Below are 57,671 nucleotides of genomic sequence, written 5' to 3' on the forward strand. Positions count from 1 at the left end.
CGCCTCGATCTCCGCCTGTTGCCGATCGCTCATCGATTCAGTGTACGACCGTGCACTGAACGCCGCGCAACCTCTGGGACGAATCTCCCGGCGGCCGGTGCGATTCGACGATGACGACCGGGCCGGTGCGGCCACCCTGCTCGTCGGCCTACACCTCGATCTGCGAGCCCATGATGATGGTGCGATCGCGGGGGAGGCCGAAGTAGTCGGCGGCGTCGGCGGTGATGTAGGAGGTGGCGATGAACAGGCGTTTGCGCCATGCGGCCATGGTGGGGGCGGTGCCGCGCCGGAGTTCGATGGTCGACAGGAAATAGGAGGCGCGGTCCAGGTCGAGCGGGCCTTCGGTGTCTCGGTCGTCGACGAGGGTGAGTGCCCGGGGTACGTCGGGGGTTTCCATGTAGCCGTAGCGGGCGGTGACGTGGGTGATGCCGTCGTCGGGTGGACCCAGCGGGTCGGTGGCGATGCGTTCGTTGTCGGGGATGCGGGGGACGGGTTCGGTATGGATGGACAGGATCACGATGTGGTGGTGGCGCACGTGGTTGTGTTCGACGTTGGCGCGCAAGGCCAATGGTGCCGTTTCCTTGCCGCGGTTGAGGAAGATGGCGGTGCCGGGAACGTGCGTCGTGGGGGGTGTGCCTTCGGCGAGTTCGTCGACGAATGTCCGCAGCGATCCTTCCCGCCGGATCCGTTCGGCGGTCACGATCCGGCGGCCGCGCTGCCAGGTTGTCATGACCGTGAATGCGGTAAGGCCGATCAGCAGCGGCAGCCATGCGCCGTGCGCGAACTTGGTGAGATTGGCCGCGACGAACAGCAGATCGACGGTCAGCAGTGGCAATGCGCCTGCGGCGAGTATCCAGCGTGGAATGTGCCAGCGGCTTCGAGCGACGTAGAAGAACAGCAGGGTGGTGATGGTGATGGTTCCGGTCACGGCCATGCCGAAGGCGAACGCCAGCGCCGTCGAGCTGCGGAACGCGAAGACGAGGGTGAGCACCGAGACCATCAGCAACCAGTTGATCCACGGGACGTAGATCTGGCCGATCGTGGATTCGGAGGTGTGGGCGATGCGCAGCCGCGGCAGGTACCCCAGTTGCGCGGCCTGGGAGGCGACGGAATACGCGCCGGTGATCACCGCTTGTGAGGCGATGACCGTGGCGGCGGTGGCAAGCAGCACCAGCGGCAGTCGTGCCCAGCCCGGCGCCAGGAGAAAGAAGGGGCTGCTGATATTCCGGGCGTCGTCGAGGATGAGCGCGCCCTGCCCGAGGTAGCTGAGTGTGCAGGCGGGAAACACGAGGATCAGCCACGCGCGGGTGATGGAGCGGCGGCCGAAATGTCCCATGTCGGCGTAGAGCGCCTCGGCGCCGGTCACCGCGAGCACGATCGCGGCGAGGGCGAAGAACGCGATACCGAAGTGCCCGATCAGAAAACCCAGCGCATAGGTGGGCGAGAGTGCTTGCAGGATGCGGGGATTGTGCACGATGCCGCTGATTCCGCAGATACCGATCGTCAGGAACCAGGCGATCATGATCGGGCCGAACATCCGTCCGACCGTGGCGGTGCCGCGACGTTGCACCACGAACAGCGCCACGATGATCACGACCGTCACCGGGATGACCAGATCCTTCAACGCCGGCTCGACCACCTTGATGCCCTCGACCGAGGACAGCACCGAGATCGCCGGGGTGATCATGCTGTCACCGAAAAACAAAGAGGCGCCGAAGATTCCGAGCGCGGCCAAGCCGATGGCCGTTTTCCGTCCGCGTGGTGAACTCCACCGGCGAAGCAGCGTGATCAATGCCATGATGCCGCCCTCGCCGTCGTTGTCGGCACGCATCGCGAGCAGGACGTAGGTGACGGTGACGATGATCATCACCGACCAGAACACCAATGACACCAGGCCGAAAACGTTGTCGGTGTTCACCGGAACGGGATGAGGGTCGCCCGGATCGAACACGGTTTGCAGGGTGTAGATCGGGCTCGTGCCGATATCGCCGAACACCACTCCCAGCGCGCCGACCACCACGCCCCAGCGCACCGAATCGCGCTGGTGCGGCGGCTGACCCGGCTCCACCTCGAACGCGGGACCGCCTCCGATGGTGCCCTTCGCCCTTGCCATGCTGCTCCTCCACGTCGTGGGTGCCACGCCCGTCGGACGATACAGCGCACCGCGGAGCCTATGCGGGGCGAGTATGTGGCAGCGGTATCGCTGCGCAGGGAATCCGGCGCGCTGGATCGACACGCCGAGCGGCAGCCCGCGGCCGTGAGGCCGGATTCGACGATGCGCGAGGGCAATCCGACGCTGCAGCAGAGACCGGAACGGACGAACCCCTGCGCGGACTAGCGTCGAGATGAGAGGTCGACGACGACTTTGCCGTGGACGTGCCGGGCGGCCTGGCGTTCGACGGCCGCGCGGATGTCTTCGAGGGGGTAGGTCGCCGCGATGGGTACCCGCAGACGACCGGCCGCGGCGAGGCGCGCGATGGTGTCGAGAGCATCGGGCGCGGCATTCGCGCCGTTGGCGGCCGGCACCCCCTCGACCACCGCCGCGATGGTGCAGATACGACCGTCCGGAACGCCCAGCTCGCGGGCGACGTGCACGGTGTCCGTCCCGTGCAGGTCCAGTGCTGCGGTGACCGGGCCCGCATCGAGGGCGCGGACCCGGCCGATGAGGCCGTCGCCGTAGGCGACGGGTTCGACGCCGAGGCTTCGCAGATACTCCGCCGACGACGGCGAGCCGGTGCCGATCACGCGCGCGCCCGCGATTCGCGCCAGCTGGACTGCGAACACGCCGACCCCACCGCCCGCGCCGCCGACCAGCACCGTGTCGTCCGGGCCCAGGCCGAGGACGTCGAGAGCGGCGGCCGCGGTGCTGCCCGCGATCGACAGCGTGGCGGCGGTGCGATCATCGACGCCCTCCGGGGTGTGATGAGCGACGCCGCTGACGATGTCGCCGTTCGCGTCGACCACGACGAAGTCGGCGACAGCCCGGGACAAGGCCGCCCCGAACACCCGGTCGCCGACCGCGTAGCCGTGCGCGCCGGCGTCGGCATCGCGACGCTCTATCGTCACTTCCCGACCCGCGAGTCCCTGGTGGAGGCGGTCTACCGTGACCAAGTCGACCGCCTCACCACCGGCGCCCGGGAATTGCTCGCCGAGAAGCCCCCGGCCGTTGCGATGCGGCAGTGGATGGACCTGTTCGGCGACTGGATCGCGACGAAGAACGGCATGCTCGACACGCTGCTGGCGATGATCGAGGCCGGTGCCGTCGGCCACGCGCAAACGCGGGGCGAGATCGTGAACGCGATCTCGGCAATGCTCGATGCCGGTCGTGCGGCAGGAGACCTCCGGCCCGATGTCACCGCCGAGGAGGTCGCGGCGAGCCTGATCGGGATCTTCACCGTCGCACACCAACCCGGCCACGCGGTCACCGCCGATCGGCTTCTCGACATCCTCCTCGACGGCCTTCGCCCTCGAGCGACAGTCGCGTGCCGTGCCGACGCCGACTCCGATGCCGACATGAGCGCGGCGCCGGGGGTCCGGGTCGGCGCTAGGCGACGAGGTCGGGGTGGCGGGCCGGGCGCATGACGTCGTCCCACCAGGTCTGTAGGGGACTGGGGTCTGGCCATTGCACCACTGTGGTGTCGGGATCAGGAGTTGTGTGCGACCGGGCCGACGGTTCGGCGAATTCGGCTCGTTCGCGTAGGTCGGGTGCGCTGGGGACGGTCATCTGGATGCTTCTTCCTTCTCGCGCGTGGGCCGGCCCGGTCGAGGGCACGGCCCGTGCGCAGGTGGTTATGCGGCCGCGGGATGCCGGCGCGCCGGAGCCTCGAGGCGGCGGGCGCGGGTGGGGAGGTGGACCGTGCCGTGGGTGCCGCCGTGTGCGGGTGGGATGGGTACGGGGTAGGCGATGACCTGCGTGGCTTCGGGTCCCCGCGGGGCGTGGGTAGCGGTGAAGATCACGTGTTGGCCCGCGGTGAGGGTTTTGTAACCGGGAGTGGCGATAGCGCTGTATTCGACGAACACCGGTTGACCGTCGTCGGGGGTGATGAAGCCGAAACCCTTCTCCGCGTTGAACCATTCGACGCGGCCGTGGTGCCAACGGGGCAGTTCGGTGTCGGGGTGGCGGTGGGCGTCGCCGCGGTGGCCGATGTCAGTAGGCGAGGCAGTAGTAGTCGTCATCGTCGTAGGGGGTGATCCAGTTCTGGTCGATGCGGTCGGTGATAGCCGCCGAGTCGAAGGCGGCGCGGATGCGTTCGGCAAGCGGATGCAGTGTCCTGGTATCCAGGCCGGTGTCGAGGTCCTGGTCGCCGACCGGGATGCTCTGGTCGGCGCGGTCGAGGTCGCTGCCCGATTGCATGGCTGTCATGGCGATCTCCTTTCCTCGAACGAGAAGAGCTACAAGGGTTTTCGGCGCACAACGACGCTGCCGGACTGCGCCGGCAGCGGAGGAAGGGGTGAGTGGACCCGCCGGCGCCGATCGCCACCGGGTCCACCCTTCGACGGAAAGAACGTGTGAACTACTGACACTGCCCCCAGGTTCGCGAGCGGGTCGGTGGTTCCGGTGTGCCACGACAGTGGCGATGCACTCGACTCGATCGACTCCGTCGATGCGGGGCCGATCGGCGGCGGTGCCTCATGCCGGCTCGCCGAACTCCATTTCCGGTCGCCCGGGGCGGGCCACGCTCGGTGGCCGCCCACGGTGAGGGCCGCCATCCCTCCGGGTGCCGGCGCAGGCGCCGGTGCCCTGGGCTCGCCCGTGTCCGACGGACGCGCCGCCGTGCACTGCCGGGCCGAATGCCGGTGGTACGCAGGATCCGATCGATATCGGCGAAGAGCTCCTCGATGTCGGGGTCGAGGGCCGGCAGCCGCTCGTCCAGCCATGACAGCTCCGTATCGACCGGATCGTCGGCCCACGCACTCGCACGCGGCCCGGGGTAGGTCAGGACGTCGTGAGAGCCTTGGCCTCCCGCTCGGGGCGTTCGATCTCGATCTTGCGGGGCTTGGCCTTCTCCGCGACAGGGATTCGCAGTCGCAGGACTCCGTCGCGGTAGTCGGCGTGGATCCGGTCGGTATCGAGGTTCTCGCCCAGGAACAGTTGCCGGCTGAACACCCCGCGAGGGCGTTCGGCCGCCACCATGGAACGGTCCGAATCCAAGTCCGGCCTCGACGCTCGCACGGTCAGCACATTGCGTTCGACATCGAGATCCAGCGCCTGCGGATCGATTCCGGGCAGATCGAACTCGACCAGGAACTCCTCGCCTTCGCGCCAGGCGTCCATCGGCATCGCCGCCGGGCGCGCCGCGGTCCCGAACACCTGCTGGGTCAAACGGTCCAGATCACGGAAAGGATCAGTGCGCATCAGCATGGCCATCACCTCCAGCTACTTCGTCCTTCTCAAAGCAACTCAGGAAACCTGTGTCATCTGACGGAGATAATATTTAGCACTCCGGCAAGGAGAGTGCAAGCGGTTGGATGAAGATTTCTCCGTTCTCGGGCGGCGGCGACGGGCGGGCTCCGTGGCGGGGCTGCGGGGTGGGAGCGTCCATGCCGTGGCGGTCGGACACAACGGGCCTGTCATGGACAGGTAACCTCTTACGTCTGAGAGAGATTTATTCGATGCACTTCTGAGAACATCATGGGGAGAGGCGAGAGATATTCTGATGTCGGCAGAAAGGAGTGAGATGGAGCCGGACCCTTCGTCGCAGGGGCACCTGCCCGATGCGCAGCAGGCGGTCTACACCATCTCCGTCGCTGCCGAACTCGCCGGTATCGGTGTTCAGACGCTGCGACTGTATGAGCAGCACGGATTGATCAGTCCTGCCCGTAGCGCCGGCGGGACGCGCCGCTACAGCGGCGCGGATCTGGCCCGACTGGGTCGTATCACCCGGTTGGCCGGCCAAGGCATCCATCTGTCGGCGATCGCGCGCATCCTCGATCTCGAGGACGACAACACCGCTCTACGCGAGCGCAACACGCTACTGCAGCAACGCAATACCGTGCTCAGAGCCGAACGCGACAGGCTGCGTGAAGAGCCCGACCACGTGTGAGCTCACACCCACTGCGGTTCGCCGGCCGTGCGGTGCGAAGACGCCCTACGCGGGATTCGTTGCGCTTTCGCGCGGCGGTGAGGTGCCACTGCCGCTCGCGGGTATAGTCGAGTTCGACCATTCGAATTCGACCATGGGGAATGCGTGCCACCCAAGCCACTGTTCAGTCCGGCAGCCCTGGCCGTGCTGGGGATGCTCGCGGAGAATCCTCGACATCCGTACGAGATCCGAACCCTGCTGCGCGAGCGCGGGCTCGACAAAACTCTCAAACTCAAGCACGCCACGCTCTATGACCTGCTGCCCCGGCTGACGGCGGCTGGACTGGTCGTGCAGGACGACCCGGCGCGCGCCGGAAACCGGCCCGAGCGCACCGTCTACCGCATCACCCCGGCCGGGATCACCACGGTGAAGTCCTGGCTGCGAGACCTGCTCAGCGATCCCGCGCACGACACGGCGGCGTTCGCCGCGGCGCTGGCGTTCATGTTCGCGCTACCCGGAAACGAAGTGGCGGAACTGGTCTCGCGTCGCGCCGAGCGCATCGACGCAACCATCGAAGAGGTCGAGGCCGGGCTTGCCGCAGCGTCGGGCGTCGAGCCGATCTTCCTCGCCGATCACACCTACGCCCAAGCGCTACGCCGCGCCGAGCGCGATTGGCTGCTCGCCTTCGCAGCCGACCTCCGCCGGGGCACCTTGTCCTGGCCTCTCGCCGACCAGGAGTATTCCGATGACGATTCATGACATCAACCGGCTGCTGGCCCGCACGATCACCGTGTGCCCGGACCTCGGGTCGGAATTGGAGTCCGGCTACACCGTCGAGCTGACCGCACACGAATTCGACCTCTTCGAGCAGGCCGGGTTTTCCGCGGTGCGGTTGGGCGTGTACTGGGCGGCGCACTGCGGCGAGGCACCCGATTTCCGCATCGCACCGGAGACGGTCGATCGCGTCCACACCTACCTGGACCTGGCGGCCGAACGCGGCCTGGCCGTGGTGGTCACCAATTTCCTCGACCCGGACCTCATCGCCGACCCGCCTCGGCATCTGCCGCGTCTGCTGTCGATCACCGACCAGGTCGCGACCGCATTCGCCGACCGCCCGTCCTCTGTCGTGCTGGAGCCGTTCACCGAACCGCGTGGTGCCCTGGACCCGCTGTGGAACGACATCCTGCGTGAGCTACTGACCGTCATCCGCAAGACCGACGCCGAGCGCGCCGTCGTCTTCGGCCCGTGCGCCTACAACAACATTCGCATGCTGGCGCAGCTGTCGCTGCCCGACGACGCCAACCTGATCGTCACCGTCCACCAGTACTGGCCGATCACCTTCACGATGCAGGGCGAACAATGGCTGGGCACCGACACCCCGTTCGGTGACCCCCGCTCGTGGCTGGGTACCACCTGGGCCGGAACCGATCGGGAGCGGGGCGAATTGGCCGCGGGCTACGCGGATCTGGCCACCTGGGCCCGAGCCGGCAACCGTCCCGTCTTCGTCGGCGAGTTCGGCACCACCACCAACGCCGACCCGGCCAGCCGCGCCCGCTGGACCGAGTTCAACAGGCGTCAGGCCGAGGAACACGGATTCTCCTGGGGTTGTTGGTCTTTCGCGCCCACCTTCGCCCTCTACGACCTCGAATCCCGCAGCTGGAATCAGCCACTGTTGCGCGCACTGATGAACTGACACAGCCGCGCGGCACAGGACCTGCTGCACGAGGTGTATCAGCGAGAACCACGCACCGAGTTGTAGGCGCATGCCGCGCCCGGCCGGTCGGCGATTCCGGATCGTCCCCGCCGGTGAGTCGAAGGTGCCGAGAAAACCCACCCAGTTGGATTGGGGGAGCGTCGATTTCGGCCGTGTCGACGCGACCGTGGTCTCTCCTCGAGCGGTAGCCGTGTCCGCTCGGCGAGACACCGCAGCAAGATCGGCAACCGGCCGGAGCCTCTCCGGCCACGCCGCTGACGTCAGTCCTGGCCGGTCGTGGGGTCCTCGCCCATGGCGGCCGGGTTGTAGGCGAGCAGCTCCCAGCTGTGGCCGTCCGGGTCGTCGATCGCCCGGTTGTACAGCCAGCCCATGTCCTGGGCCTCCCGCGGTTCGGTGGCCCCTGCGGCCAGCGCCGCGTCGACCAGGCGGTCCACCTCTTCGCGCGACTCGGCGGCGAGCGCGTTGATCACCTCGATCGGACCGTCCGCGGTGTCTCGCTTGGTGAAGGTCGCGAAGGTCTCGCGCGTCATGAGCTGCACCACGATCGCGTCGGCGAGAACCACCTGGGCGGAGGTGTCCCCGGTGAAGTCGGGGTTGATCGTTCCCCCCATCGCCGTGTACACCTTCGTGCTCGCCTCCAGGTCGGTGACCGGCAGGTTGACGTAGATCTGCGTGAATGCCATGACGTGCCTCCTGTATTCGGTGTGCCGGGCGCTCCCGGCGACACCACAAAATCTAGGGGCGCACCTCGACCTCGGTCTTGTACAGGAGCGACAGCATCTCCTCGCCGTCGGCGCGGCGCAGCTGGGATGCCGTGCGGCCTGTGAACCGGGTCAGCGAACGCGCCAGGTGCGGCTGGTCGTGATACCCCGTTCGCTGCGCGACCTCGACCGCCGGAATCCCCTGTCGCAGCAGCAGAACCGCCTGCCTGGCTCGTTCGATCTGCCGGATCGCGCCCTGCGTGAGACCGGTCGCCGCCGCCACCCGCCGCTGCACCGATCGCGGAGTGACCAACGTGGTGGCATCACCGCGGAGCACATCGGTGACCAGCGGATCGCGCACCAGCAGTCCGGCGCGGACCAGGCGGTCGACGAAAACGTCGGCGTTGTCGTAGGCCGGGATTTCCCACTCCTGGCCCTGCAGCACGAACGAGCGGGCCGTGCTGTGCGGGCTCGACACCGCGGTGTCGACCAGTTCCGGCACCGGCATGGGTGCCAGGAACGCGCCATGCCGGAAGATGATCCCGACCGTTTCGCCCGTCCCCGGGCCCAGCTCCAGCACCGTGGGAACGGTCTCGGGGCCGCGGACCGAAACATGCGTCTGCCCCCGGTCACGCCACACGACGAACTCCCAATTCGAATTCGCCACGGACCGCATCCGCGCCGGTAGCGCCCCAGCGGCCGGCCCAGCCCGATAGATCCGCTCCACATAGGGGGAATCGGACAGGCGCTGCTCGACGCCATCGGCCGGTTCGAGGCTCACGGCCAAGAAACTAACACGGGGCCAGGGAGTGTTTCGCCGTGGTGAGGGTGCGCTGGACGACCGCCTCCACTCGTATTCGAGCCATCGCTTGTTCGCGGCGGTCCCGGTTCAGGTGGCCGGCTGGTTGGGTATGCGGATCGGCAGTGTGCGAGGGCCGCGCATCGAGATCGATTCCCGGTACGGGGGAGCGTCGTCGAGCAGCTGGAAATCGGGAATGCGGCGCATGAGCTGGGTGAACAGCACCTCGCCCTGGAGTCTGGCCAGAGGTGCGCCGACGCAGAAGTGCGGTCCGTGGCTGAAGGCGAGATGGCGCGGTGTCGCGCCGGTGGCCGCGAATCGCAGCACATCCAGCGTGTCGGGGTCGGTGAATGCTGCGGGGTCCCGGTTCGCCGAACCGACGAGCAGGATCAAGCCCGTGCCGCGCGGCAGTGTCTTCCCGGCGAACTCGACGTCGCGCAGGGCGACGCGGGTCGGGAACGGCACCGGGGTGTCGAAGCGAAGGAACTCTTCTACCGCCGGCCGGCTCGATTCCGGGTCGGCGCGGAGGACATCGCGCTGGCCGGGGTTGCGCGCGAGGGCGAGCACGCCGGTCGCGATGAGGTTCATCGTGGTTTCGTGACCCGCGATGAGCAGCAGCACCGCCATGTCGACGAGGTCTGCGAGCCGTAGGGGTGTCTCGGTCGCGAGTTTCGTGAGCAGGTCGGTGCCGGGCTCGGTGCGGCGGCGCGCGATGAGGTCGGCGAAGTACTCGCCGAATGCCCGCACGGCATCGGCGCGGGCTCGCTTGTCGTCGTCGGAGAGCAGCGCGTCGGGGTCCAGGCCGCGGCTTATCGCGGATGTCCACACGCCGAACCGAGCGTGGTCGGCCGGGGGAATGCCGAGCATGGTGCAGATCGTGGACAGGGGGAGCGGGTAGGCGACGTCGGTGACGAAGTCGACTTCTCCGGCCGCCGCAGCGCGATCGAGCAGGGTGATCGCCGTTCGGGTGATGTGCTCGCGCAGCCGGGCAATCGCGCGGGGAGTGAACGACGGCGCCACCATCGCGCGCAGTCGCGTGTGTTCCGGTGGGTCCATCAACAGGAACGAACCGGGAAGCGTCTCCGGGTCGACGCCGGGCCGGAAGGGGTTGATCCCGGAGAAGTAGCCGTGCCCGAATGCGGGGTCGCCGAAGATCGCGTCGCAGTCGGCGTAGTGCGGCACGAGATAGATGCCGGGCCGGAATTCGTGCAGTCTGCCCGCCGCCCGCAACGCCCGGTAGGCCGGGGCCGGGTCGGCACGAAGTTCGGGGGAGAACGGGTCGAGTGTGGCGGTCATCGTGTAGCCCCGTCAGTGGGCCGGAAGCGGGTCGGCAGCGCCGAGAGGCCGCGGACCACGAGATTCGGCTTGTACGGCGGTGTGTCGGTCAGTGGCTCGAGGACGGCGACCCGCCGTATCAAGGCTTCGAGCAGGATCCGCATCTCCAGCAGCGCCAGTGGCGCGCCGAGGCAGTAGTGGATGCCGAGGCTGAACGCCAAGTGACGAGGCGGCGGCGCCGACCGATCGTGATAGCGAGTGACGTCGAGCCGGTCGGGGTCGTCGAAGACCGACTCGTCGCGGTTGCCCGAGTTGATCAGCACGACCACTCCGTCACCGGGCTGGAAATCCGCGCCCGCGACGGTCATCGGTCGTGTCGCGGACCTCGTCGTCAATTGCACCGGTGGCTCGTAGCGCAGCAATTCCTCGACCGCACTGGGGATGAGGTCCGGATCGTCGCGCAGCAGTGCGAGCTGGCCGGGGTTGCGCATGAGCGCGAGCAGTCCGCTGCCGATCAGGTTGACCGTTGTCTCGTGGCCGGCGACCACCGTGGTGACGCAGGTGCTGAGCAACTCCGTCTCGGTCAGCACGTCACCGCGGTCTTCGACAGCGCCGAGTGCGCTGAGCAGGTCGTCGCGCGGATCCGCGCGCCTCCGGTCGATCAATTCACGGAAGAAGGCCATGAACTCGCGGGAGGCAGTGCTGCGGGCCTCGTGCGCTTCGGGCGTCATCAGCGGGTCGGGGTCGAAGCCGCGGGCCAAGTCCTGCGACCAGCGCAGCACGTCGGAATGTGCCGGTGCGGGAACGCCCACGAGTTCGCAGACGATCGACAAGGGCAGGGGATAGGCGATCTGCTCGATGAGGTCGAATTCGCCCATCCGCAGAGCGTTCGTCACCAGATCGTCGACGAGCTGTTCGATACGCGGGCGCAAGCCCGAAACCATGGTGGGTGTGAAGGCTTTCGAGACGAGAGTGCGCAGCCGCGTGTGGTCCGGCGGGTCCATCCAGAGGAACGAGGTCGGCATTTCTTCCGCGGCGCTGTCGGCGGGCACGCTGGGGTGCAGCTGTGCGGCTTCGTCCGCGTGGCTCCACGCGGTGTTCTGCAGCACTGCGGCGCAGTCGGTGTATCGCGTGAGCAGCCGTAGCCCGAGCGGCGTTTCGTGCACCGGACCCGCGGCGCGCAGTTCCCGCGTCGGGGTGTACGGATCGTGCCGTCCTTCGGGCAAGAAAAGTCTCGCCAACGGACTCGACGCGACCGCGGACCTTTCTGGAGAATTCACGCTGGGAGTGCAACAGCGTGTGATGGCGAAATTGTGAATTGAGGATGAATGGCACCCGATAATAGCTGTGTTCGATCGCGTGATAGCGCATCGCGGTGGGCGCGGTGTTATGGGTCGATAGAAGAATCCGATATCGGTGGAAATGCACGACTGTGCCGTCGACCATCCAGTAGGTGAATTCCGATTCGCCGCACGCCGTCGTTCTCGGCGCAGGCATCGCAGGTCTGCTCACCGCCATCGTGCTCGCCGAGCGTTTCCCCCGGGTCACCGTGCTGGAGCGCGACGTTCTCGTCGGCAGCGAGCCGCGCAGGGGAGTCCCGCAGGCCAGGCACCTGCACGGTTTGATGGAGGGCGGGCGCAGCATCATCGAAACGCTGTGCCCCGGGCTGACCGGCGAGATCGTGGCGGCCGGTGCTCCGACCACGGAGGTGCTGGCCGGTTCGCGCTGGTATCTGAGCGGCCTGCGTGCTGCGCCGACCGACACGGGCCTGGTGACCTTGCTCGCCAGCCGCCCCCTGCTCGAGTCCGGGTTGCGTCGGCGAGCGGCCGCACTGCCCGCTCTGACGGTGCGGCAGGGCATCGCCGCCACCGGGCTTGTCGCTGACGCGGGGCGGGTCACCGGAGTGCTGGCAAGTGAGTCCGGCGGCCCGGCACGGGCTTTGGCCGCCGACCTCGTGGTCGACTGCACCGGGCGGGCGACGCGCGCGCCCGAGTGGCTGCGGGCGATCGGAGCGCAAGCGCCCGAGCAGGACAGCGTGATCGTCGACCTCGGCTATTCGTCGCGTACCTACCGGCGTAAGCCCCATCATCTGGACGGTCAGCTCGGCGTGGTCGTCTCGACGATGCCGGGCCGGCGCGGCGGCGGCGCGATCGTCGTCGAGGGGGAGAAGTGGCATGTGACGTTGGGCGGGATGCTGGGAGATCACCCGCCCACCGATCACGAGGGTTTCACCGCGTTCGCCGCGACCCTGCCGGTTCCCGACATCCACCGCATCGTGACCGATGCCGAACCCCTGAGCGACCCGGTGCCGCACCGGTTCCGCGGTTCGGTCCGGAGGTACTTCGAGCGAATCGCGACACATCCCGACGGATTCCTCGCGCTCGGCGATTCGCTGTGCAGCTTCAACCCCCTCTACGCGCAGGGCATGACCGTCGCGGCGCAGCAAGCACTCGCGCTGCGCGCATGCTTGCGACAAGGCACCGCGGAATTGCCCGCACGGTTCTACGCCGATGCGGCGCGCCACGTCGGCCTGGCGTGGCGGATGTCGACCGGAGCCGACCTGAACCACCCCGGCGTAGCCGGGCAACGCACACCGCGAATCCGAATGCTGAACTCCTACCTGGCGCGAGCACACCGTGCCGCCCACCGAGATCCCGCTGTCGCCCGCACGTTCATGCGGGTCGCCAACCTGGTCGACCCTCCCGAAACATTGCTGAAGCCCGCGACGGTCGCAAGGATCCTGTGGCACGGTCGCGGCATCGCACCGCCCGTGCCCTCTCGCGGCCAGCCATCGACTCCATCGCAGAGTTCACAGACCGAGCGGTGAGCCTCTCCTGTCACCAGCGGGCTCGGCCGACTCCGCCGACGGCACGCCGTGCGGCAACACTTCGTTGCGTCGACCAGTACGTGGGACCGGGCTCGTGAGGCATCGTCAGGCCGTCGCCGGCGACGATCTCCAGTAGGGACTCGACCGAGGCGGCGTGACGCGGTGAGCGCGACCACGGCTCGCTCGGCGGTCTGTTCGACGACCGCTGATCGACGTGATTGGACGCTTGGTGGGAATGGGCTATCATTTCCGGAAGCGAGAAAATCCTGAGCTCTTCCCGCTTATAGCACTGTGTAATTGATCGCCGCGCGGACTATCTCCTGGTATTTACGGGAATGCAACCGAGGTGCCAGGCGTCGTGCCCCGGCGATTCATCGCCAGTTACTTCTCGGCGCTACCGTGACGAGTGCTCGGAAGGAGCAGCGTCATGGAGTTTCGACATTTAGTCTCATTCATCACGATCGCCGAAGAGCTACATTTCGGTCGCGCAGCGCAGCGCCTTCATCTCACCCAGCCGAGCTTGTCCGCCCAGCTGCAAAAGCTGGAGAGGTCCCTCGGGGTGCAACTGGTCGCCCGCAATTCCCACGAGGTGCAGCTGACGGCGGCTGGGCGTGAGTTCGAGCGGCAAGCCCGTCGGATCGTAGCTCAGATGGACCGCGCCGCCGAGGTAGCCAAGGCCACCGCCGCGGGACGAGCAGGTTCTGTCAGTGTGGGCTACAACCTGCCCGCCAGTCGCCATGTTCTGCCACGAACCTTGACCTTGATGACCGAGCGGCACCCGGATGTCGTGGTGTCGTTGTGGGAGAAGCGCACCGGGCCACAGCTTGCCGCGCTGTCGGACGGATCGTTGGATATCGCTCTCGTCTATGGCCATCCCAGTACGGTGGAGTTCCGCTACCGGCGGGTGCTGCACCGGGTGCCGCTGGTGGCGGTGGTCGGCCGGCGGCATCGCTGGGCCGATCGGCCGGGTGTGTCGTTCAACGAACTTCAGCACCAGGAGTGCGTGCTGTTCAGTCGCGAGCAGTGTCCGGCCATGTACGACACGATCTTCCACGCGGCGGCACAGTCGCAGATCTCACTGTCGGTATCCCATCGCGCAGATGATCCGGGCGCCACCGCGCACATGGTGTCGGTGCGGCCGCTGGTGGGTTTCGCGTCTCTGCCGCGGGCAATCTCCATGGGGATGGGTGAGCCCGGTAGCCCTTCGGTCGCTGTGAAATTGCTCGATCCGGTGCCAACCCTGGATTTGTATGTGGTGTGGCGGTCGGAAGAAACGAACCCTGCGGTGGCCGCCTTTCTCGATTGCCTGGAATCGCCGGAATCCGCACAGGTCGATGATGCCCGACCGGCGCCGGCTGGGGCGAGTCGATAGGTAATGGCTTTCGCGCGGTAGGAACGACGCGTGCGGTAGCGACGAGAAGCTTTGCGCTCGGCCAGAATTCCTGGTGTGAACAGTGCGTCTCCGACCGCCGAATCGCAAGCCCCCAATTGTCCGTCAGCCGAAGAAATCACCGCAGAATCCACGACTGCCGGCGGTGTGAATCCGACTTCCGGCACCAGCCTGTATTCCATCGTCGCCGATGCGGCCGTTCGCTTTCCGGGCCGGCCTACTCTGGCCGCGGGTGAAGATTTGCCCCTCACCTGCTCGGAATTGAACTCGCGAGTGCGGTCGGTGGCCGCGGCCCTGCTCGAAAACGGTGTCGCCGCCGGAGATCGGGTTGTGGTTCTCGGTCGTACCAGCCTGGAGTGGGCGCTGGTGGACTGCGCGGTGCTCGCCGTCGGGGCCGTGGTGGTGCCGGTCTATCCGACCTCCTCGGCCGCGCAGCTCGACCACATCGTGCGCGACAGCGGAAGTACGTATTTCGTCGCCGAGACCGCCTCGGATGCCGCTCGGCTCCAAGAAGCCGGCGCGGGCGTGGTGTGGTCGTTCGAGCAGATCGCGGAGTGGTCGCGGGCTACGCGATCGCCGGAAGGGCTCGATGATCGAATCGCCCGAGTGCGCGCCGACGACCTGGCCATGATCGTGTACACCAGCGGCACGACCGGCCTGTCGAAGGGCTGCATGATCACCCATCGCAATATGTATGTGTCCGCGGCCAATACGGTCGGCCGAACCGGTGAGCTCTTCGACGGCACCACTGTGCTGGCGCTGCCGCTGTCGCATGTCTTCGGTCAGACGATGCTGTTCGCCTGCCTGTTCGGCGGTGCCCGCACACATCTGTTGCCTGGTATCCCCGAGCTGATTCCGGCGTTGTCGCGGCTGCGGCCGACGTTCCTGGCGCTGATCCCGTATGCGCTGGAGAAGATTCGCAAGTACTGTCGCTCGCTGCTTACCGAGGAGGCGGAGCAGGAGGCCGTCGTTCACGGACTGATGGTGCTGTCGGGTGCGGAAGCTGCTGTGCCGGTGAATGATTCGGTAGGCGCAGCGCTCGGCGGCAGGCTGCGCTACGTCATCTGCGGCGGCGCCTCGCTCGACGATTCCACCGCCGGATTCTATGCGGGCTTCGGGACCGTCATCCTCAACTGTTACGGCTTGACCGAGGCGGCAACCGCGGTGACCGTCAGCGCGCCCGAGACCAATCGTCTCGGCACAGTCGGGAAACCGATCCCGGGAACCTCGGTGGCCATCGCCGGCGACGGCGAGGTACTTGTCCGCGGACCTCATGTGAGCCCGGGATATTGGGGCGCGGCCGGCGCCCAGCGGCCGGTGGACGCCGAGGGCTGGCTGCATACCGGGGACCTCGGTGACCTCGACGACGGCTACCTGCGTATCACGGGCCGCAAAAAAGAGATCGTGGTGACCTCGGGCGGCAAGAACGTCGCGCCCACACCGCTCGAGGATCGAGTGCGGTTGCATCCGCTGGTCAGCAATTGCATGGTCGTCGGCGAGGGCCGCCCGTTCGTCACCGCATTGGTGACCTTGGACGCCGAACGGATCGACAGCTGGCGAGACGAACACCCGGACGTGGATCCGGCGACGGCTGTGCAGGCGGCGGTCGACGACGCTAATTCACTGGTGTCGCGTGCGGAGTCCATTCGTAAATTCCGCATCGTGCCGGGAGATTTCACCATTGCCAACGGCTTGTTGACTTCGTCATTGAAACTTCGGCGTGCGTCCATTGCGGAAACGTATTCGGCAGATATCGATCAACTCTACCTCGACCACCGAAAGTGAACTGAACAATGTATGACGTTATTGTTGTCGGGACACGCGTCTCCGGTGCGCCGCTGGCCATGCTGCTGGCGCGTAAGGGGTACCGGGTACTCGGCGTGGATCGCGCTGTCTTTCCCAGCGATACACCTTCTACGCACTACATTCACCAGGCTGGTCTGAGCCTGCTGAAGACCTGGGGTTTGCTCGACCGGGTAATCGCCACCGGCTGCCCGCCGGTGAAGAACCTCAATTTCTCGTACACCGACATCCATATTCGTGGTATGGCCGATCCCTCGCCGGACGGTATCGACGCCGTCTACTGCCCGCGTCGTACGGTGCTGGACAAGATCCTCGTCGACGCGGCCGGCGACTCGGGCGCCGAACTGATCGAAGGCTTCACTGTGGCCGATCTGCTGTACGAAGGCGATCGGGTGGTCGGAATCCGCGGGCGCGCCGGAAGCGGGCCCGAGCGCGAGTTTCGAGCCCAGCTCGTAGTTGGCGCCGATGGTTCGAGTTCCACGGTCGCCAAGCAGGTGGGCGCCCACGTGTACGAGGGATCGCCCGCCGCGTGTTTCGTCTACTACTCCTATTACGACGGTGTGGACTGGGGCATGCAGCACCGCACCGGATTCGGCCAGCAGCAGTTCGCGTCCTGGCCGACCAATGACGGATTGGCGCTGGTAGCGGTGATGCGTAAGCGCGATCGTTTCCGCGAATTCCGCGCCGACCCGGATGCGGGTGTGCAGGAGATCGTGGAGCAGATCGATCCGGAACTCGGTGCGAAACTGCGCGACTCGGGTAAGCGGGTCGAGCCGTTCCGGCCCATGCTGTATCCGGACAACTACCGCCGCCAGTCGTTCGGCCCCGGCTGGGCACTGGTCGGCGACGCCGGTTACCACAAGGACCCGTTCACCGGCTGGGGCATCACCGATTCGTTCAAGTACTCCCAGCTCCTGGCCGATCTGGTGGACGAAAGCCTCGCCGGCGGAAGGCCTTTCGAACAGACGCTGCCCGAGTACCAGCGCGAGCGCGACGAGCAGAGTGCCAGCACCTACGAGCTGACTCTCAGTATCTCCGAGCTTTCACTGACCCCCTATTACGACTCGGTGTTTCGAGCCACCGGTATGAGCCCGGACTATTCGAAGAAGTTCTTCGGCCTGATCGCGGGTCTGTATCCGCCGGAGAAGTACTTCGGCGAAGCGGAATTGGCCGAACTCTACGAGCAGGTCGGATTCCCCGCCGAAGCCCGACATGTGAGCAAGTCCGGGGCAACGCTGTGAGCAGCGTCGGTCTGACCGCTCTCGGCGACAGCTTCGTGGAAGGTCGCGGAGATCCGGCGGCGCCGGGTGGTTACCGGGGCTGGGTGCCGCGCTTGGCAGCCCAGCTGGGCCTGCGCCCCACGGCGATTCGCAACCACGGCACACACGGCGCGACCACGAGCGAGGTGGTGGCGCAGCAATTGCCGAGGGTCGGGCGCACAGAGTTGTGCGGCGTGGTGGTCGGCGTGAACGACCTGGTCAGCTCCTTCGACGCACAGACCTTCGAGAACAACCTGAACGTCATCTTCGCCACGTTGTGCACACGCAGCGCCACGGTGTTCACGGCCGACTATCCGGACATTCCAGCGCGTTTGCCGGTCCCGCAAGGGTTTCGCGCGTTGCTGCGCGAGCGTTTCGCCTTCGCCAACTCGGTCATGGCGCGGGTGTGCGCCGAGCACGGCGTGCTACTGCTGGACCTTTCGGCTCGAGCCGACTGGGAACTGGCCGGGACCTGGACCGAGGACGGACTGCATCCCAGTCCGTCCGGTCATCGCCTGTTCGCCGTCGCCGCGGCGGAACTCATCGCGTCGACCACCGCTACCACCGTCGCCGCCTGAGCGGCACAACTCGCCCGAAGCAACGGCGCCATCGGGCACGTCACGCAGTGCAGCCGTCGAGACGGCTCGGTACAACACGGTTCGAGAGGAAGATTCGTGACGGACGACAGACGCCTGGCGCGCGACCCGATCGCCATTGTCGGGATGTCGGGACTGCTCCCCAAGGCACGCAACTATCGAGAGTACTGGCAGAACATCGTCGACGGCGTGGACTGCACCGAAGAGGTGCCGACCTCGCGCTGGAGCCTCGACGACTACTACGACGAGAACCCCGCGGCACCGGACAAGACCTATTCCCGCCGTGGGGCGTTCCTTCCGGACGTGGACTTCGATCCCCTCGAATTCGGATTGCCGCCCAATCAGCTCGAGGTGACCAGCACCATGCAGACGCTGAGCCTCGGGGTCGCTCGTGATCTGCTCCTGGATGCCGGTGCCACCGGGTCCGGTTGGTACGACCCGGCGCGCACCGGCGTGGTGTTGGGCACCACGGGACCGGTGCCGCTCATGCATCCGCTGGCGGCACGGCTGTCCACGCCGGAGTTGAAGAAGGCCGTGCGGTCGGTGGGGCTGTCCGCCGATGACGCCGACGCTGTCGCGAACCGCTTCGTGGCCGCTTTCGCGCCGTGGGAGGAGAATTCGTTTCCGGGCTTGCTGGCGAATGTGGTGGCAGGACGGGTCGCCAACAGGCTCGGCTTGGGCGGGATGAACTGCACCGTCGACGCCGCATGCGCCGCCTCGCTGGCGGCGATTCGCACGGCGATCGCCGAACTGCGTGACGGCCGGGCCGACATGATGATCACCGGCGGTGTGGACACCGAGAACACGATCTTCATCTACATGTGTTTCAGCAAAGTGGGGGCGCTGTCACACCGCGGGCGGATCAGTCCCTTCGGTGCCGATGCCGATGGGACGCTGCTGGGCGAGGGCATCTCGATGCTGGCCTTGCGCCGGCTCGAGGACGCTCGGCGCGACGGCAACCGGATCTACGCGGTAATCCGCGGGTTGGGCTCCTCCAGCGACGGCCGGTCCAAGAGCATCTACGCACCGGTGGCCGAGGGGCAGCGGGTCGCGCTGGACCGCGCCTACGCCGACGCGGACTGCTCGCCCGCCGACGTCGAGCTCATCGAAGCGCATGCGACCGGGACGGCAGTCGGTGACAAGACCGAGTTGACCGCCCTGAAAGGACTACTGGCCGAAGCGAGTTCGGAGAACCGCTTCGTGGCGCTGGGCAGCGTGAAGTCGCAGATCGGACACACCAAGGGGGCGGCGGGTACGGCCAGCGTGATGAAGCTGGCTCTCGCTCTGCACCAGAAGGTGCTTCCGGGCACGATCAATGTCGATGCTCCCAACGCGCAGATCACGTCCGAGGCAGCGCCGTTCTACGTCAATTCCAGGACCCGGCCTTGGATCTCGGACCCCAAGCGGCCGGTGCGTCGGGCGGCGGCCTCGGCAATGGGATTCGGTGGCACCAACTTCCACGTAGTGCTAGAGGAAGCCGATGGCGTTCGCCCGGACCTGCTGCACCGCACCCCGCGCGCGCACATCTGGCACGCGCCCGATGTGGCCGCGCTGGTGGATGCGGTCCGCGATACCGAGAGCGGTGACGGCGGCGATATCCCCGAAGACCACGCGCGCATAGGTTTCGTCTCTGTCGACGACGACACCGCCGCGGAACTTCGCGCCCTGGCCATCGAGGAACTGGAGCGCAATTCCGAAGCCGCCCAGTGGGATCGGCCGGAGGGCATCTACTATCGCGCCGCCGCACTGCCCGATCGCAAGGTGGGTGCCTTGTTCGCGGGGCAGGGCAGCCAGTACGTCGACATGGGAATCGAAGCGGCACTGAACAATCCGGCCGTCGGTGCGGCCTTCGATGCGGCGAACGCGGCCTTCGGCGACAGTGAGCGCCGGCTGGGTTCGGTGGTGTTCCCGCCCCCGGCCTTCGATGAGGACACACGCGCCGAACAGGAGAACACGCTGCGCCGCACCGAATTCGCGCAGCCCGGCATCGGCGCGTTGTCGGTAGGCCAGTATTCGGTGCTGCGCGAGTGCGGATTTCGGGCCGATGGATATCTGGGGCACAGCTTCGGTGAGCTCACCGCGCTGTGGGCGTCGGGTGCGGTGGCGACCGAACAGTTCTATGAGCTGGCGCGGGCGCGCGGTGCGGCGATGACCGTGCCCGACGGCGCCGACGCCGGCACCATGGTCGCGATCGGCGCGGGCCGCGAGGATGTGGAGACCGTCATCGCCGGGCTCGAAGACGTGTGGTTGTGCAACCACAACGCGCCCGACCAGGTCGTGATCGGGGGTGGCGCCGCAGGTGTCGCCGCCGCCGTCGAGCGGTGTGCCGAGCGCGGCTGGCCGACTCGCGAGTTGCCGGTGTCGGGCGCGTTCCACACCCCCTATGTCGGTCACGCGGTGGATGCGTTCGGCGCAGCGGTTGCGGCGGTGCCGATCGGCACACCGGACGCGACTGTGTACGCCAACACCCGTGGCGCCGCCTATGGCGACGATATCGAGGCGAACCGCGCGACTTTGGCCGCCCAACTGAGCAACCCGGTCGACTTCTTCGATGCGCTGTCCGCGATGCGGGCCGACGGCTGCTCGGTCTTCGTCGAGTTCGGCCCGAAACAGGTGCTCACCTCGTTGGTGCGCCGAGCCTTCGGCGACGAGGTCATCGCGATCGCCACGGACTCCGGACCGGTCGGCAACGGCGACCTGACGCTCAAACGGGCTGCGGTGCGGCTGGCCGTGCTCGGATTCGACCTGCGCGGCATCAACCGCCACGCCGTCCCCGACGCGGACCAGGCACAGCGCAAACCCGCTATGGCGGTGACTATTTCAGCTCCGGAGTACGTTCCCGAGAGCCGTCGCCAAGCCTACGCCGCTGCCCTGTCGGAGGATTACCAGCTCTCGGTCACGCCCCGCGAGACCGGTCTGCTCGCCCCGGCCACTGCGCCCGCACCGGACGCATCCGTGCTACCGGCACCGGTCGAGGGCAGCCACGACAGCAATGGAAACGGCAGCCGTCGCAGCACCGGTGACCTTGCCTCGATCACCCCATCCGGCCCGCCGAGCTCACCCAGCAACCTGGAGAACCACGTGTCCGCAGAACCGCAGTACCGCATCCCGACGCCGGGCGCACTCGACAGCGCCCTCGTGCAGCACCTGCACACCCACCGCCGATATCTGGACGGACAGTTGGAACTGGCTCGCGATCTGGCCGGCGCTCTGCGCCATAACCACGTCGACGAACTGCTGGTCCGTGCGATCGAGGCCGTGAAGGATCACGGCGTCGCGATCAGCGACAGCCATTCGCGCGCCGGCGAGGTAGTGGCGCAGCTGGCCGAGCTCGAGGGCGGGTCCTCGACAGAACGGCCGCGCCGGGTACCTGTCTACGTCGAGCCCACGTCCCCGGCTCCCGCACTCGACGCTGTCGCTGCTCCGGCGCTCGCAGCCCCTGCCGCCGCACCGACCTCGGACACGACGGGTGGGCTCACCGTATCGGTGGCCGAGCCCGCGGCGCGGACGGAAGCCGCGGCCCCCGCTGCGGCTACGACACCGACGGCCGCGACACCGACGGCCGGGGACGCGCACTCCTCGGAGGCCGTACGTCAGGTGTTGCGTGAGGTGGTCGCGGACAAGACCGGGTATCCGGTGGAGATGGTCGATCCCACGATGGATCTGGAGGCCGATCTCGGTGTGGATTCGATCAAGCGGGTGCAGGTGATCGGCGCTCTGCAGGAACGCTTTCCGGAACTTCCGGTTCTCGGCCCGGAACAACTCGGAACATTGCGCACCCTGGACCAGGTCGTGGACGCGCTGGTCGACGAGGACACGGACACGACTGCGCCCGAAGCGCGCCCGGAGCCGACATCGGTGCCGGCCGCCGCGGCGGAGACCTCGTCGCAGTCTGGATCCGCGGACGCGCTGCGTCAGGTATTGCGTGAGGTGGTCGCGGACAAGACCGGGTATCCGGTGGAGATGGTCGATCCCACGATGGATCTGGAGGCCGATCTCGGTGTGGATTCGATCAAGCGGGTGCAGGTGATCGGCGCTCTGCAGGAACGCTTTCCGGAACTTCCGGTACTGGGCCCGGAGCGCCTCGGTACGCTACGCACCCTGGATCAGATCGTGGGCGAGCTGGCCGGAGGTGATGTCCACCCAAAAGCTGAGGCCGCGGCCGAAACGCCGCGGCATGTAGTCCAACTCGTCGAACTTCCGGCGGTGGATCAGGTCATCGATCCCTACCACCCCGGCGGGCACGCGGTGTTGGTCGGCCTGGACGAGTCGGCCGAAAAGGACTGCGACGCAATCGAACAGTGCCTACTGACCCGCAACTGGACGGTGCACAGGGCCTCCGGTCCCGGCGATGTGACCGGTTCCGCGGCGGTCGACCTGTGTGTAGTCGTCGCAGGTTCGGCGACCGATTGGGCGCAGGCACAGGCTGTTCTCACCGATGCGATCCTCGTACCCGGACGAGTGCTTCGCCGGATGCGGACGTCGACGGCGCGGACCGGGTTCGCGACCGTTACCCGGCTCGACGGGCACTTGGGCTTCCGTGGAGCCGCAGACCCGGTAACCGCGCTGCTGGGAGGCCTCGGCGGTCTGGTGAAAACCCTGGCCGCCGAGCAACCGTCTCTGTTCTGCCGGGCGCTCGACATCGATCCGGAGGTGACACCCGAGCGGCTGGCAGAGCTGCTGTTCGACGAACTCTGCGATGCCGCCCGCGACACACCGGAAGTCGGAATCGACGCGACCGGCGCCCGCCGCACCCTGGTACCCGGTCACCACGCCGCAGCGGCGACCACCGAGATCATCCGGGCCGGTACAGATTTCGGGCCCGTGCTGCTGAGCGCGGCGGATACCCTGGTCGTGACCGGGGGTGCACGCGGTGTCACCGCGACATGCGTGCTCGAACTCGCCCGCACCAGCTCCTGCCGCTTCGTCCTGCTGGGCCGGACCGAGTTGTCCGAGGAGCCACAGTGGGCCGCGGGCGTGGCCGAGGCGGACCTGAAACCTGCCGCGGTGCGGGCGCTGGCCGGCGCCGGCGCGACTCCGCGCGAGATGGACCGAGCCTGCGGGCAGATCACGGCGGTACGCGAAATCCGGTCCACGCTCGCCGAACTCGGTGACCGGGCCGAGTACCTGACTGTGGACGTGACCGACAGTGAGGCATTGCGGGACGCGCTGGCCCCGTGGCGCGACGCGCACCCGGTGAGCCCCTCCGGCACGCCGCGCGGGCGCATCACCGGTGTTGTGCACGGCGCCGGGGTGCTCGCCGACTCGCTGATTCCCGCCAAGACATCGGAGTCGATCGCAAAGGTGCTCGGGCCGAAGCTCGCCGGGCTGGCGGCGACCCTCGCAGCGGCCGGAGATCCCCACCACCTGGTGTTGTTCACCTCGGTGGCCGGGCTGTTCGGCAATATCGGGCAGGCCGATTACGCCGTCGCCAACGAAGCGTTGAACCGGTTCGCGGTCAGCTGGGCGGCGCGGAATCCGGAACACCGCGTCACCGCCATGGCCTGGGGCGCATGGGACGGCGGGATGGTCACTCCCGAGCTGCGGCAACATTTCCGGTCGCGCGGAGTTCCCCTGCTGGCACCGACTGCCGGCGCGGCGGCCTTCACAGCCCAGTTCACCTCCGCTCGCCGGGACGAGCCCGTACTGCTGATCGGTGCGGCCACCGCGTTGAACACCGCCTCTTCGGCGCCGACCTCACTGCGGGCGCGGCGCGATATCACAGAGCTCGTCGACGAGCCGGTCATCGCGGCGCACCGGATAGGTGACCACGTCGTGCTTCCCGCCACCTTCGGGCTCGGCGCGCTGGTGAATCTGGCAGAGCGCGCTCAGCCGGGACTCTGCGTGGTGGGGGTGCGAGACTTCCACGTCCTCAAGGGGATGGTGTTCGATCATCCGATCGAGCGCATGGAACTGGAGCTGGAACCCGCTGAATCCATCGACAGCCGGATCACGTTGCGCGCCACCGCCTTTGCGGACGAGGTTGCTCGCTTCCAGGCGACTCTACTGCTCGCGGACGGGCCGGAGCCGCCGGTCCGGCAGTCGCTCCTCGTGGGCCCGGGCGCCGGCGCGGATCACATCTACCGCGACGGCGTTCAGTTCCACGCCCCGGCCTTGCAGGGGTTGCGCACTATCCGGTCGGAAAGCGACGAGGTCATCGTCATCGAGTGTGCCCTCCCTGCCGCTTCCGTGGCACGGGGTGGCTTCGCCGGACGTCTGCACGACCCGGTACAGGCCGACCTGGTGCTGCAGTGCCCTCCGGTGCTGGGGCACCGTCTGCTCGGCGCGGCATGCCTGCCGCTGGGCATCGGACGTGTTGATTACTACCGGCCGCTGCCGTCCGGCGAGCCCTTCCTTGTGGTCACCGACAACCCGCGCCCCAGCCGGATGGTGGCCCTGATCGACGCGACTGCACTAGCCCTCGACGGCACGGTGCTGCAGCGATTCTCGGATGTCACCGTGCTGACGACACCCGATCTCTCGGAAAAGTTTCGGATCTCGGTAAGGCGGTGGTCGGCATGACAGATCTCGAATTCGACGGCACGGCCTTCGATGCCGTGGGAGCCGGGCAAGGCACTGCCGCGGCGAACGAGCAACGCGCGGTGCGACAGCAGGCCGCGTGGCCGCACCACGAGCTGTCGGTGCCGGCACCGACAGCCGCGGCCCCCGAACAGGTACACCCGATCGCCGCGAGCGCCATCGCGCAGATCCGCGCCGGCGTGGTCGACGCTCACAGGTCCGCGATGGCCGCGCAGACGGCGCTACAGCGAGAGCTGTGGCGCCGGGCGAGAGCGACACCCGTCCCACAGCCGACGGAAAGCACGTCGTCCCAGACTCTCACCGCGCACGAGGGTGCATTCAAGCCACTGGCTCGCACCGCGAGGTCGCGGTTGGATCGGGCCGCGCTCGAACAGTTGGCGACACAAGAGATGGCCGAGGTGTTCGGCGTGGCATACCGCCGGTCCGGCGTCGAGGTGGCGGCCCGGCTCGCGGCCACCACACCTCTTGCGCTCACCGAGGTGGTATCGCTCGAGCTGTACGGCGGAGCGGGTGACGGCCGGGTCGTGACCCGCTTCGAAGGCGACCCGCGCGCTGCCACACTGCAGGCGGCGGAGCTGTTCGCCCTCTACACCGGGATGCCGCTGTGCCTGTCCGGGAGCACGCTGACGGGCGGAGTCGCCGAGAGTGCACTCGAGCCCCACAGCGGAACGATCGATCTGGTGGTCGACCGAATCGACCTGGTGCCGCGCCCGTTCCTGCAGGCGACGGCCACTGTCAACGGCGAGGCCCCGTCGCTCGGCGTCACGGTGATGGTCGCCGAGCCGCTGGGTGCCGACGTGGGCCCGGGCCGCGCGGCGCCGGGCGTTCTGCTCAACGAGTTCCACATGGCGCACCTGGCGCGGGGCGATCAGGCCATCGCCATGGGACCCGAGTTCGCGTCCTACACCGGTCGGCGCGCTACCCGGCTCCCGACCGGCGGGCTGTTGCTGGTCGACAGGGTGCTGCGGTTCGACGGTGCACGTGGAAACCTCGAATCCGCCTCGTACGACACCGAATACGATTCACCCGCCGATTCCTGGTACTACGGTGACACCGCCAACGACTCGATGCCGCACTTCGTGTACATGGAGACGTCGTTGCAGGCGGCGCTGCTCATGGGTTACTACGCCGGCCCCACCCTGACTCAGCCCGGGACCACGTTGAGCCTGCGCAACCTGGGTGGCACCGCCACGGTCCTGAGGCAGGTCGATCTGCGGGACAGCACGATTCAGCAGTCCTCGAGGCTACTGTCCACGACGATCCTGCCCGGTTCGTCGCTGCAGACCTTCGAATACACACTCAGCGTCGACGGTGAGCCGTTCTATCGCGGCGAGACCATGTTCGGTTACTTCAGCGACGAGGCTCTGGCCAACCAGACCGGCCTCGACGCGGGACGTTTCGTTCCCACCTGGCTGGCCGGGCACCCCGACGCCCGCCCCCGGGTTATCGACGTGGCCGCTCGCCGCAGCGATCCGGCCGCGCGTGGCTGTTCACGTCGCAAGCTGGCGTTGATCGACAGCGTCGACGTGGTGGATGAAGGCGGCAATTACCGTGCCGGCTACCTCCACTCCTTGCGCACGATAGATCCGGCGGACTGGTTCTTCAGCCGTCACTTCCATCTCGATCCCGTGATTCCGGGGTCGCTGGGTGTCGAATCGGTGATCCACGCCGTGCAGGAATGGATGCTCGACGCGGGATTCGCCGATGGCATGGCCGATCCGGTGTTCCGGATTCCACGCGATATCCCGTTCACCTGGCGCTACCGCGGTCAGTTCCTTCCCACCGACGGCAGTGTCGAACTCGAGGCACACATCAAATCGGTGCGACACGGGGCTCGAAGCACCACTGTCGTGGTGGACGGGTCGTTGTGGAAACCGGGACTGCGCATCTACGAGTTGATCGATCTCGCGATCGAACTCGCTGACCGAAAGGTGTTGTGATGACCACTGTCGGCGATCGGCGTGTGGCAGAGACGGCGGAAGATATCGCCGCCGTACTGCTCGAGCTGGAGCGACCCTGTTGGATCGTGCGCCTCGACGGACGCATCGGCGCGACCTCCGACGCGGAGTCGGCCGCGCGCGGGCAGATTCTGGCCGCTGTGGGCCCATTGCCGCCAGAAAGTTTGGGGGACAGCAGTTTTCGTGCGTACTACGGGGTGCGCGCGGCGTATGCGTCGGGTGCCATGGCTAACGGCATCGCTTCCCCCCAGCTGGTGATCGCGATGGCGGAGGCGGGCTATCTCGCCAGTTACGGTGCCGCCGGGGTGACGCCGACCGACGTGGACACCGCGTTGGCGCGGCTGAGCTCTCGTCTCGCAGGAAAGCCGTTCGCCTGCAACGTCATTCACAGCCCCGCCGAGCCCGCGCTGGAACGTGCCATCGTGGACGGATGCCTCCGCCATCGAGTCGGCTGCGTGGAGGCATCGGCGTTCATGGACCTCACACCGGAGATCGTGCGTTACCGGGCCGCCGGCCTGGCGGTGAACCGGCAGGGCGACATCGAACGCCGAAATCGGGTGATCGCCAAAGTCTCACGCGTCGAGGTCGCCGAACTGTTCCTCCGGCCGGCCCCTGAACGTCTTCTCCGTGACCTCGTCGACACCGGTCGCATCACCAGCGCTCAGGCCGAACTTGCCGCCCGGGTTCCGATGGCCGACGACATTACAGCAGAGGCGGATTCGGGAGGCCACACCGACCGCCGCCCGCTGATGGTGCTGTTACCGGAGCTTGTCGCCGCACGTAACCGCGTCGCACACACCGTGCCGGCGGCTGCCTCCGTACGCATCGGCGCCGCCGGCGGTATCGGCACACCCGATGCCGCAGCGGCCGCCTTCGCCATGGGCGCGGCCTACATCGTCACCGGCTCGATCAACCAGGCCACGCTGGAGGCGCGCCAGTGCGATGCCACCAAGAAACTGCTCGCCTCGGCACAGTTCGCGGACTGTGTGATGGCGCCGTCCTCGGACATGTTCGAACTCGGAGTGCAGGTACAGGTGCTGCGCCGCGGCACCATGTTCGCCACCCGCGCCCAGCGCCTCTATGACCTGTACCGCGCCTACGACGGCATCGATGATCTGCCGGCGGAAGTGCGAAAGGATCTGGAGACCCGCCTGTTCCGGCGCCCCCTTCGGACAGTATGGCAGGACTGCGTCGCCTTCTTCACCGAACGCGACCCAGCTCAACTCGACTCCGCCGAAAACGATCCGAAAGCGCGGATGGCGTTGATCTTTCGCTGGTATCTGGGTTTGTCGTCGGGCTGGAGCATACGGGGGGACGCCGAGCGGGTAGCCGATTACCAGATTTGGTGCGGTCCAGCCATGGGCGCGTTCAACACGTGGGCGGCCGGCAGCTATCTCGCCGAGCCGGGGAACCGATCCGTGGCCGATATCGCGGATCAAATGATGCTCGGTGCCGCCTACCTCACCCGCGTCGCGCAATTGCGTACCGCGGGGGTGCGGCTGCCCGCCGCGGTCTCGCGATTCGTGCCTCGTCCAGTACGGGAGCGGTGACCCAGCTCGACAATGTCCGGGCGGCCGACACATCACCGTGCGCGAGATCGCGCACGGTGACGGCAACCCGGACATCGGACTGCCCGCACAGGTAGGTCGCCGTACCGCGACACGGTCGACGACGTTGTCGACCTCATCGAATCGACCGGCAGCGGACAGTGGTTGCCGCCGACCACGGTCCTGCCCGCTTCACGACAAGCCGAATCCGGCGTCGCTTGCGGTGGCGTCATTTGAGCCCGGAGCGCACGAAGGCGTTGACTATCTGGCGCTGCAGAAGCAGATACAGCAGAAGTACCGGGAGGCAGGCCAGGCCCGCTACCGCCATCATCGGGCCCCATTGGTCGCCTTCGGTGCCCATGAACGAGCGCAGGCCGAGTTGCAGGACTCCGTTGGAGCGCCGCAAGACGACTGCCGGCCAGAAGTAGTCGTTCCAGGCGTTGATGAACAGCAGGATGCCGAGGGCGGCGAGGGCCGGGCGCAGATTGGGCACGACCACCGTCCACAGAATGGACCAGGAGTTTCGGCCGTCGATGCGGGCAGCGGCTACCAGTTCCTTGGGGAAAGCCGACATGTGCTGGCGCAGCAAAAGGATCGCCAATGCCGAGCACAGCGTGGGCACGACTACCCCGATGAGACTGTCCAACAGACCGAGGCGGGTAAGCAAGATGTAGTTGGGGAGCATGGTGACCTGGAACGGGACCAGCCAGGTGCCGACGAAGGCCAGATACAACAGACGCTGCAGCGGGAAGACGTACATCGCGAAGGCATAGGCGGCGAGTAGAGCGACCAGCAGTTGGCCGACCGCTGAAAGTGCAGCCACCACGAAGGTATTCGCGATGAGCCCGGCGACGTCGACCTCGCGGGCGGCGTTGCCGAAATTGGCCACCGACAGCGGCCACGGGACGGGAGACAGCGATGTGACGTCCTCCGGTCGGCGCAGGGCTGTGGCGAAGAGCCAGTAGATGGGGAAGACACAGATCAGCGCGGTGACCGCCAGCATCAGGTGGCTGCCGGCGGTCCGCAGGCGGTCGGCGACAGTGGTCTCAGTCATCGTGAAAGGCAACCTTCTCCGAAATCCAGACGAGGACGGCGGCCACAGCGCCGAACCCTACGAACAGAAGCACACCGGCCGCGGCGCTCAGGCCCGCGTCGAAGCTGTGGAAGGCGTAGTCCCACAGGAGGTAGTAGATGTTCGTCGTGGCGCCGGCCGGACCACCCTGGGTCATGGTGTCGATCAGGGGGAATGTCAATGTGGGACTGAGTAATACGGTGGTGAGTGTCAGAAAGAGCAGTGTGGGTGAGAGCAGCGGGAGGGTGATCCAGCGGCGGATCTGGCCCGAGCTCGCGCCGTCGACCCGGGCTGCCTCGTCGTAGTCGCCGCTGATGTTGGCCAAACCCGACCACACCACCAGCACGGCGAAGCCGAGTAGCTGCCAGCCGGTGATGCCGATGATCACCCAGTGCGCGGTCTGCGCGTCGTACACCCAGTTGCGCTGTGACCCGAGCATCGAATCCACGAAGCCGGTGCGCGGATGCAGCAGCCAGCGCCATACCGCTGCGGCTGCCACCGGTGCGACCAGGAAAGGCGCGAATATCGTTGCGTGATACAGCGTCCGGGCCCGGCGCCCCACCTGTCGGCTGGCCAGCGCGATGAGCACCGGCAGTGCGACGGTGAAGGGCAGCATTCCCGCGATGAGCACTCCGGTCCGGCCGAGTGAGGTCCAGAACGCCGGAAGATCCAGTAGCCGCCGGTAATTCGCGCCGCCCACCGACTGCATCGGTGAGCTCGGCAGCAGATTCCACGAGAGAGTGGACAGCTGCACGGCCTGCGCCAGCGGCTGATACGTCCAGACGACCAGCAGCAGGAGCGCGGGTGACAGGTACAGGTACGGTGCGGCGAGCCGGGCGATCCGGCGCGCTGATATGCGACGCGGACGCGCCGGCGGTGTCGAAGGTGTCACCGCCGGCGCGTCCTGTCGGGCATCCGTGACGAACACGGGTTACCGGGCTTCGGTCGCGACGGCCGAAAGGCGATCTCGCACTTCGGTATCCGACTTGTCGTAAATGCGTGCCGAGGGAGTGGTCTCGACGGCGGTCGCCACGACCGTCTCGTCGAGCACATCCAGGCGGGTGAACCCGGACCCGACCATCCCGCGCTGATGCCCGACCGGTGCCATGGCGTCGATGCGATAGGCCAGTGCCGGGCCGACCCACACCGGGATGCCCGCCAGCGCCGCCGCCGCCGTCATATGGTTGTGCCCGCTCAGGATCATCCGCACATCGCTACCCTCGACGACCGCGGCCAACTCCTCGGCGTTCTGCAGTTTCAGGAACTCCGCGACGGGGATCGCGGACGGCAGTGGTGGATGGTGCAAGACGAGCAACGTGCCCCGGTCGGCGGGGCGGCGCAGGTGGTCGCTCAGCCAGGCCAGCTGTTCGGGCTCCAGCCTGCCGTCGTGCCGAGATGGCGTGGTGGTGTCCATGCCGATGATGCGCAATCCGCTCACCTGCATGACGCGGTCGTGCGGTGTGTCGACATCCACTGTGCCGGCGGTCCGGCCGAGCAACACTTCGCCGAAAGCCGCGCGCTCGTCGTGGTTTCCCATGACGTACAGCACCTGTGCGCCGAGTTCGGCAGCCACGGGTTCGACGGCGTCGCGAAGCCGCAGATACGCTTCACGAGAACCGTTGTCGGTGAGGTCCCCGGACAGGATCAGTGCGTCGAGGTGTCGTCCGCCGGTTCGGAGCTTGTCCAGTGCGTCGATCAGTGCCTGGTGGGTGTCCACGACGTCGGAGAGCTTTTCGCCGGCTGCGCGGATGTGAGTGTCGGTGAGTTGCACCAAGGTCAGTTCGTTCATGATGCCGGTACCAGTCGGGCGCCGGCATCCTGGGCGGCGCGCAGGGTGGATTGGGCGTCTTTGCCGCCGAACACGACCGATTCGACCGCGTCCATCATGCCGTCGCGGATTTGCAGATAGTTGTTGCCCGGCATGGAGACCCAGGGCTCCATATCGGCGAGTTGCGCGATATTCGGTTGGAGCAATGGGTTCTGGGCGGCCCAGGCACCCAACAGCGTGGGGTCGGTCGTCATGCCCGAGCGCAGCGGCAGATAGCCGATGTTCTCGGCGATTTTGACGTAGGACTCCTCACTGGTGAGGAATTTGATCAGTTCCCACCCCGCGCGTTGTTTCACCGGATCGTGGGACAGGATGTGCAGCCCCGCACCGGAGTTGGTGGGAACCGCGGGCTTGTCACCGAATCGCGGCAGGGGTGCCGAACGAAGGTCCCATTTGTTGCGGGCTCCGGCCACGAAGTTGCCTTGGATAGCGCTCGTCTCGAGGATCATCCCGATCTCGCCGCGTGCGAACGCCTCGTAGCCCTGCTTCTGGTCGAGCTTCGGCATACTGCCGGTGTTGACCAGGTTCTGGGCCATTGTGGTGGCCTCGACCGCCGGTGCGTCGGCGTAGGTCAACGCGTGGCGGTCCTGGGAGATGACCCGGCCTCCGTTGGAGCGCACCATCGACTGGAAACACCAGTCCTTGGCGGTCTTGGTGAGGCAGTCCACATAGACACCGCCCTGGCCGGTCTTGGTGGTGATGGCCTTGGCATAGTCGGAAACCTGTTGCCAGGTGGTCGGCGGCTCGGCGGGATCGAGGCCCGCCCGGCTGAACAACGAGGCGTTGTAATACAGGACCGGGGTGGAGAATACGAACGGCACACCGTAGGTGTGGCCGTCCCAGTCGTCGAGGGTGCGGGCCTTCGGTGCGAACGGGTACCGGGCACCGTCGAAGTTCTTCTGTACGTCGGCCTTGCCGAAGAGGGTGTCGAGCGGCTCGGCTTGCAGCTGATGGATAGTGAAATCCAGATCACTGAACCCGAGCTGGGCGACATCGGGGGGAGTGCCCGCGACCATCTGGTTCTGGATGCTGGAGATCGTGTCGCTGGCCGGGTTCGGGCTGTTGCCCTGAGGCTTTTGTGCCGTGACCTTGATGTTGGGGAACTTCTTGCCGAATTCGGCGATCAACGCGTTGAACGTATCGGTCCACGGGCCCGCGAGCCCGTAATTGTAGGACTCGAAAACGATCGAGACCTTCTGATCCGGCGACAGTGGTGGAACCTGTTCTGTGGTGGTGTCTTTCGGGGCGGTGTCGCCGACTCCGCAACTGGTCAGGGCCAGGACGGCGGCGAACACCATGCCCAGAAAGGGCGCGGTGCGTTTCACGAGCTTTCTCCTCATCGGTATTCGGTAGGAAAGTGTCAGGCGAGGGTCGAAGCCACCGCTGTGTCGCGGGCACCGGAACTCTCCGGTTGCTTCCACGTCATACGTCGGCCGGTGTCCGGATCGAACAAGTGGATATCGGATGCGTCGACGCTCAGCCCGATCTCGGTGCCCACGGTGACCCCGGCGGGGCGGGCGGCGCGCACGCACAATTCCACGGTCTCGGCGCGGACATGCACGAGTTCCTCGCTGCCGAGGTTCTCGATCATGGTCACGCGTCCGCGCACCATGGTGGACGTCGCGTCGATACGCAGGCGTTCGGGGCGAATTCCGGCGAGAACCGCTGTGGTGTAACCGGATTCGGCGGAGATGGCGAGGGGGGCCTCGACAGCGCCTGCCTCGAGCTGAAGGGTTCCTTCGCGCGCGACCACCTGTGCTGGGAAGAGGTTCATCGGCGGTGCGCCGAGGAACCCGGCGACGAACGCGGTCCGCGGGCGATCGTAGAGCTCCTCCGGTGTGCCTACCTGCTCGATGCGGCCGGCGTTGAGCAACGCGATGCGGGTGGCCATGGTCATGGCCTCCACCTGGTCGTGGGTCACATACAGGAATGTCGCCCCGAGGCGTCGGTGCAGGGCGATGAGCTCGGTGCGCGTGGCGCTGCGTAGCTTGGCGTCCAGGTTGGACAGTGGTTCGTCCATCAGGAAGGCGCCGGGATCTCGAACCATGGCGCGTGCCAACGCCACTCGTTGCCGCTGTCCGCCCGAGAGTGCGGCCGGGCGGCGCTCGAGCAGGGTGGACAGTTCCAGCGTGGCCGCGACCTCGCCCACGCGCCGGCGGATCTGGGCGCGCGAGCGACGCCGCGCCCGCAGCGGAAAGCCGATATTTTTCGCAACCGTCAGATGCGGATACAGCGCATAGCTTTGGAAGACCATCGCGAGATCTCGCCTCTGCGGCGTGGTGTCGGTGATGTCTTTGCCGTCCAACAGGATTCGCCCCGCGGACGGTTCCTCCAGCCCGGCGATCATGCGCAGCAGCGTGGATTTGCCACAGCCGCTGGGACCGAGAAGCACCAGGAACTCACCGTCGGCGATGTCGAGGCTGACCTCTCGCACCGCGTAATCGGCTCCGAATCTCTTGGACACCGTGTCGATGTGCAGCCGGGCCACGTCACTCCTTCACGCCGGCTGTGTGCCGGTGACGATCCATTCGGCTACGCCCGCCGCGACGGCGGGGGCGTCCTTGATCCACAGGAAGTGGTCCCGGTGCGTGATGGACGAATGGTCATCGATATGCCAGCGAGTCACGTGCGCCGACCGCATGCGCGACGCCAGAAAGTCCACATTGGATTTGGGACCCAGCACATCCTCGGACAGCGAGATGACCAGCACGGGCAATGTCATCTGCGCCAGCAGAGTGTTGTATTTGCGGGTGCTACCGCGGGGGCGGTAGTAGCTGGTGAGCGAGTGCACCGACCAGTCGATCATCACGCCGCCGGGCATCGGCGCCGGTATCAGTACGCCCCCGGGCCAATGTCCTTTTACTCGTGAGACCAGACCGATCCACTGGATCCGGCTCAGCGCCTCCCACCATCGGCGGGGGCCGAAAGCCCACCAGAACACCGTGCCGGTGCCGATGATGGTGACACTGGCGACCCGGTCGGGTTCGGCCGCGGCGAACAGCACCGCGAGTTGTCCACCGAGGCTGTGGCCGAACAGATGCACCGGTGCGCCCGGGAACCGCCGCTCGACTGCGCCGACCACGGCGGGCAGATCGGTTTCGATCATCTCCCGGTAGCCGAAATCCTTGTGCTCGCCCAATTTCGGAAGCGCCTCACCGTGCGCGCGCAGATCCACCGTCGCCGCGGAAACGCCCTGCGCGCGAAGCGCTTCGGCCAATGCAATGTAGTGCTTGGCCTTCATGCCCATGGCGGGCAGGATCAGCATCACGGGCGCGGTCGCGGTGTCGGCGGGCAGAAAGCGGACGGTGAACCTGACACCGTCGGTAGTGTCGACCAGCGCGGAATCGGAAGCCGAGGTGGTCACTGCGCCGCCGTTCCGGTGGTCGTGACGTCGACCACGTAGTCGAAGGTGAACTTGGCGACCGTCACGTCGCGATCGTCGAGCAGTGTGGCCTTGCCCGACAGCTCGAAGCGTCCCGCGGACGTGGTGGCCAGCAGTGGGGCAAGTTCTTGCGCGTCGACGGTGGCGACCGCGCGGATGCGACCTTGTGCCGGTTTGCGGTAGGAGGCCCAGGCGCCACGCAGCACCAAACGGTCGACGGCGTGCAGGCGGTGCGCGGCGGCACCGACGAAGGCGGCAGCACCGGCGATGTCGGCGGCGGTGAACAGCGCTCCCGCGTGGACGGTGCCCATCTGGTTGGTCACCGTGTCCGAAGCCGGGATCTCCACGACCGAGCGGTCGGCGCTGATCTCGCTGATCAGTGTGCCGACGTGCTGTCCGAACGGCACGAGCTGCTGCGATACCTTGCGCAGATATTCGTAGTCGACGGCGTCGGGATCCAATGTCGGATAGGAGGCGGCGAATCCCGCGAGTTCTCTGATGGTCATCGGCTGTGGTCCTTTCGAGTAGATCGGCGGCGAATCGGTCAGCGTGGTCCGCGCAGCACGCGCCGGGCGATCGACCAGCGCAGTACCTCCGACGGTCCTTCGTAGATGCGAAATGCCCGAGCCTCCACGAGGAATCGGGCCACCAGATGGTCCTCGCAGACGCCGAGCCCACCGTGTAGTTGCACGGCGCGGTCCAGTACCCGCCACACCGTTTCCGATACGAAGGTCTTGGCGATCGATGTCTCGTGGCGCGCCTGCGGGGACGCCGGTCCATAGATGTCTACGGTGGCGGCCACGCTGCGTACCAGGCTGCGGGCGGCGGCGATCTCGATCTCGTTGTCGGCGACCAGTCCCTGCGCCAGCCCGTGGTCGGCCACCGGAACGCCGAAGGCGGAACGGCCGACGATGTGGTCGACGGTCAGCTGCTGGGCACGCACCGCCAGTCCGAGCCAGTTCATGCAGAACACCAGCCGCGACGGGGCAAGCCGTACTTGGGCCAGCTCGAGCGCACGCCCGACCTCGCCGAGCACCGCGGAATCGGGGACCTCGCAGTCGGTGAAGGTGACTTCACAGTGTCCGCCGGGAGCGCTGGTGTGGTCCAACGTCGGCATGCGACGGCCTACCAGAATGCCCGGGTTGTCTTGATCGACGAGGAACATGGTCGGTCCGTCGGACGTCTTCGCCACGCAGATGGTGAACGCCGCGCCGTTTGCTCCGGTCGTGAAGTGCTTGGCGCCGTTGATGACCCAGCCCGTATGCGTCTTCTGCGCGGTGGTTTGCAGCATGCGCGGGTCCGATCCCGCGCCCGGGGCGGGTTCTGTCAAGGCGATAGCCGACCGGACCTCGCCCGAGGACAACGGCGACAGGTACCGTTCGCGCTGCTCGGCATTCGCGACGTGCGTCAGCAGGTGGATATTTCCGTCGTCGGGTGCCCAGGCGTTGACGGCGAGTGGGCCCAGCAAGCTCGCGCCGGCGGCCTCGAGCACCTGCGCCTGATCGCGAGTGTCCAGCCCGAGACCGCCGTAGCGAGGATCGGACAGCGGCCCGAACACGCCCGCCTCTTTGGCCTTTTTCTGCAGTTCGGTGCGGAGCGCGTCGTCGGTGACTCGACCGCCGACGACCACCTCGCGTTCCACCGGTATCACATGCTCGACGACGAACTGCCTGGTCTGTTCGACCAGTCCCGCTACAGCGCTCATGACGTCAGTCTCGGTTCGGCAGTGGCACATCCGGCGGGGCGATAGCCAATAACGATCGGCCGAATCGACTCCCGAAACGACTGCGCGGTCGGCGCCGCGCCTCGGCCAGGGTGGTGGCGAACGGCATCGGGCACCGATGTCGCCACCATCGGAGGGGTGCGATGACAGGGTTGACGGTCCGTGTGGTCGACCGACGGGACGTGGCCGAGGGCGTCTTCGCTTTGAAGCTCGCGGCCCTCGATGATTCGGCGCTGCCACGCTGGTCGCCGGGAGCGCATATCGACGTGGCAGCCGGGGCCGCCGGAGTGCGCCAGTATTCGCTCTGCGGTGATCCCGCCGACGAATACCACTGGCGGATAGCGATTTTGCACGAGGCAGCCGGCCGCGGCGGCTCGGATCATCTGCATCGAACCGCGCTTCCGAACACCGAGCTGCGGGTTTCGCTGCCACGCAACAACTTCGAATTGTCCGCGGCCGAGAAATACCTGTTCATCGCCGGTGGGATCGGCATCACCGCGATTTTGCCCATGGTGGCCGCTGCCGAGCGGGCTGGTGCGTCGTGGAGGTTGTACTACGGCGCCAGGACCCGCGCCCATCTGTCGTTCACCGACGAGTTGGCGCGCTATCCGCAGGTGGATATGGTCGCCCAGGACGAATCGGGACTGTTGCCCGTCGCGGACCTCCTCGCCGGCACCACCGCTCCCGTGTATTGCTGCGGCCCCGAACCGCTGCTGCTGGCCGTCGAAACCGAGGCCGCACGCCGAGGACTTGTCGTACGCACGGAACGTTTCGTACCGCGCAGCGTCGACACCGGCGAAGACCGCCCCTTCGAGCTCCGCCTTCCCCGCAGCGGCCGCACGCTGCACGTTCCGGCCGATCGATCGATCGTCGATGTCCTCGAAAGTGCGGGTGTCGCGATCATGACGTCCTGCCGGGAGGGAACCTGTGGCAGCTGCGAGACCGGCGTCCTGAAAGGCGAAGTGGAACACCGCGATTCGGTGCTCACCGCCGAGGAACGTCGCCGCGGCACCACCTTCATGCCCTGCGTTTCGCGGGCGATATCGAACGTCCTCGTGCTCGATCTGTGACACGGGACAGGTCCGCGCCGAGGCGCGGGCGGAACGGACAGTACCCAACGCAAGGAATCCAGAGGAATACAGGATGAGGAATATCGCTGCGGCCGCCGTGCTCGCCGCTACGCTCTGCGTCAACGTCGCCGCCGTCGCCGGTCCGGCGCAGGCGGACGAGCCCGGCGTAGTGAACTACAAGGCAACTACCACCGAGAAGTCCACGATCATCTCCACCGACGCCGGATCACTGGATGTCGAGAACGGCATCTTCAAGATCAAGGCCGTCAACGGAACCACCCTGGCCGGCACGGAACTGAATTTCCGGGTCGACGACTTCGTCTTCCCGATCGCCGCCGACATCGCCGGCCACACCGCGACGCTGACCCCGGAGTTCGACCTCGCGCACGCGGTCTACAAGCCGGTGGACCTGCCGTTCCAGGACCAGGCGCCGTGGAAGACGCCGTACGACCGTGAACAGGCGGCATGGTCTCGCCTGACCACCACGATTACCGCGGGCGCCACCATCGGCACGCTGGTCGGCGGTCTCACCGGTGGAGCGGTGGGATGTCTGCTCGGCGGCATCGCGGGGGCGACTGTGGCGTCGGCGGCGATCGTCGGGCTGTTCGGTGCCTTCATTCCCGCTGCGGCGATCGGTTGCGTGGGTGGCATCATCGCAGTCGGCGCACTCGGGACTCTGGCCGGCCAGTTGCTGGTGACCGCGCCCGTCGCGATTCTCGCCGCAGTGCAGTACTTCACCACCATCAACGCGCCGTTCAACGCGCCCAAATAGCGTTTCGACGCGGCGATATCGCGCAGATCCTTCGGCAGTGTCGCCCGAAGATGCGGAGGCTCCGCCCGGAATGGGCGGGGCCTCCCTCGGATCGTAGCCCGGAAAGGAAGAACCGATGACCACTACCGACACCCCGCTCACTGGAACCACCGCAACGCGCGTGAGCGAATTGACCGCGGTATTCGAACGAGGGTTGCAGGAAAAGCTCGGCGTGGGAGCGTCGCTGGGCATCCGGCTGGAGGAGGCGGGCGAAGGCTACACCCGATACTATCTCGACCCGAATCCCGCAACGATAAACGCGATGTTCACTGTGCACGGTGGAGTGCTCGCGACCCTGATGGATACCGCGATGGGCAGCGCCGTTTTCACCAAGCTCGGTGACGGCACGGCGTACACCACATTGGAACTGAAGGTGAACTTCATCCGGGCGGTGGCGATGGACGGCAGCCGGCTCACCTGCGAGGCCACCGCGGTACACGTCGGCCGGCGAACCGCTACGGCGGAGGGGCGGATCACCGATACGGCCGGCAAGCTCATCGCCCATGGCTCCACCACGATTCTGGTGCTGGGGGAGTAGCGCACGAAAACTGGTTCGGTACTCGTGTGATTCGAGCGGGTACCGAACCAGTTCTCGGCTCCGGAAGAGTCCGGGGCTATTTCAGCACGCGGCACTGCGCGATGAATGTCATCAGTTCGTCGACGCGATCGCTACGGGCATCCACAGCCCGGTCGATCACTTTGATCAGATGGTCGTAGGCATCCGTGTGGTCGTAGCCGGCCACATCGGCGATCTGTAGCGCCCACCGCCAATAGCCGCGCAATGTGTCGGCCAGCGGCATGCGAAATCCGGTGATGACGTCGCGGATCGGATCCACGATCAGGTCGCCCTGGGTGCGCAGGTACCGGCTCACCACATCGGCCATGAAGCTGAAATGGCGTGCCTCGTCGCGGGAGAGGCGAGTGAGCAGGGCGCCGAGGACGGGATCGTCCACCACATCCCGCAACTGGTGGTAGTACATCTGGGTCGCCTTTTCCTGTACCAGGGCGTAGGCGAAAAACTGCACGGGGTGTTCGTACGGAAGATCGAACGGTTTCCGGCCTTCTATCGCCAATTCCCCACGCAGCGTGTGTGTTTCGGACATTCCGGATTCCACCTGGTACCGGGTCAGCGCTCGCGCGTGGGTGTCCTCCTCTGCCGCCCAGCGGACTGTGAAGTGGTACAGCTCGCGATTGTGGATGAAGGCCGGAATGTCCACGCTGTCGTCGACCGGGAAGAACCGGTGGTAGACATCGAAGTATCCGGGGAGGTGGTCTTCGATGAAGGTGACGAACTGCACCGCCGAACGTTGTCCGTCGGTGAGACGCCCGGCGTCGGCGCGCGGCCAGTCGAACGATGTCTCGACGTCCCATCCACGGGAGGCGGGGGAGGCGGCGAGGAACCCGTCGACGGCCGCAGCCAGCTCGCTCGCCGGGAGCAGGGCCGATTCGATGCTCATCCGGTCTCCTACCGGGCCTTGCGACAGGTGAGGGCGTAGTGCTTTGTGGTGTAGCCCCATCCGGCGTTCGCCACTTCGAGATATCGTCGCAACGTGTCCGACAGTCCTGGTTGATGGGCGTCGATGGCGTCGGACGCCGCATCCACGTTGGTGATCCAGTCCTCGATCGTGCGCCGGTAATGCTCGGTGAGGTCATCCACGGCGATGATGGAGAACCCGGCGTCCTCGGCGGCGGTCACCAGGTCCGACAGCGGGCGCAGATCGCCCCACCCGAAGATGTCCGATCGCACGAACTCGGTTCCGGCCCGTTTGTCGAATGCCCGGCGCGCGCCGGCGTTGCGGAAGCAACTCTCCGACACATACAGACTGCCGCCGCGGCGCAGCACCGCGCGGGCGCGGTGAAAGACCGCGTCCAGATCCGGCATGTGCACGATCGACCCGAGCATGGTGACCGCGTCGTGGCGGCCGGCGGGCAAGCGCATACGCTCGAAATGCCCGATCTGCGTGCGAACCCGATCACCGACGCCGCGTTCGGCCGCGAGTTCGGCGATGTATCGGTGCTGGCGCGGCGCCGGACTGATGCCGAGTGTCTCGCAGCCGTACTCCTCGGCCATGAAAATGATGAGCGAACCCCAGCCGCATCCCACATCGAGCAAGCGTTCACCGCCGTCGATCCCCAACCGGCCCGCGACGAAGCGAAGCTTGTTGCGCTGTGCGAGCTCCAACGTATCGGTGTCGGATCGATAGAGCGCGGAACTGTACTTGCGCAACGGGTCCAGGAACTGGCCGAAGATGTCGGGGTCCTGGTCGTAGTGCTGATTCGTATCTGCGGTGACGGCATCGCCTGTGTGCCCGGTGATGGTGCCGGCGGCCGTCGCGGTGACGGTATCGCGTGACATCAGACGGCCTCTCGCAGCGCCTTGTCGACCACATCCGCCAGCTCGGCCAGGGTGGAGACGGCGAAGACGTCCTCGTCCTCGAGTTCGATGTCGTAGGTGCGCTCGATCCGGGCGATGATGCGCAACACTCGCACCGAATCGACCCCGGCGGTGCCGCGCAAATCGGCGTCGGGAGCCAGTGCCGAGATGGGCAGGCCGGTTTCGGCGGCGGCGATTTCGGTGACGGCGTGCAGGATGTCGATCGTGTTCATGGCGGTCATGTGTGAACTCCGTTATGGGGCAGGGGATTTGCCGTGGTGATGGCATTCGACAGCAACGCGACCTCGTCGTCGCCGAGTCTGAGGTGATGGCGCACATCATCGAGCGCGAAGGGACGGTATGACGCCGACGAGGAGGCGCAGACGGTGCCGTCGTCGTCCAGGATCTCCGCTCCGGCGTGAATCAGATCGCCGCCGGTTCCACCGGATACCGTTGCCACACAGCGGTATTTGCGGTCGATCAGCAGCGGGGTGAAGAACCTGGTGCGCTGCGAAACGGTGAAGGACGGAACGTGCCGCGTCAGCACGATGAGGTTTCCCATCACCTCGTCGCAGATCACACCGATGAGCCCGCCGTGCACGATGCCCGGATAGGACTCGAAGGAGCGGCTCAGCCGGAACGCGGCCCGGAGCGCGTCATCGTGCAGAGTGAAGGCCAGGTTCAGTCCCGACCGATTGTGGGGAGAGCATCCGAAGCAGTGGTAGTCGGGGAGGACCGACCAGGGGACACGGACCTGGCCGGTAGCGGTGTCCATCGCGGCCTACGCGATAGCCTCGGCCAGCGCGCGCCGGACCTTGGCATTGGTGGACAAGTCGAGACCGGTCATGCCGGCGAAGGTGCGGCGCACTTTCTCGTGCAGTAGATCCAGCTCGCCGTCGGCCGCGACCTGCTCGAGAAACAGATCGAAACCGGTATCGATCGTCTCATGGTCGCCGAGTTCGGCGATGCCGGACTTGAATGTGCTGACCGGATGTTTGATCTTGGCTTCGGAGCTGTAGACGTACAAGGTCTCGAGCACCGACGGCAGTTCCTCGGGGTGTTTGCGCAGCCGTTCGGTGGTGTAGTGGATGAATTCGCGGGCATGTCCTGCCTCGTCGCGACTGGCGTTGAGCAGCAATGCCTTCAGCACCGGCTCTTGTACCCACGACGACACGGCGCGATACACATGGTTGACGGTCAGTTCGGAGATGATGTTGGTGGCCAGTGTGGCCGCCGGTGTGGTTCCGGGAGCATAGGGCTCGCGCATGGCGTCGACCGCCTGCTCCTGCACATCCTCGCCGATGGCGCGCAGCCAGGAACGAAAGGCGTAATGGTGCTGCACCTCCTGGTAGCCCCAGACCACCGCGAAGGTCGAGAGGTCGTAGTCGTCGACGAATTCGGCGAGGAAACCATGGACGGCCGCGATCACATTGGATTCTCCCATTGCGGCGCTTTTGGCGAGGACGATGTATTCGCGCTGTACAAGCCGCGTGTCGACGGTGTCGAAGGCTAGATCTTCCAGCTTCCAGTGCAGCCGCTCGTAGTGGCGGAAGACGTCGTAGCTGTGCACGGGTTCTCCAGTTCTCGAAGACGAATGCCGCGGGGCACTGTTCGGGCGTCACTGATGGTGTGGGAGCAATTCGCGGGCCAGCAGCCGCCGGAGCTTGCCGCTGCTGGTGCGGGGAATGCTGCGGGGGACTACGAGATGCACCTCTACCGAGGCCAATCCGACCTCGGCCGCGATTCGTTTGCGGATTTCGTACGACAGTTCCGCGGCGGCGGGACCCGCCAGTTCGGACTCGGCGATGAGCGAGATGACGTCGTCGCCGTCCGGGTCGACGGTGGCGACGCAGCGCCCCTTGTAGATGCCGGGCATGTCCGCGACCGCGGCCTCGACGTCTTGCGCGTAGTGGTTCACACCGCGGACGGTGATCATGTCCTTGCAGCGCCCGGTCACGAAAAGTTCCGCACCGCGCCGATACCCGAGATCGCCGGTGCGCAGCCAGCCGTCGGTGAAGCGGCCGGACACCGATGCCGGATCCGAGGAGGTGTAGCCGTCGGTCACCGAGGCGCCGCGGATCAGGATTTCCCCGACCCGGCCGTCGGGCAACTCATCGACGCCATCGATGTCCGCGACGCGGAGCGCCAGGCCGGCGACCGGTGTGCCGACCCCGGCGACCGCGCGGGCCGTCGCTGCTCGGGGCGTAACCGGCTCCGCGACACGGGCGTTCGCGAGCAATCCGCGATCCACCCACTCGAAGACCGGTTCGCGGCCCAGCGGCGGAAAGGTGACCGCGAGCGTCGCTTCGGCCATGCCGTACACGCCGAACATGGCGGTGGGCGCGAAGCCCGCGGGGCCGAACCTGTCCACGAATCGAGTGACGACGTCGTAGGAGATGGGCTCGGCGCCGTTGAACCCGATCCGCCAGCGCCGCAGATCGTAGTCCGACACCCGCTCCGGTGCGACGGCGGACAAGAGCGCCTCGTAGCCGAAGTTCGGCATTGCCGTGATGGTGGCGCCGCTGGCGGCGAACTCCGCCAGCCAGCGTGCCGGATCCTTGACGAAAGCGATCGGGGACCAGATGTGGACGGGGATACCGCGCAGAATGGCCGACAGAGTGCCGATGAGGCCCATGTCATGGAAGAGAGGTAGCCAGAAGGCGCCCTGGTCTTCGGTGCCCAGATCGATGCCGACGCGGATGGCCGCCAGGCCGCTCAGCACCTGCCGGTGAGTTAGCCGGACGCCTTTGGGGACAGCGGTACTGCCGGAGGTGAACTGCACGATGGCGAGATCATCGGGTGTCGTCGCGGGAAGCCGCGCACCCGAATCGCCGGCATCCGACAGGTGTTCGGTGTCGATGAATTCGACATCCAGCCCCTCATCGATCAGCGATATCAGGCCGGCGAAGCGGTGCGATACCACCACTTTCCGAATCCCGGCAGTCGTCAGGATGGCGGCCAGCTGGCGCTGGTAGCCATGTGCCGGGCGGGCGCCGACCGGTAGAGGCAGGGGTGTGGCGGCACCGCCGGCGGCGACGATGCCGAACAGACTCACCACGAATTCCGGGGCATTCGGGCAAAGAATGCCCACCGGTTCGCCGCGCGACACTCCACGATCGACCAGCGTCGCCGCGGCAGCGTGTGCGGCGCAATGCATTTCGATGTATTCCATCGATTCGCCGCTCGACCAGAAAGTCGCCGTTACTCGCGGATGACGGTCCGCGATATCGGCCAGCCGACCGTGCAGGGTGCCGAGCGAATTCGGAGAATTCATAATCGCTACGGAAACAGTGAATCGTGTCGAGACGTTGAACGGCTTGCTAATTCAGTGCGCCGATAACCAGCCGCGATGAACCGATCAATTCGACCGATGGCATGGCAGACTTATCGCCCGATAGTTTGTGCCGATCGCGGAGCGTCGCGAATCCAGCTGCGCGGCACTATCGTTTCGTGACTTTCCAGAATGTGACCGCAGTCCAGTCGGCGGTCATGGACAGCCTCGCACCGCATCTTCGGCGTAATCCCTACGACAGCTACGAAGTACTGCGCGCCGCCGGACCGTTCATCCCCGGGCCGCACGACACTCATCTGGTCACACGACATGCCGAAGCTCACGACATCCTGCTCGATCCGCGCTGGAGCCACGCGGAGGAACCCGAACTATTGCACGGCGACAGCGACATCGCACTGCCGGGATCGTTCCTGTGGATGGAACCGCCCGACCACACCCGGCTGCGCGGACTTGTCGGTAAGGCGTTCACCGCTCGAACTGTGCTCGGCATGGCGGAACGGACCCGAGAACTCGTCGACCGTCTGCTGACGGAGGTGCTCGAGGCCGGCGAGGTCGACCTGCTCGAGACGCTGGCCTATCCGTTGCCGCTCACGCTTATCTGCGAACTGCTCGGCGTCCCGGCCGACGCACACGAGCAGGTGCGGGCGATGTCGGCCGGCATTGCCCGCGGCCTCGACCCGGACGCGTTGATGACCGCCGCCGAGAAGAAGGCACGCACCGTGGCCGTGCACGAATTCGACGCGTTCTTCGGCGATCTGGTCGAGCAGCGCCGCCGTTCCCCGCGCGCCGACCTCATCACCGCGCTGGTGCATGCGGAGGAATCCGGCGTCCGGCTTTCCCGCACCGAGCTGATCGGCACTCTGCTGATACTGGTCGTCGCCGGACACGAGACCACGGTCAATTTGATCGCGAACGGTGTGCTCGCGCTGATCCGCAATCCGAGCGAATTCCACCGACTGCGCGAGGATCCCGGCTACGCCGGACCCGCGACGGACGAGGTACTGCGCTACGACGCGCCGGTCCATCTCACCACCCGCACCGCGCGGGCCGAAATCACTGTCGGTGAAAGGACTTTCGCCCCTGGGGACGCGGTCGTCGTTTTGCTGGGTTCGGCGAACCGGGACCCGGCCGCCTTCGCCGAACCCGAAAGATTCGATATCGGCCGGTACCTGCCCGGCCGTCGCACCGAACGGCACCTGTCATTCGGATCGGGGCTGCACTACTGCCTGGGCGCGCCACTGGCACGCCTGGAGATGCGATCGGTGTTGCACGCTATCGCTGATCGGGTCTCGCGCCTGACCCTGCTGGATGAACCGTCGTACCGGCCGAACGTGGTTGTACGCGGTATGTCCGAGATGCTCGTCCACGTGGAGGCCACATGAATACCGCTGCGCCCGAGATCGCCTTCGACCCGTTCGATCCGAGTCATCGAGCCGATCCATATCCGGCCTACCGCCGTGCACGCGACACCGCGGCGCTGCTGCCCTACGACTTCGGCGAAGTGCCGGTCACGCTCGTCACTCGATACGAAGAATGTGCCGCCGTCTTGACGAGTCCGGACTGGGGCCACGGCTATACGGCGGGAATCAGCCCGTTCCGCGACACCACTGCTGCCATCCCCGGCTCCTTCGTACGCATGGATCCGCCCGAACACGGGCGCTACCGCAAACTGGTTGCCAAAGCGTTCACCCAGCGAATGGTCTCTCAGTTGATGCCGCTCGCCGAGCAGGTTGTCGACGATCGCGTGGATGCCGCCCTACGACGGGGAAGATTCGACGTCATCGAAGACCTGGCAGTGCCGTTGGCGGTGGCGATGATCCCGGTGTGGATGCTCGGCGCCGACCCCGTCGACGCCGGCCGATTTCGGCAGTGGCAGTTGGCGATCGCCCGGGGCACCGATCCGGATTCGCTGCTGGACGACAACGCGATCACCGCCCGTGACTCGGCTGCCGCGGAATGTCTGGCCCACTTCACGGAGCTCGCAGGGCGTAAGAAACTCGCTCCCGGGCATGATCTTCTGAGCGAGCTGGTGACCGCAGGCCTCGCAGCAGAGCTGGTCACGGAGCCGGAAGCAGTCGGCATCGCACTGTTGCTGCTGGTAGCGGGGATGGAGACCTCCATCAATCTGATCGGCAACGGCACGCTGGCCCTGCTGCGCCATCCCGAACAGCTGCAGATACTGCGGGAGAACCCGGATCTGATCAGGCCGGCGCTGGATGAGATGTTGCGCTATGACGCGCCGACCCAATTCACCATCCGGGTCGCTCTGACCGACACCGTCGTCGGCGGCCGGCAGTTCCGTCGAGGCGAGGGTGTTGTCGTGCTGACCGCGTCAGCGAGCCGAGACGAGCGCGCCTTCCCCGACGCCGACACCTTCGACGTCACTCGGTACGCCGGATCGCGGCCCACGCGCAGGCACCTCGGGTTCAGTCTCGGTATCCACTACTGCTTCGGCGCACCGCTGGCACGCGTCGAAGCCACGATTGCGCTGCGCACGCTGTTGAAACGCGCTCCCGATCTGCGCCTGGACGCCGACACCATCGAATACCGGCCCAGTTTGATCCATCGCAGCGTGGCCGCTCTCCCGGTGACGGTGTGAGCACAGCCGGGCCACTCACCATCGTGGGCGGCGCCGGTATCGCGGGCTGCTCGATGCCCGGGCCCTGTCGGATGCTCGATGCCTTCGCCAGGGAATTCGGCTGCTCGCCCGAAACGGCATCCTGATTCGCACGCAGGCTCGGCCATGCGCGTCAGGTCAGTGGCGCGGCGGAGCGGCTGAACGTCGTACCCAAGTGGGAAGTGTCGTTGAAGCACCGCACGATCCACGACTCTGCGGTCACCACGACATGCGAGACCGATCCATTGTCGACCCCGTGGAAAGCGAACGGGCGAGAACCGCTGGCCTGGGACAGTACCTGGGCGATGACGCCGCCATGGGTGAAGACCGCCAGGCGCCGGCCGGGATGCTCGTGAGCGAGTCGTTCGACCGCCCGGCGAACCCGGGTGGTGAATTCTGCAGCCGGCTCGGCGCCAGGAATGACGTCCCACCGTTCCTCGGCCTGCATGCGCTGCGCTACCGGATGGCGGTCGGCAACCATCTTGCGGAACAGTCCGCCTTCCCAGTCGCCGAGATGCACCTCGCGCAAGTCGGCCGCCACGCGTGGGGGGAGTCCCAGGTGGACCGTCAGGGGCGCGGCCGTCTGCATCGTTCGCCGAAATGGAGTGACATAGATGGCGTCGATGCGCTCTGCGCCCAGCCGGGCCGCGACGGCTTCGGCCTGTCGGCGCCCTTCCGGAGCCAATTCCGGATCTCCTTGGCCCTCCAGCAACGGAAATGGCTGGTCCGCGCGAGCGGGCGCCGACTCACCGTGACGGATCAGGAGTAATTCGGTAGATCCAGCCGGCGGTTGGAAACGAGGTTGGCGGTACTCGGCCCGGGCCGTGGGTCCTGTCACGAATAGAGAATCCCAGTGACGGCTGCGCTCTGCCACCCGAGAAGTAGTGGCCGCCCGATCGGTCGTCGGCAGAAGTCGTCGATCTCCCTCGCATAATCCGGAATTCGCCGTGCGGGACTTCGGTCACACGGTGGGGAGACCGGGGGCTCTAGGAGGGTGGGGACCGAGGCGGTGAGATCGAAGCGGTTGTGAACGGAAGGCCGATCACACCGGAGCAAGCACAACGATCACGGGCGGCGTGACCGTGCGGATACGCGATCAGGAAGGCGGTGCAGCGATGGAACTGTCTGCGGTGCGCATCGAGAAGCCGGACGATCAGAACGTGATCGTCGGTCAGGCTCATTTCATCAAGACGGTCGAGGACCTTCATGAGGCGCTTGTCGGAACCGGTCCCCATCTCGAGTTCGGGCTCGCGTTCTGTGAAGCTTCCGGTCCGCGGTTGATACGCCGGTCGGGGAACGACGACGAGCTGATGGCCCTCGCAGTGAAGAACGCGCACACCATCGGTGCCGGGCATACGTTCATCGTGTTCCTGCGAGAGGGCTACCCGGTCAACGTGTTGAACGCGATCCGCGGGGTGCCGGAGGTATGCGGCATCTTCTGCGCCACCGCCAATCCGGTCGACGTCATCGTCGCGGAGACAGAACTGGGACGCGGCATCATCGGTGTGGTCGACGGCTCGCCTCCCGTGGGCGTGGAAGGTGACGCGGATATAGCCGCCCGCATGCGGTTGCTCCGCGACATCGGCTACAAGCTCTGACGCGCGTGGCCGGTTGGCGCGCTCAGCAGGGCGAAAACCGCGTCGAGCTGGTCACGGGCGCAGTCGATTTCGGTTGCCCGGCCGGCGATGTAGTGCAGCAGTGTGCGCTGGAAGATTCCGTCGATGGTGACGTAGACGGTGGCGGGCGTCAGTGCCGGCTCGGTGCCGGACAGTTCGCAGTAGCGCGAGACGACCCGCCAGATCATGTCTTCCCGGCGGGCTTCGATGTCGAGGACGTCGGCGCGGAACGAGTCGTCGAACAGGCTCTGGTTGCGCAGGTCGTACCAGAGCCGGTGTATCGCGGCGTCGGCCTGCAGGGTTCCGAAGAAGGTCGCGGCGAACTCGGTACGGAGCTGCTCGGCGCTCTCGGCCGAAGTGCAGACCTCGTCGTAACGGGTGACGCAGACCGCCTCGTACTGGCGCACGGCGTGGGCGATCAGATCGAGTTTGTCGGAAAAGTAGTAATGCAGCACGCCGTGCGAGTACTCGGAGTTCTGGGCGATCTCCCGCAAGCTGGTGCGCGCGTAACCGAGTTCGGCCAGCGTGTGCAGGGTGGCCCTGGCCAGCTCGTTGCGCCGCGCCTGGAACTTGTCTCGGGCGCGTTCTTCCACGCGGGCTTTGGGGTCGGCGACCTGCGTCACGGTGGGTCCTGTCGGCCGGATCACGTCATGTCTGTCCTGTGAGTGTAGCGGTGCCGGTGCGGCGCCCTTTTGACGAGTGTCCAAGAAAGTCTTGACGTCTGTCAAGCAAAGTCTTGACGAGTGTCAAGATTTCCGCTTACTGTGGCGTGCGACACATCCTCCGATGACTGTCGCCCACATCGCACTCGCACCTTCTCGCGTGCGACATCTCGACGAAGAGGTATCGATATGACGAGCTACAACCTGGCCGGACGTACCGCACTGGTGACCGGCGGGGCACAGGGCCTGGGGGCCGGCATGGCTCGAGCGCTCGCGGCGGCGGGCGCCTCGGTGGCGATCGGCGACATCGACGCCGAGGGCGGCCGGAACGCCGTCGAGGCTCTCCGAAAGGCCGGGGCCAAAGCCGAATTCATCGCGTTCGACGTCACCGACGATGCGGCATGGGAGGCCGCGACCACCACCACGGTGCAGGCGCTGGGTGGACTGGACATCGTCGTCAACAACGCGGGTGTCGAGGTCACGAATCTGCTGGTCGATCTCGACCCCGCCGCGACATCGACGATGCTGGAGATCAACCTGCTGGGCACCGCCCTCGGTATCAAGCACGCCTTTCGCGCGATGCGTCCCGGCGGAGTGGCCGGCAACGGGGGAGCGGTGGTCAACATCGCGTCGGTGGCCGCGACGATCGCGTTCCCCGGCATCAGCATGTACTCGGCGACCAAATCCGGCATCGACCGCCTCACCAGGGTCGCCGCGGCCGAATCCGGCAAATTCGGGTACGGCGTGCGGGTCAACTGCATCTACCCGGCGCTGACCCCGACCGCCATGGGTAACAAGCTCGCCGTCGACTGCGCCGAACTCGGCCTCTTCCCCTCACCCGAGGCCGCCGCGCAGGCAGTCGCCGAGTTGACGCCGCTCGGCCGCCTCGGCCAGGTCGACGATATGGCCGACGCCGTCGTATTCCTCGCCTCGGACGCGGCGAAATTCATCACCGGAGCGGGCCTCCCGGTCGACGGAGGCATGGGGATGTAGCCCAGATTACCCAGCGCCGCAACATCTTTCACCGGTACCCACCCCTTCAACCGGTACCCACCCCTTCAGAGGAGTTCAGTCATGCCCACCGACAAGCGCGTCGTCGTCTACGGTGCCTCCGGTTACACCGGTCGGCTCATCTGTGAGTACTTGCGCGAGTACACCATTCCGTTCCTGGCCGCCGGCCGCGACCACGGACGGGTCAAAGCCGCGGTCGAGGCCGTGCCGGGCATCGACACCGTCGACCACGAGATCGTCGAAGTCGAGCACACCACCGCCGCGCTGACCGAGGCGTTCCGAGGCGCGGAGGTCGTCCTCAACACCGTCGGCCCCTTCGCCCGCTACGGTCACGAGGTGGTGCAAGCCTGCCTGGAGATCGGCGCCCACTACACCGACACCAACGGCGAGCAGAACTGGATGATCGACGCGCAGGCCCGCTACAGCGCCGACTTCGCCTCGCGCGGACTGCTTCTCACGCCCGGCTTGGCGCAGATGTACTCGATCGGTGAGATCGCGGCGAACATCTGCCTGGAAAACCCCGGCCTCGACACCCTCGACATCCAGGTGTTCTGGAAGGGTCATCCCACCGTGGCCTCGACCAACACTATCCTCACCAACGCGGCCTTCGCCAAGGCGTACTACCTGGAGCAGAACGAGTACGTCGAATGGCCTCCCGAGGAGGGCCTCTACACGGTCAGCGTGCCGGGACAGCACGAACTCGGCCTGGCGCTGCCCTGGGGCGGCACCTCGCACCCGGTGTGGTTCAAGAACGATCCGCGCGTCGCCAACGCCCGCGCGCTGGGCGGCGTGTTCAATCGTCCACTGATGCAAGGGGTTCCGGTGCTGGTGGCCGCGGCGTTGCAGCAGATGGAGGGTAAGTCGGAGGAGGAGAAGTACCGGATCATCGACGAGCAGTCGGCGGCGATTCGCAGTGAGATGCCGCCGCGGGAGAACCCCCGGATCAACACCTCGCTGGACTCGGTGTACGCCTCCGGTCCGCTCGGGCGCGCGCACTGCGTGATTCACGGCAACTGCAACTACAAGCAGACGGCCCTGCTCAACGCGCACGCCGCCGCCGCGCTGCTGCAGGGGCCACCGCGGCGCGTCGGATTCGCTTCCAGCTGCCAGGCTTTCGGGCACCGCGAACTGCTCGGCACGCTGCGCGCGTTCGGCCTCGTGCTGGATCCGATCGTCAGCGTGCACCGCTGAGGTCCACGATGCGTCTCGCAGATTATCTCGACAAGGGCGCGTCGCTCGGTCGTGGCGCGCCCTGCCTCACGACCGGCGGCGTGACCGCCAGCTACGGCGAAGTCCAGGATCGATCCGTCCGCATCGCCGGTGCGCTGCAGCACACCGGCATCGAGGCGGGAGACCGGGTGGCGGTGTTGTCGGCCAACGACCCGCTCGCGCTCACCTGCGTATTCGGTATTTCGCGTGCGGGTGCGGTGTGGTGCCCGGTCAATCCTCGCAACGAGGCCGACGAGAACCGGCAGCTGTTCGATCTGTTCGGATGCCGGCTGCTGTTGTTCCAGGAGAAGTTCGCCGGCCTGGTCGACCGGATCCGCGGCGACCTGCCCCGCCTGGAATGGCTCGTCTGCCTCGACGGCGACCTCGACTGGGCGATGCGTTACGACGACTGGCTCGCCGAGCATGCCGCGCAACCGGACGAGACGCGCCGGCCGGAGGGTGGCCTGTGCATGCTGGCCGGCACCGGCGGCACCACCGGGCGGCCGAAGGGCGTGCGGCTCACCGAGGACAACATGATGACCTCGACCGCGCTGACGTTGATGAGCTACCCGTTCGGCGACCGGCCGCGCTACCTCGCGCTCGCGCCGCTGACGCATTCGGCGGGCGTGCTGACCTTTCCGATCCTCAGCCTCGGCGGCGAGGTCGTGATCATGCCGGCCCCCGACATCGGCGAGTTCCTCGCGTCGATCGAGCGGCATCGCATCACCCACGCCTTCCTCCCGCCGACGGTGGTCTACGGCGTTCTCGACCATCCCGACCTCGACAGCCGCGATCTCGGATCACTGCGCTGTCTCTGGTACGGCGCGGCTCCCATGTCGCCGACCCGGCTCGAAGAGGCCCTGCGCCGGATCGGACCCGTCCTCGGCCAGCTGTTCGGGCAGACCGAGGCACCGAACATGATCGCCACGCTGGCACCGGCCGACCACTTCCGCCCGGACGGGTCGGTGGCAACCGAGCGCCTGACGTCGGCGGGCCGGCCGACGCCGCTGACCACGGTCGCGATCATGGACCGGGAGGGCGCGCTGCTTCCGCGAGGAGAACGTGGTGAGATCGTCGTCCGCGGACCGCTGGTGATGGACGGCTATCACGAAAATCCCACGGCGACAGCCGAAGTCAGCGCCTTCGGGTGGCATCACACGGGTGACATCGGTTATCTCGACGACGAGGGCTTCCTGTTCGTGGTCGACCGTGCGAAGGACATGATCATCACCGGCGGGTTCAATGTCTACTCGGCAGAAGTGGAACAGGCCCTGTCGGCGCATCCGGCGGTCAAGGATTCGGCGGTGGTCGGGCTTCCCGATGCCAAATGGGGCGAACGCGTCACCGCCGCGATCGAGCTTCGCGTCGGCCACGAGGTCGCCGGCGACGACATCATCGCCTTCGTGAAGCAACGAATAGGAAGTGTGAAAGCGCCCAAAGAAGTCGAGATCTGGAACGAGCTACCCCGCTCCAAGGTGGGCAAGATCCTCAAGAACGAGGTCCGCGCGACGATGCTGGACACGCGGACGACGTGAGGCCGTTCGGCCTCGGTGCCCGAATCGGACGGCGGGTCGCGCACCGACCACAATCCTCGCGAGGTCGGGCTCCCGGGCCGACTCGCGGGCGGTGACGGAATTGACCGAATAATCGCTGGTAGAGACATCCGTCCGTGTAACATCGCCTTTTGGTTGGTCGAAGGAACGATGCCGCGGCTGGAGCTGATGGGTATCTCGCCATCCGTGTCGATGCGTAGTCGAGCTGTGTCGTGGCAGGGCGGCGGTGCATGTCGAGCTGGGCTGATCGCCGTCCGCGGTAGTTGACGAATGGATATTTCGCTGACGAGGGAAGGCTCGCATGCAAATACCGGCCGCGCGAATCGTGTTCACCGACGATGATCGAGACGAAATCGCCCGTCGGGTCACCACCGCACTGAGCACCGGCGCGCTGACGCTGGGGCCCAACACTCGAGAGTTCGAATCCGATTTCGCCGCGGCCCACCACGTGCCCTATGCGGTCGCCGTGAGCTCCGGAACCGCCGCGTTGGAGATCATCCTGCGCAGCATCGGCGTTGCCGGACGCGATGTGGTGGTGCCGGCGAATACCTTTGCCGCGACCGGTTTCTCGGTGCTGCGGGCGGGTGGTAACCCGGTGTTCGCCGACGTCGACAGGGACACCTTCGCGCTGTCGCCCGCCACGGTGGAAGCCAGGCTGAGCCCCGACACCGCGGCCGTCGTGCTCGTCCATATCGGCGGATTGATCACGCCCGAGGCACCGGCCCTGCGGAAGCTGTGCGACGAGCGAGGCATCGCGCTCGTCGAGGACGCGGCGCATGCCCACGGCTGCAGCCACGGCGGCCGGTTCGCGGGCTCCTTCGGCGTCGCGGGCGCGTTTTCGTTCTATCCGACGAAGGTGTTGACCAGCGGCGAGGGCGGAATGATCGTGACCGCCGACGAGCGTATCCGCGACGAAGCCGTGATCTACCGGGACCAGGGCAAGGCCGGCTTCCTCGGCAACGTGCACATCCGCGAGGGATATGCCTGGCGGATGAGCGAACTGCACGCTGCGACGGGCCTGGTTCACCTGCGTCACCTTCCCGAATTCCTGCGGGTGCGCCAGGCAGCGGCACGACGCTACGACGCGGCGATCGACGCCATGGACGGATTCGAGCGGCTCGCCCTCGCTCCCGAAGGACGCAGCAACTATTACAAGTACATCGTGGTGCCCACCGACGACATCGACCGGGCGCAGTTCAAGAAGGCGGTCAAGGAACGGTTCGGGGTTTCGCTGTCCGGTGAGGTGTACGAGGCGCCGCTGCACCGGCAACCGGTGTTCGAGCGCTTCGCCCGCCGCCGGCTCGAGGTCGCCGACGACATCTGCGCCCGCCACATCTGCCTGCCGCTGCACTCGGATATGACCGATGCCGAGGTCGATCATGTGCTGACGGCGCTGCGCGAGGTCCGAGACACATTGATGGGAGGCTGAACGCACATGCGGATCGGAGTGACAGGCGGTTCCGGCTTCATCGGGGCCCACGTGATTCGCCGGCTCGCCGAGTCCGGACACACGGTGTACGCCCTCGATACGGTAGCCCCGTCGAGACCGGACCCCCGTGCGCAGTTCCGCCGGCTGGACGTGCTCGACCCGGCGGCGGTCATCGACGCGTCGGCGGATCTCGAGGTGATCTTCCATCTGGCCGGCATGTCCAATGTCGATGTCGCGCAACAGGACCCGCTGCGGACGGTCCGGTTGAACGTGGACGGCACGGCCAATGTTCTGGAAGCGGCTCGTGTCCACGGCCTGCGGCGAATGGTATTCGCCAGCACGGTCTGGGTGTACGGCGCCGCCTACGACACCTCCGGCGGGGCGCAGCCACTGACGGAGGCGGCGCCGATGTCGCTCGCCAAGGCCGGCCACATCTACACCTCGACGAAGATCGCGGCGGAAATGCTGATCCACAGCTACGCCGAGACCTACGAGGTGCCGTTCACGATCCTGCGCTACGGCGTGCCCTACGGACCGGGTATGCGGGACGAACTCGTCCTCGCCCGATTCGTGCGCAAAGCCATCGCGGGTGAGCCACTGACCATCGCCGGAGACGGCAAACAGTTCCGCAACTACGTTTTCGTCGAGGACCTTGCCGAGGCGCACGCAGCGGTGCTCGCCGAGGCCGCCGAGAACCAGGTGATCGCGCTCGAAGGAAGCGAGCGCGTGAGTGTGCTCGATATGGCGGAGGCGGTCCGGGCGCGTTTTCCCGGCACCACGATCGAGCATGTGCCGGCGCGCCCCGGTGACTTCCGGGGTATCGACGTGTCGAACGCCCTGGCCCGGTCGCTGATCGGGTGGCGACCGACCACGTCGTTCCAGGACGGTGTCCGGCAATACGTCGAGTGGTATCTGGCGGAGCATCCCGAGCCGGCTGCCGCCGGCGGAAGTGGGTAGCCATGGCGACCCCCTCCGCGCTGCTGCTGTCCGGTTCGCTCGGTATGGGACACGATGTGATGGCCGAGGCGTGCGCGGTGTCGCTGCGCCGGCGCGGCTGGACGACCGACACCGTCGACAGCATGCGCATGATGGGACAGCGCCGAGGTGGGCTCGGAGAAGGGGTGTTTCGCGGCCTGCTCGCCGTGCCCGGCCTCTACGACGCCTTCCACTTCGGGCAACTGCGTCCGGGAGGCCGGCTGGCACGGTTCGTCGACGCGGCATCCTGCCGCTACCTCGTGCCCGCCCTCGACGCACGGTTGCGTGACCGGCCGGTCGAGCTGCTGCTGTCGGTGTTCGCGACGGGCGCCGCCGCGGCGAGCCGGGTCAAGGAGCGCCATCCCGGCGTGGTGAATGCCGTGTTCTGTACCGACACCTGCCCGCATCGGTTGTGGGTGCACGACAATACCGATCTCTACCTGGTCACCTCGGATCCGGCGGCCGCCTATATCCGTCGCTTCGACCCGGACGCGCGGATCGCGGTCGTACCGGTACCGGTGCGCCCGCAGTTCTATCGGGCTCCGACCCAAGCCGCGGCACGGGAGGCACTGGGCGTGCCGTCGGAGGCCAGGTGCGTGCTGCTCATCTCGGGGGCGTGGGGGATCGGGCCGCTTGTGGAGGCGGCCGATCTGATCTCGCGCGCAGGCGTTTACGTGCTTGCGGTGGCGGGACGCAACGCCGGACTGGAACGCCGGCTGCGAGCGCTCGCCGCAGGGTCGGAGCGGATCGTCCCGTTCGGTTTCACCGACGAGATACCCGTGCTGATGGCCGCCGCCGACCTGGTCGTGACCTCGTCGGGAGACACCTGCGCGGAGGCGAGGGTCATCGGACGGGACCTGCTCCTGCTCGATGTGGTGCCCGGGCACGGTAGAGAGAACCTTCATCAGGAGCTGGTGCGTGGCAGAGCGGCGGTCACCTCCGCCGAGCCGGAGATCATCCGTCGTTCCGTGTCGGCTTGTCTGCGGCGAGTCGAGCCGCCGTCCGCCGCGGTTGCCGTCGAGGCGGGCGGGTGGGAGGAGGCGTTCGGCGCGACACTGGACCGGGTCGGCCTCGGCGCCTGGACAGCATCGGCGCCGTGAATCAGTCGCTGACCCACGGATTGCCGGCGGTGATCGTGGCCGCGGCGCTGTACGGCTGCGCGCCGGTGGTGCAGGCAACGGCGGCGCGGCGGACCGCTCGCGGTGGCGGCCTGGGGTTGGTGCTGCTGGCCCGGCTCGCCGTACGGCCGCTGTGGTTGCTCGGATTGGGTTGCGAGATAGGCGGTTTCGTGGCCGAGGCATACGCGTTCTCGGTGGCGCCGGCGACCCTGGTCGCGCCGTTGCTGACCCTCGACATGGTGTTTCTGGTAGTGCTGGCCCACCGCGGACTCGATGAGCGATTGGCGGCCGCGGGACGGTGCGGGATCGCCGCGATGGTGCTGGGCACCGGCCTCATGGCATACGCGTTCAGCGGTGAATCGACACTCGGCTCGCCCGCCTCGACGGCCCAGTTGCTCCTGTTGGTGCTTGCGGGCGCGGTGGTCGCGGGAGCCGCGGCGATCGTCGGGCAGCGGGAGACCCGGCGACCATGGGCGGCGGCGCTGGCATTCGGCATCGGGGCCGGGTTCGCCTACGGCATCGCCACGGTCGCGACGCGCCAGGTCGGACTCACCTTCGACGCACACGCGCCGTGGATGATGCTCGCCACCGCGACACCCTTCGTACTCGTGGTGTGCTCGATACTCGCTCTCAGCCTGCTCCAGCGTGGTCTGCAGGTCGGCCCGGCGGTCCTGATATTCCCTGTGACGAGCTTCCTGTCCTCGTTCGTGCCCGTCGTGCTCGGGATCACCATGCTCGGTGACCAGGTCCCCGGTGGCCGCGCCGGTGCCGCCTTCGTCGTCGCGTTGCTGGCGGTATCGGTCGGTGTGGTGTGTCTCGGTCGCGACCGAGCCTCGGCAGCCGCGCACATCATCGAGCCGGAGACCGACCGGACCCCGGGGAGGCCGGGGTGACCTGGCTGGTGACAGGCGGTGGCGGATACATCGGCTCCCACGTGGTGCGAGCGCTGTGCGCGACCGGCCGGTCGGTGGTCGTACTCGACGATTTCTCCACGGGTCGTCGTGCGGCGATACCCGGCGGTGTCGCCACGGTCGCGGCGTCGATCACCGACTTCGCGGCCGTCACCGCCGTCCTGCGCGACTACGACATCACCGGAGTGGCCCACCTCGCCGGCCGGAAATCGGCGGTGGACTCGGTGGCCCATCCGCTCGAGTATTACGAGCAGAACACCGGCGGAACCCGCACCCTGCTCGCAGCGATGCGTACCACCGGTGTCGAGCATCTCGTGTTCTCCTCCAGCGCAGCGGTATACGGCTCGCAGGTCGGAAACGGGACGGTAGGCGAACAGACACCGGCGTGCCCGATAAACCCCTACGGGCGCAGCAAGCTCGCGTGTGAATGGATCGTCGCCGACGCCGCTGCGGAATTCGACACCCTGAATTCGACCGTATTGCGCTATTTCAACGTCGCGGGGGCGGGCGGCCCAGGGCTGGGTGACCGGAACGCCACCGGCTTGATACCCAATGTCCTGCAAGCGGTTTCGACCGGCCGGTCCCC

50 protein-coding genes and 2 pseudogenes (2 of these 52 cut by a window edge) are annotated in these 57,671 nt (G+C 66.8%); 26 read left to right on the forward strand and 26 right to left on the reverse strand.

Annotation, left to right across the window (positions count from 1 at the left end; translation table 11 throughout):
• The 3 genes and pseudogenes from NA3_RS20125 to NA3_RS20135 form a co-directional block, all read right to left on the reverse strand.
• Positions 1–33: the start of a lipase family alpha/beta hydrolase gene (locus NA3_RS20125; RefSeq protein WP_062965151.1), read on the reverse strand. Its footprint begins 1,209 nt before the window's first position; 33 of the gene's 1,242 nt are visible here — the first part of the coding sequence; the start codon lies at positions 31–33; its stop codon lies off the left edge, out of view.
• A gap of 115 nt (positions 34–148) precedes the next feature.
• Positions 149–2,113, reverse strand: a complete 1,965-nt coding sequence (locus NA3_RS20130; RefSeq protein ID WP_084491697.1) for a potassium transporter Kup — start codon at positions 2,111–2,113, stop codon at positions 149–151.
• Positions 2,114–2,334: 221 nt separating this feature from the next.
• A pseudogene (locus NA3_RS20135) lies at positions 2,335–3,036 on the reverse strand (zinc-binding dehydrogenase); the annotation flags it as partial.
• Here NA3_RS20135 and NA3_RS38710 point away from each other — a divergent pair.
• Positions 3,025–3,483, forward strand: a pseudogene (locus tag NA3_RS38710) (TetR/AcrR family transcriptional regulator); the annotation flags it as partial. The pseudogenes NA3_RS20135 and NA3_RS38710 sit on opposite strands and share 12 nt — an antisense overlap.
• Positions 3,484–3,789: 306 nt before the next feature.
• Here NA3_RS38710 and NA3_RS39490 read toward each other — a convergent pair.
• The 3 genes from NA3_RS39490 to NA3_RS20155 form a co-directional block, all read right to left on the reverse strand.
• On the reverse strand, positions 3,790–4,176 hold the full coding sequence (locus tag NA3_RS39490; RefSeq protein WP_063917615.1) for a cold shock domain-containing protein: 387 nt from the start codon (positions 4,174–4,176) through the stop codon (positions 3,790–3,792).
• Positions 4,148–4,363: an Rv3202a family protein gene (locus NA3_RS20150; protein WP_128145220.1), complete on the reverse strand. Its 216-nt coding sequence runs from the start codon at positions 4,361–4,363 to the stop codon at positions 4,148–4,150. Before NA3_RS20150 ends, NA3_RS39490 begins: the two co-directional genes overlap by 29 nt.
• Before the next feature lie 573 nt (positions 4,364–4,936).
• Entirely contained in the window at positions 4,937–5,362 is a 426-nt protein-coding gene (locus NA3_RS20155) for an Hsp20/alpha crystallin family protein (protein ID WP_062965387.1), read from the reverse strand.
• A gap of 316 nt (positions 5,363–5,678) precedes the next feature.
• Here NA3_RS20155 and NA3_RS20160 point away from each other — a divergent pair, with 316 nt between their 5' ends.
• The 3 genes from NA3_RS20160 (at position 5,679) to NA3_RS20170 (ending at position 7,716) form a co-directional block, all read left to right on the forward strand.
• Positions 5,679–6,044, forward strand: coding sequence for a MerR family transcriptional regulator (locus tag NA3_RS20160; RefSeq protein ID WP_062965153.1), 366 nt, complete (start codon positions 5,679–5,681; stop codon positions 6,042–6,044).
• A gap of 144 nt (positions 6,045–6,188) precedes the next feature.
• Positions 6,189–6,782: a PadR family transcriptional regulator gene (locus NA3_RS20165; RefSeq protein ID WP_062965154.1), complete on the forward strand. Its 594-nt coding sequence runs from the start codon at positions 6,189–6,191 to the stop codon at positions 6,780–6,782.
• Positions 6,769–7,716, forward strand: a complete 948-nt coding sequence (locus NA3_RS20170) for a glycoside hydrolase family 5 protein (protein WP_062965155.1) — start codon at positions 6,769–6,771, stop codon at positions 7,714–7,716. The genes NA3_RS20165 and NA3_RS20170 overlap by 14 nt, the downstream gene beginning before the upstream one ends.
• 281 nt (positions 7,717–7,997) lie before the next feature.
• Here the strand turns inward: NA3_RS20170 and NA3_RS20175 are convergent, their stop codons facing one another.
• The 4 genes from NA3_RS20175 to NA3_RS20190 form a co-directional block, all read right to left on the reverse strand.
• Entirely contained in the window at positions 7,998–8,420 is a 423-nt protein-coding gene (locus NA3_RS20175) for a VOC family protein (protein WP_062965156.1), read from the reverse strand.
• 52 nt (positions 8,421–8,472) lie between these two features.
• A complete protein-coding gene (locus NA3_RS20180; protein WP_218021857.1) occupies positions 8,473–9,219 on the reverse strand; it encodes an AraC family transcriptional regulator in 747 nt (248 codons plus the stop codon).
• Positions 9,220–9,327: 108 nt separating this feature from the next.
• Positions 9,328–10,533, reverse strand: a complete 1,206-nt coding sequence (locus NA3_RS20185) for a cytochrome P450 (protein ID WP_062965157.1) — start codon at positions 10,531–10,533, stop codon at positions 9,328–9,330.
• Positions 10,530–11,738, reverse strand: coding sequence for a cytochrome P450 (locus NA3_RS20190; protein WP_227995231.1), 1,209 nt, complete (start codon positions 11,736–11,738; stop codon positions 10,530–10,532). The genes NA3_RS20185 and NA3_RS20190 overlap by 4 nt, the downstream gene beginning before the upstream one ends.
• Positions 11,739–11,965: 227 nt before the next feature.
• On the opposite strand from NA3_RS20190, the gene NA3_RS20195 reads away from it, so the two are divergent.
• The 8 genes from NA3_RS20195 (at position 11,966) to NA3_RS20230 (ending at position 28,435) form a co-directional block, all read left to right on the forward strand.
• Complete coding sequence (locus NA3_RS20195; RefSeq protein ID WP_062965159.1) at positions 11,966–13,339, forward strand: FAD-dependent oxidoreductase; 1,374 nt, start codon at positions 11,966–11,968, stop codon at positions 13,337–13,339.
• Positions 13,340–13,766: 427 nt separating this feature from the next.
• Entirely contained in the window at positions 13,767–14,711 is a 945-nt protein-coding gene (locus NA3_RS20200; protein ID WP_062965160.1) for a LysR family transcriptional regulator, read from the forward strand.
• 165 nt (positions 14,712–14,876) lie between these two features.
• Complete coding sequence (locus tag NA3_RS20205; RefSeq protein WP_174561095.1) at positions 14,877–16,514, forward strand: AMP-dependent synthetase/ligase; 1,638 nt, start codon at positions 14,877–14,879, stop codon at positions 16,512–16,514.
• A gap of 8 nt (positions 16,515–16,522) precedes the next feature.
• Entirely contained in the window at positions 16,523–17,773 is a 1,251-nt protein-coding gene (locus NA3_RS20210; RefSeq protein WP_062965161.1) for an NAD(P)/FAD-dependent oxidoreductase, read from the forward strand.
• Positions 17,770–18,369, forward strand: coding sequence for an SGNH/GDSL hydrolase family protein (locus NA3_RS20215; RefSeq protein WP_062965162.1), 600 nt, complete (start codon positions 17,770–17,772; stop codon positions 18,367–18,369). The genes NA3_RS20210 and NA3_RS20215 overlap by 4 nt, the downstream gene beginning before the upstream one ends.
• A gap of 96 nt (positions 18,370–18,465) precedes the next feature.
• Positions 18,466–24,909 carry a type I polyketide synthase gene (locus NA3_RS20220; protein WP_062965163.1) on the forward strand — a complete coding sequence of 2,148 codons (6,444 nt, stop codon included), beginning with the start codon at positions 18,466–18,468 and terminating at the stop codon, positions 24,907–24,909.
• Positions 24,906–26,867 (forward strand): hotdog family protein, encoded by a 1,962-nt coding sequence (locus NA3_RS20225; RefSeq protein ID WP_062965390.1) that lies wholly within the window; start codon positions 24,906–24,908, stop codon positions 26,865–26,867. The genes NA3_RS20220 and NA3_RS20225 overlap by 4 nt, the downstream gene beginning before the upstream one ends.
• The gene (locus tag NA3_RS20230) at positions 26,867–28,435 is read left to right on the forward strand and encodes a PfaD family polyunsaturated fatty acid/polyketide biosynthesis protein (RefSeq protein WP_062965164.1); all 1,569 of its coding nucleotides are present in this window, start codon (positions 26,867–26,869) and stop codon (positions 28,433–28,435) included. The genes NA3_RS20225 and NA3_RS20230 overlap by 1 nt, the downstream gene beginning before the upstream one ends.
• Before the next feature lie 226 nt (positions 28,436–28,661).
• On the opposite strand, the gene NA3_RS20235 is transcribed toward NA3_RS20230, so the two are convergent.
• From NA3_RS20235 to NA3_RS20270, 8 genes are read right to left on the reverse strand one after another with little or no spacing between them, the layout of a single operon-like run.
• Positions 28,662–29,486 (reverse strand): carbohydrate ABC transporter permease, encoded by an 825-nt coding sequence (locus tag NA3_RS20235; RefSeq protein ID WP_227995229.1) that lies wholly within the window; start codon positions 29,484–29,486, stop codon positions 28,662–28,664.
• Entirely contained in the window at positions 29,479–30,396 is a 918-nt protein-coding gene (locus tag NA3_RS20240; protein WP_227995228.1) for a carbohydrate ABC transporter permease, read from the reverse strand. Before NA3_RS20240 ends, NA3_RS20235 begins: the two co-directional genes overlap by 8 nt.
• A gap of 39 nt (positions 30,397–30,435) precedes the next feature.
• Positions 30,436–31,293: a metallophosphoesterase gene (locus NA3_RS20245; protein ID WP_062965165.1), complete on the reverse strand. Its 858-nt coding sequence runs from the start codon at positions 31,291–31,293 to the stop codon at positions 30,436–30,438.
• On the reverse strand, positions 31,290–32,657 hold the full coding sequence (locus NA3_RS20250; RefSeq protein WP_218021858.1) for an ABC transporter substrate-binding protein: 1,368 nt from the start codon (positions 32,655–32,657) through the stop codon (positions 31,290–31,292). Before NA3_RS20250 ends, NA3_RS20245 begins: the two co-directional genes overlap by 4 nt.
• 35 nt (positions 32,658–32,692) lie before the next feature.
• On the reverse strand, positions 32,693–33,820 hold the full coding sequence (locus NA3_RS20255; protein ID WP_062965167.1) for an ABC transporter ATP-binding protein: 1,128 nt from the start codon (positions 33,818–33,820) through the stop codon (positions 32,693–32,695).
• A gap of 9 nt (positions 33,821–33,829) precedes the next feature.
• Positions 33,830–34,696: an alpha/beta hydrolase family protein gene (locus NA3_RS20260; protein ID WP_062965168.1), complete on the reverse strand. Its 867-nt coding sequence runs from the start codon at positions 34,694–34,696 to the stop codon at positions 33,830–33,832.
• The gene (locus NA3_RS20265; RefSeq protein WP_062965169.1) at positions 34,693–35,220 is read right to left on the reverse strand and encodes a YiiD C-terminal domain-containing protein; all 528 of its coding nucleotides are present in this window, start codon (positions 35,218–35,220) and stop codon (positions 34,693–34,695) included. Before NA3_RS20265 ends, NA3_RS20260 begins: the two co-directional genes overlap by 4 nt.
• 38 nt (positions 35,221–35,258) lie before the next feature.
• Positions 35,259–36,419, reverse strand: coding sequence for an acyl-CoA dehydrogenase family protein (locus NA3_RS20270; protein ID WP_062965170.1), 1,161 nt, complete (start codon positions 36,417–36,419; stop codon positions 35,259–35,261).
• A gap of 161 nt (positions 36,420–36,580) precedes the next feature.
• On the opposite strand from NA3_RS20270, the gene NA3_RS20275 reads away from it, so the two are divergent.
• From NA3_RS20275 to NA3_RS20285, 3 genes are all read left to right on the forward strand, one after another.
• Complete coding sequence (locus tag NA3_RS20275) at positions 36,581–37,507, forward strand: PDR/VanB family oxidoreductase (RefSeq protein WP_062965171.1); 927 nt, start codon at positions 36,581–36,583, stop codon at positions 37,505–37,507.
• A gap of 73 nt (positions 37,508–37,580) precedes the next feature.
• Positions 37,581–38,279 (forward strand): DUF8020 domain-containing protein, encoded by a 699-nt coding sequence (locus tag NA3_RS20280; RefSeq protein WP_062965172.1) that lies wholly within the window; start codon positions 37,581–37,583, stop codon positions 38,277–38,279.
• Between the two features lie 115 nt (positions 38,280–38,394).
• The gene (locus NA3_RS20285) at positions 38,395–38,856 is read left to right on the forward strand and encodes a PaaI family thioesterase (protein WP_062965173.1); all 462 of its coding nucleotides are present in this window, start codon (positions 38,395–38,397) and stop codon (positions 38,854–38,856) included.
• Between the two features lie 76 nt (positions 38,857–38,932).
• Here the strand turns inward: NA3_RS20285 and NA3_RS20290 are convergent, their stop codons facing one another.
• From NA3_RS20290 to NA3_RS20315, 6 genes are read right to left on the reverse strand one after another with little or no spacing between them, the layout of a single operon-like run.
• Complete coding sequence (locus tag NA3_RS20290; protein WP_062965174.1) at positions 38,933–39,775, reverse strand: acyl-ACP desaturase; 843 nt, start codon at positions 39,773–39,775, stop codon at positions 38,933–38,935.
• 8 nt (positions 39,776–39,783) lie between these two features.
• Entirely contained in the window at positions 39,784–40,674 is an 891-nt protein-coding gene (locus tag NA3_RS20295) for an SAM-dependent methyltransferase (RefSeq protein WP_062965175.1), read from the reverse strand.
• Positions 40,674–40,934: an acyl carrier protein gene (locus NA3_RS20300; RefSeq protein WP_218021859.1), complete on the reverse strand. Its 261-nt coding sequence runs from the start codon at positions 40,932–40,934 to the stop codon at positions 40,674–40,676. The genes NA3_RS20295 and NA3_RS20300 overlap by 1 nt, the downstream gene beginning before the upstream one ends.
• The gene (locus NA3_RS20305) at positions 40,931–41,467 is read right to left on the reverse strand and encodes a PaaI family thioesterase (protein WP_062965176.1); all 537 of its coding nucleotides are present in this window, start codon (positions 41,465–41,467) and stop codon (positions 40,931–40,933) included. The genes NA3_RS20300 and NA3_RS20305 overlap by 4 nt, the downstream gene beginning before the upstream one ends.
• 6 nt (positions 41,468–41,473) lie before the next feature.
• Entirely contained in the window at positions 41,474–42,262 is a 789-nt protein-coding gene (locus NA3_RS20310) for a ferritin-like domain-containing protein (protein WP_062965177.1), read from the reverse strand.
• Between the two features lie 48 nt (positions 42,263–42,310).
• Positions 42,311–43,966, reverse strand: a complete 1,656-nt coding sequence (locus NA3_RS20315) for an AMP-binding protein (RefSeq protein WP_062965178.1) — start codon at positions 43,964–43,966, stop codon at positions 42,311–42,313.
• A 176-nt stretch (positions 43,967–44,142) separates the two neighbouring features.
• Between NA3_RS20315 and NA3_RS20320 the strand changes: the two genes are divergently transcribed.
• Both NA3_RS20320 and NA3_RS20325 read left to right on the forward strand, forming a co-directional pair.
• On the forward strand, positions 44,143–45,366 hold the full coding sequence (locus NA3_RS20320; RefSeq protein ID WP_227995227.1) for a cytochrome P450: 1,224 nt from the start codon (positions 44,143–44,145) through the stop codon (positions 45,364–45,366).
• A complete protein-coding gene (locus NA3_RS20325; protein ID WP_062965179.1) occupies positions 45,363–46,583 on the forward strand; it encodes a cytochrome P450 in 1,221 nt (406 codons plus the stop codon). Before NA3_RS20320 ends, NA3_RS20325 begins: the two co-directional genes overlap by 4 nt.
• Before the next feature lie 151 nt (positions 46,584–46,734).
• Here the strand turns inward: NA3_RS20325 and NA3_RS39150 are convergent, their stop codons facing one another.
• On the reverse strand, positions 46,735–47,475 hold the full coding sequence (locus NA3_RS39150; RefSeq protein WP_218021860.1) for a histidine phosphatase family protein: 741 nt from the start codon (positions 47,473–47,475) through the stop codon (positions 46,735–46,737).
• Between the two features lie 241 nt (positions 47,476–47,716).
• Here NA3_RS39150 and NA3_RS20335 point away from each other — a divergent pair, with 241 nt between their 5' ends.
• Complete coding sequence (locus NA3_RS20335) at positions 47,717–48,199, forward strand: adenosine-specific kinase (RefSeq protein WP_062965396.1); 483 nt, start codon at positions 47,717–47,719, stop codon at positions 48,197–48,199.
• On the opposite strand, the gene NA3_RS20340 is transcribed toward NA3_RS20335, so the two are convergent.
• Complete coding sequence (locus NA3_RS20340) at positions 48,187–48,840, reverse strand: TetR/AcrR family transcriptional regulator (protein WP_062965180.1); 654 nt, start codon at positions 48,838–48,840, stop codon at positions 48,187–48,189. The two genes, NA3_RS20335 and NA3_RS20340, sit on opposite strands and share 13 nt — an antisense overlap.
• 228 nt (positions 48,841–49,068) lie before the next feature.
• On the opposite strand from NA3_RS20340, the gene NA3_RS20345 reads away from it, so the two are divergent.
• The 8 genes from NA3_RS20345 to galE all read left to right on the forward strand — a co-directional run.
• Complete coding sequence (locus NA3_RS20345) at positions 49,069–49,872, forward strand: SDR family NAD(P)-dependent oxidoreductase (RefSeq protein WP_062965181.1); 804 nt, start codon at positions 49,069–49,071, stop codon at positions 49,870–49,872.
• Between the two features lie 81 nt (positions 49,873–49,953).
• The gene (locus tag NA3_RS20350; protein ID WP_062965182.1) at positions 49,954–51,081 is read left to right on the forward strand and encodes a DUF5938 domain-containing protein; all 1,128 of its coding nucleotides are present in this window, start codon (positions 49,954–49,956) and stop codon (positions 51,079–51,081) included.
• An 8-nt stretch (positions 51,082–51,089) separates the two neighbouring features.
• Complete coding sequence (locus NA3_RS20355) at positions 51,090–52,634, forward strand: AMP-binding protein (protein WP_062965183.1); 1,545 nt, start codon at positions 51,090–51,092, stop codon at positions 52,632–52,634.
• A gap of 319 nt (positions 52,635–52,953) precedes the next feature.
• Entirely contained in the window at positions 52,954–54,081 is a 1,128-nt protein-coding gene (locus tag NA3_RS20360) for a DegT/DnrJ/EryC1/StrS family aminotransferase (RefSeq protein ID WP_062965184.1), read from the forward strand.
• An 18-nt stretch (positions 54,082–54,099) separates the two neighbouring features.
• Positions 54,100–55,038 (forward strand): NAD-dependent epimerase/dehydratase family protein, encoded by a 939-nt coding sequence (locus NA3_RS20365; RefSeq protein ID WP_218021861.1) that lies wholly within the window; start codon positions 54,100–54,102, stop codon positions 55,036–55,038.
• Positions 55,039–55,040: 2 nt separating this feature from the next.
• A complete protein-coding gene (locus NA3_RS20370) occupies positions 55,041–56,156 on the forward strand; it encodes a glycosyltransferase family protein (protein WP_062965186.1) in 1,116 nt (371 codons plus the stop codon).
• Positions 56,153–57,067, forward strand: coding sequence for a DMT family transporter (locus NA3_RS20375; protein ID WP_062965187.1), 915 nt, complete (start codon positions 56,153–56,155; stop codon positions 57,065–57,067). The genes NA3_RS20370 and NA3_RS20375 overlap by 4 nt, the downstream gene beginning before the upstream one ends.
• Positions 57,064–57,671, forward strand: partial view of a UDP-glucose 4-epimerase GalE gene (galE, locus tag NA3_RS20380; protein ID WP_062965188.1) — the 5' portion only. 379 nt of this gene lie beyond the right edge of the window; the window shows 608 of its 987 coding nt (coding positions 1–608); its start codon is at positions 57,064–57,066; the stop codon falls past the right edge of the window. Before NA3_RS20375 ends, galE begins: the two co-directional genes overlap by 4 nt.

It is taken from the genome of Nocardia africana NBRC 100379 (genome assembly GCF_001612635.1).
Classification (GTDB): domain Bacteria; phylum Actinomycetota; class Actinomycetes; order Mycobacteriales; family Mycobacteriaceae; genus Nocardia; species Nocardia africana.

Excerpts from the sequence above, each read along its gene's own strand:
- NA3_RS20130 (WP_084491697.1), bottom strand. The coding sequence starts at position 2,113 with ATGGCAAGGGCGAAGGGCACCATCGGAGGCGGTCCCGCGTTCGAGGTG.
- NA3_RS39490 (WP_063917615.1), bottom strand. The coding sequence starts at position 4,176 with ATGACGACTACTACTGCCTCGCCTACTGACATCGGCCACCGCGGCGAC.
- NA3_RS20150 (WP_128145220.1), bottom strand. The coding sequence starts at position 4,363 with ATGACAGCCATGCAATCGGGCAGCGACCTCGACCGCGCCGACCAGAGC.
- NA3_RS20155 (WP_062965387.1), bottom strand. The coding sequence starts at position 5,362 with ATGCTGATGCGCACTGATCCTTTCCGTGATCTGGACCGTTTGACCCAG.
- NA3_RS20160 (WP_062965153.1), top strand. The coding sequence starts at position 5,679 with ATGGAGCCGGACCCTTCGTCGCAGGGGCACCTGCCCGATGCGCAGCAG.
- NA3_RS20170 (WP_062965155.1), top strand. The coding sequence starts at position 6,769 with ATGACGATTCATGACATCAACCGGCTGCTGGCCCGCACGATCACCGTG.
- NA3_RS20175 (WP_062965156.1), bottom strand. The coding sequence starts at position 8,420 with ATGGCATTCACGCAGATCTACGTCAACCTGCCGGTCACCGACCTGGAG.
- NA3_RS20185 (WP_062965157.1), bottom strand. The coding sequence starts at position 10,533 with ATGACCGCCACACTCGACCCGTTCTCCCCCGAACTTCGTGCCGACCCG.
- NA3_RS20200 (WP_062965160.1), top strand. The coding sequence starts at position 13,767 with ATGGAGTTTCGACATTTAGTCTCATTCATCACGATCGCCGAAGAGCTA.
- NA3_RS20210 (WP_062965161.1), top strand. The coding sequence starts at position 16,523 with ATGTATGACGTTATTGTTGTCGGGACACGCGTCTCCGGTGCGCCGCTG.
- NA3_RS20225 (WP_062965390.1), top strand. The coding sequence starts at position 24,906 with ATGACAGATCTCGAATTCGACGGCACGGCCTTCGATGCCGTGGGAGCC.
- NA3_RS20230 (WP_062965164.1), top strand. The coding sequence starts at position 26,867 with ATGACCACTGTCGGCGATCGGCGTGTGGCAGAGACGGCGGAAGATATC.
- NA3_RS20235 (WP_227995229.1), bottom strand. The coding sequence starts at position 29,486 with ATGACTGAGACCACTGTCGCCGACCGCCTGCGGACCGCCGGCAGCCAC.
- NA3_RS20245 (WP_062965165.1), bottom strand. The coding sequence starts at position 31,293 with ATGAACGAACTGACCTTGGTGCAACTCACCGACACTCACATCCGCGCA.
- NA3_RS20265 (WP_062965169.1), bottom strand. The coding sequence starts at position 35,220 with ATGACCATCAGAGAACTCGCGGGATTCGCCGCCTCCTATCCGACATTG.
- NA3_RS20270 (WP_062965170.1), bottom strand. The coding sequence starts at position 36,419 with ATGAGCGCTGTAGCGGGACTGGTCGAACAGACCAGGCAGTTCGTCGTC.
- NA3_RS20275 (WP_062965171.1), top strand. The coding sequence starts at position 36,581 with ATGACAGGGTTGACGGTCCGTGTGGTCGACCGACGGGACGTGGCCGAG.
- NA3_RS20280 (WP_062965172.1), top strand. The coding sequence starts at position 37,581 with ATGAGGAATATCGCTGCGGCCGCCGTGCTCGCCGCTACGCTCTGCGTC.
- NA3_RS20285 (WP_062965173.1), top strand. The coding sequence starts at position 38,395 with ATGACCACTACCGACACCCCGCTCACTGGAACCACCGCAACGCGCGTG.
- NA3_RS20290 (WP_062965174.1), bottom strand. The coding sequence starts at position 39,775 with ATGAGCATCGAATCGGCCCTGCTCCCGGCGAGCGAGCTGGCTGCGGCC.
- NA3_RS20295 (WP_062965175.1), bottom strand. The coding sequence starts at position 40,674 with ATGTCACGCGATACCGTCACCGCGACGGCCGCCGGCACCATCACCGGG.
- NA3_RS20300 (WP_218021859.1), bottom strand. The coding sequence starts at position 40,934 with ATGACCGCCATGAACACGATCGACATCCTGCACGCCGTCACCGAAATC.
- NA3_RS20305 (WP_062965176.1), bottom strand. The coding sequence starts at position 41,467 with ATGGACACCGCTACCGGCCAGGTCCGTGTCCCCTGGTCGGTCCTCCCC.
- NA3_RS20315 (WP_062965178.1), bottom strand. The coding sequence starts at position 43,966 with ATGAATTCTCCGAATTCGCTCGGCACCCTGCACGGTCGGCTGGCCGAT.
- NA3_RS20325 (WP_062965179.1), top strand. The coding sequence starts at position 45,363 with ATGAATACCGCTGCGCCCGAGATCGCCTTCGACCCGTTCGATCCGAGT.
- NA3_RS20335 (WP_062965396.1), top strand. The coding sequence starts at position 47,717 with ATGGAACTGTCTGCGGTGCGCATCGAGAAGCCGGACGATCAGAACGTG.
- NA3_RS20345 (WP_062965181.1), top strand. The coding sequence starts at position 49,069 with ATGACGAGCTACAACCTGGCCGGACGTACCGCACTGGTGACCGGCGGG.
- NA3_RS20350 (WP_062965182.1), top strand. The coding sequence starts at position 49,954 with ATGCCCACCGACAAGCGCGTCGTCGTCTACGGTGCCTCCGGTTACACC.
- NA3_RS20355 (WP_062965183.1), top strand. The coding sequence starts at position 51,090 with ATGCGTCTCGCAGATTATCTCGACAAGGGCGCGTCGCTCGGTCGTGGC.
- NA3_RS20360 (WP_062965184.1), top strand. The coding sequence starts at position 52,954 with ATGCAAATACCGGCCGCGCGAATCGTGTTCACCGACGATGATCGAGAC.
- NA3_RS20370 (WP_062965186.1), top strand. The coding sequence starts at position 55,041 with ATGGCGACCCCCTCCGCGCTGCTGCTGTCCGGTTCGCTCGGTATGGGA.